The sequence below is a fragment of the Streptomyces dioscori genome (assembly GCF_003024195.1).
In the GTDB taxonomy this organism is placed as follows: domain Bacteria; phylum Actinomycetota; class Actinomycetes; order Streptomycetales; family Streptomycetaceae; genus Streptomyces; species Streptomyces dioscori.
Window position 1 is genome coordinate 173,015 of record NZ_KZ679053.1, and the last position, 57,671, is coordinate 230,685.

Genomic DNA, 57,671 nt, shown 5'->3' on the forward strand with positions numbered 1-57,671 from the left:
GGCGTCGTCGAGAGCGGCTCGGGCGAGCTCGGTGCTGATGAGCATGTTGGCGAGGGCATGTTTCACGGCCTGGAAGGAACCGATCGGACGCCCGAACTGGTACCGGGTCCGGGCGTATGCGGTGGTGACTTCGAGCATGCGCCGAGCACCTCCCAGCTGATCGGCGGCCAGGCCGACGGAGCCGACGGATCCGGCGTCCGCAAGGAGTTGTCGAGCCGACCCCGGCGCGCCGATTCGCACGGCGGGCGACGAGGTGAGACCGACGTGGGCGAACCGCCGTGTCTGGTCCATGGCGAGCACCGGCCGGACCTCGACCGCCGGACTGTTCGCGTCCACCCTGAACACCGAGATCACGCCGTCGTGCCGGGCCGGCACCAGAATGACGTCGGCGACCTGGCCGTCGAGGACGCTGTCGATCCTCCCGGTCAGTGTCCACGTGCCCGCGTCCGCGACGGCGGTCACGGTGGTGGCGTCGGCACCCCAGCCCGCGCCGTGCTGAGGCAGCGCGAGCGTGCAGACGAGAGACCCGTCGGCTATCCGGGGGAGCAGGGCCCGCATGGCCGCGTCGTCCCGTGACCTGGCTATGAGCGTCGCGCTCAGCAGCACCGTGGACAGAAACGGCCCGGGGAACAACGAGTGGCCGAGCTCCTCGCCGGCTACCGCCAGCTCACGCATCCCGCAGCCCGCGCCGCCGTACTCCTCCGCCACGGCCAGCCCCTGCACACCGATCTCCGTGGCCAGGCGCGTCCACGCCGAACGGTCGAATCCCTCGGGGGAGTCGAGATGTTCACGTACGACGGATTCGGGCGCCGTGGCGGCCAGCATCCGATGCAGGGTCGAGCGGAGGTCGCGCAACTCGTCCGGCTCGTCCACGCCGGCCGCGGTCGGCGTCGGGCTAGCCACGCCGGAGGGAGGAGTAGGGAAGGTCCTTGTCGACCCTCGGCTCGGCAGGCAGGCCGAGCACTCGCTCGGCGAGGATGTTGCGCATGATCTCTGTCGTCCCGCCTTCGATGGAGTTGGCCCGGGAGCGCAGGAAGAGCAGACGCGGGTCCCGGGCGGCCCCGGTGCCGGAGTGCGCCGTGAGCTCGCCGGGTTCATAGGTGTCGTAGAGCAACGCTTCGTCGCCGAGCAGGTCGAGACAGAGTTCGTAGCCGGCCTTGTTCAGTTCGGCGAATCCGACCTTGCTCACGGAGCTCTGCGGACCGGGCGCACCGCTCGGCCGTCCGGCGGCACGGGCGGCGTACAGACGGAGTACGTGTCCGCGCAGCCACAGCTGCACCAGTCGCGCTCGGAGCGCCGGATCATCGCCGGCCCTTTCGCGGTACAGGGTGAGCGCAAGCTCGACGGGACCGCTCTCGGTCGCCTTCGTCCCGAACATGTCACGTTCGTTCGTCAGCGTCGACATCGCGACCTTCCAGCCCGCGTTCACCGGGCCGAGACGGTCGGTGTCGGGGATGTGAACGTCGGTGAGGTACACCTCGCTGAACTCCGCTTCGCCGGTGATCTGGCGCAAGGGCCGGATCTCGACACCAGGAGTCGCCAGATCGATCACGAAGTAGGTGAGCCCGCGGTGCTTGGGCTGGGCCGGATCGGTGCGCGCCAGCAACATGCCCCGCTGAGACGAGGTGGCCATGGACGTCCAGACCTTCTGTCCGGTCACCCGCCAGCCGCCCTGCTCGCGAACCGCCCGGGTGTCGATGGCGGCGAGATCCGAGCCGGCGCCCGGCTCGGAGAACAGCTGACACCAGCGTTCACCCGTCGCGATGGCCCGCAGACAGCGCTCCTGCTGTTCGGCGTCGCCCCACTCGATCACGCTCGGCGCACCCATCGAGTACGCCAGCCTGCTCTCGACCTGGAGGTTCGGCGCACCGGCGGCTGTGAGCAGCTCGAACACCCTGCGCTGGGCGTCACGCGCCCCGCCGAGCCCCCCGCGCCCGACGGGGTGGTGCACCCAGGTCAGCCCCGCCTCGTACTGGGCGGCGAGAAACGCCGTCCGGTACGTCGTCCTCGGCGGGTGCTCCCGCAGGAGCCGACGAGTCAGGCCCTCGACCTGGTCTCCGGTGCTCATCGGCTCGCAGCAAGGGCCAGCGCCCACGCCTCAAGGCTCAGCGGGTCGCCCCCGAAGGACCGGAACTGCTCCGGCGTGGCGGGCTGACCCACGTCGCGGTTCCACTCACTCGCCTGCACGATCGGCGCGACCATTCCTCTGGCCAGCGCCTGCTCGGCCGTCATCGGGAGTTCGGGGGGCAGGATCCGCTCACCCCAGGCGCGCGAGAGCACTTCCGCGATCCCGGTGAAGGTGAGGACGTCGCCCGCCAGTTGCAGCTCGACGCCGTTGAACCGGTCGGGCTCCATGATGGTGGTGGCCGCCGCACGGCCGATGTCCTCGACCGCGATGAGCGCGTAGGTCGTCTCCGGGTCGACCGCGGCCATCAGACGGTTGCTTGTCCGTCCCTCGAAGTACACCGAGGGGCGCAGGAACATCTCCATGAACGTCGCGGGGTAGAGGATGGTCCAGGCCGGGAAGCCCGCCTTGCGGACCAGGTCATTGACCTCCTCCTTGCTGGTCCAGTAGTCACTGATCGGCGGCACCAGATCGCTGTACGACCGGTCCCAGCGTCCCTCTTCCCACCCAGGCGCTGTCAGATGGTGGCCGGCGCCGGACGCCGATGTCTGAACGAAGTGGCGCACCCCGGCCGCTGCTGCCACCGGAATGAGGTTGCGTGCATGGGTCCGTTCGGCATCGGCCTCCGGGTGGGCCATGTCCGGACTGAGTACGGAGAAGACCGCCCGTACCCCCGTGCACGGCCGGACCAGCGAGTCCGCGTCGTAGAGGTCAGCCACCGCCAGACTCGCCCCGAGCTCCACGAGCGCCTTGGCACGCGCGGAGTCGGGGTCGCGCACCAGGGCACGCACCGGGACCCCGGCGGCGAGGAGTGCTCGCGCGGCCGCTCCGCCTTGCTTCCCGGTCGCTCCGACCACCAGGACCGGGCCGTCGGCCGCCGGGTCGATTCGTTGCTCGCTCATCTGCTTCTCCATGAGTGACACTCTCTTCAGGACACCGTGTAGCCGCCGTCGACGACCAGGGTGTCGCCGGTGTGGTAGGCCGAGGCGTCGGACGCGAGGTAGACAGCCAGGCCGGCGAAGTCCTCGCTCCTGCCCCAGCGGCGGATCGGCACGCGCTTGAGGATCGTTTCCTGTACGTGCGGCTGGTCGAAGCTGCCTGTGGTCATCTCGGTGCGGATCCAGCCGGGGATGATCGTGTTGGCGCGAATACCGTGGCGCCCGAACTCGACGGCGAGCCCCCGGGTGACTGATACGAGTGCGCCCTTCGCCGCGGCGTACGACTGCAGCGTGGGTGCACCGCGGATCGCGGAGACACTTGAGATGGTGACCAACGACCCTCCGGGGTCGCCGGCGTCGGCTCGCGCGACCATGTGGCGCGCCGCCTCCCGCAGGGTCCACAGGGCGCCGTCGAGGTCGATGGCCAGGACACGGTGCAGTTCGGACGCACCGAGATCCAGGAACTTGGTGCGTCCACCGACGCCCGCGTTCGCGAACACCGCGTCGATGCGACCGAGGTGCTGCACGGTGTCCTCGACGGCGGACCCCACGGCGTCGGCGTCGCTGACGTCGACCACCGCCGCATGCACCTGGGTGCCGTGCTGCGTCAGTCTTTCGGCGGCTTTCTCCAGTTTCGTACCGTCTCGACCCCAGATGGCGACGGCGGCACCGGCGCGAGCCAGCCCCTCGGCCATGCCGAGGCCGATACCGCCGTTCCCTCCCGTCACCAGCGCCACCTTGCCGGTCAGGTCGAACGGGGCATGCACCGCTGCGCCTCCGCTCTCATTCATAGGGCCGAGGTTCGCTGTTTTCGTCGGTCCGGTCGAGCGAGGTGTTCAGCGGAGTGGACCGATGATCGCGCCGGCCGGGCTGAGTTGTGACTACCTTCCTCTCCATGCCCGTGGCCGTGCGCGATCAGGTCGAGGGTGTCCCGGCTGAGTCCCGACGAGCGGCGCGAGGCCGTCCTGAGCAGAGTGGAGGAGTTGGGTGACGACCCCACCGACGATGCCTGAACACACCGGGCCTGTGCCGCGAGCGCATCTGGTCACCGGTGTCGAGGAGTTCATCGCCGAGCACGTCCTGCCCGTGGACGACGAGCACGACGGCGATGTCGAGGCAGCCGGCGGTGAGTCGCTGCGCATCCGGCTGCAGGCCGGTGCCCGTGAACGGGGCCTGCTGTCCCCGCACGGCCCGACCGACCTCGGCGGCCTCGGCCTCGGCATGGTCGACCGTGTACCCGTCTTCGAAGCCGCGGGCCGTTCACTGTTCGGAGCGATGGCGTTGAACATCAACGCCCCCGACGAGGGCAATATCCATCTCCTCGACCACGTGGCGACGGCTGTGCAGCGTGAGCAGTACCTTCGTCCGCTCGTGCGGGGTGAGGTGCGGAGCGCGTTTGCGATGACCGAGCCGGCGCCCGGTGCGGGCTCGGATCCTTCGCTGCTCACCACGACCGCCACGCGCGTCTCGGGGGGCTGGTCGATCAATGGACGCAAGTGGTTCATCACGGGTGCGGACGGAGCAGGGTTCTTCATCGTCATGGCCCGCACCAGTGGTGAGCCGGGTGAAGCTGGCGGGGCCACGATGCTGCTCGCGCCTGCGGATCGCGACGGGATCAGAGTCGTCCGACATATCGGGACCATGGACCGTTCCATGCTCGGCGGTCATTGCGAAGTCACGTTCACCGACGTCTTCGTCCCGGACGCCGACGTCCTGGGCGCGGTCGACGAAGGTTTCCGCTACGCGCAGGTTCGGCTGGGGCCCGCGCGGATGACCCACGTCATGAGGTGGACCGGTGCCGCGCAGCGAGCCCACGATGTCGCCATCGAGCATGTCGCGGCGAGACGCGCCTTCGACGGGCGACTCGCGGACCTGGGGATGGTCCAGCAGCAGATCGCGGACAGCGAGATCGACCTCGCCGCCACGCGTGCCCTACTCCTCGAAGCGTGCAGAGAACTGGACGAAGGCGGGCGCGCTTCCGGGAGCACCTCGATCACCAAGACGTTCGCGGCCGAGGCCCTGAACCGGGTTGTCGACCGTGCCGTCCAACTGTGCGGTGCCCTGGGCGTCTCCGACGAGCTGCCGGTGGCCAGGATCGCTCGTGAGCTACGCCCCTTCCGCATCTACGACGGTCCGTCCGAGGTGCACCGATGGGCGATCGCACGCCGCGCCGTCCGACGGGGGGCAGGCTCATGAGCGTTCCTCCGGCGACACTCTCCGCACACCAGCTCGAAGGGGTGGCGGCGGCGCTGACCTCCGCCCTCCACCGGCCGGTCGGTCGACTGGACGCATCGGTCATCACCGGTGGCCGGTCCAACGTCACCTACCGGATCACCGACGGCGTGCACCATTGGGTGCTGCGTACACCGCCGAGAGCCGGCCGTACGCCCTCGGCGCACGACATCGGGCGGGAACACCGGGTGACGACAGCGCTTCGGGGCTCCCGCGTCCCGGTGGCCGAAGCGGTGCTCCTCCACGCCGACGAGCAACTGCTCGGCGGGCCCTTCGCGGTGAGTACGTTTGTCGACGGCCGGGTGGTTCGGACCAGGGAGGACCTGGCCGATCTCGGCGACTGCGAAATCGATCAGATCGTGGCGAGCATGCTCGGTGCGCTGATCGCCCTTCACCGGTTCGACTACGTCTCGGCCGGACTCGCGGACTTCGGGCGCCCTGAGGGCTATGCGGCCCGTCAGCTGAGGCGCTGGGCCAAGCAATGGAACCTGACGGGGAACCCGGCGCTCCAGCCGCTCGCCGACGAGGTCGTCCTCAGTCTCAGCCGCAGGGTGCCGGGACAGCCGGCCAGCGCCGTCGTGCACGGTGACTACCGCATCGACAACACGATCCTTGACACGGCTGAAGTGAGAGCGGTGGTCGACTGGGAGCTCTCGACCATCGGGGACCCGGTGGCCGACATGGCCATGATGTGCGCCTACCGGGATCCGGCCTTCGACCTCATCATGGGATTCCCCAGCGCCTGGACCAGCGATCGGCTTCCGTCCCCCGACCGCCTGGCCGCGATGTACGTTGAAGCCGGCGGCTGTGAACTCGCGCACTGGGACTTCCACCTGGCCCTGGCCAACTTCAAGATCGCGGCGATCGCAGCCGGCATCGACCACCGCAGACGATCCGGCGCCGACAGCGGCCCCGGCTTCGACACGGCTGCTGACGCCGTACCGCGATACCTGGAGCTCGCCCGAGAGGCCCTGCCGAGAGCCGCCCGCTGACCCCTGTGAGGAGTGCACTCCATGTCCGTCCCGGAACTGTTCCGCCTCGAAGACAAGGTCGCACTGGTCACCGGCGCGTCAAGCGGGCTGGGGGTCGCTTTCGCCCAGGGGCTCGCCGAGGCAGGAGCGCACGTCGTGCTGGCGGCCCGCCGTGCCGAGGGACTTCGAAAGACGGCTGACCTGGTCGAGGGTGCGGGGAGGCGAGCCCTGACCGTCCTGACCGACGTCTCGGACCCCGCGGCGTGCGAACAGCTCACGGCCAGAGCGCTGGCGGAGTTCGGACGGGTCGACATCTTGGTCAACAACGCCGGCGTAGGCACTGCAGTACCGGCTCTGCGGGAGACCCCGGACCAGTTCCGCTCGGTCCTCGACGTCAACCTCAACGGCTGTTACTGGATGGCCCAGGCCTGTGCACGGGTGATGGAGTCAGGCTCAAGCATCATCAACATCTCCTCGATCCTCGGGCTCACCACAGCCGGCTTGCCACAAGCCGCGTACAGCGCGTCGAAGGCCGGGCTCATCGGTCTGACGCGCGATCTCGCACAGCAGTGGACCGGCCGTAAGGGGATCAGGGTCAACGCCCTGGCTCCGGGCTTCTTCAGCTCGGAGATGACGGACCAGTACCCGCCTGGCTACCTGGAAGGGCAACTGTCACGCATCCCCGCCGGACGAATGGGCCACCCGCGCGAGCTCGCCGCCACGGTGGTCTTCCTGGCCTCCCGGGCGGCCGGCTACATCACTGGCCAGACCTTGCCCGTGGACGGCGGCATCACGATCACGTGAGTGCGGGAGCGCTCCGCAGGCTGCTGTCGAGACCGCATCCGAACCAGCAGCGGCCAGAGCGGCGCTCAACTTGATCTTCCGGGGGCTCGCCGTGCGGATGGGGGGAGAAGGATCCATCGGCTCTCTGGCGGCAGCGTTGAGACGCGCGGGTTCAGCAGAGCGGAACCGGAGCAGCTCGAATTCCTGAGTCCGCTGTTAGCGTCCTGCCATGTCTTCGACTGACGCCGCTCTCTTGGTTCTCCGAGGAGCGGTCGGCGCGGTGTTCTTGGCCCACGGGTTGAACCACCTCTTGGGCGGGGGGAGATTGCGCGGCACGGCTGGATGGTTCGAAAGTCTCGGCATGCGCCCCGGCTACGCGCACGCCGTTGTCGCCAGCACCGTCGAGGTGGCATCGGGCACGCTCCTCGTGCTCGGCCTGTGCACACCGGTTGCCGCCGCGGGTGTTGTCGGCACGATGGTTGTCGCGTGGGTGATCAACCATGCCAGGAACGGGTTCTTCATCTTCCGGCCCGGCGAGGGTTACGAGTACGTGATGGTGCTCGTGGCAACGGGACTGTGCCTCGCGGGAACCGGGCCGGGGCGGTTCTCGCTCGACCGGCTGATCGGAATCGGTCAGCCGGGGTGGGTGGGGTTCGTGATCGGCCTGGCGGGGGCGTTCGGGGCCGCCCTTCTTCTGGCGCTCTGCTGGCGACCAAGCGAGCCTGGGTAGTCGCAGCCGGCAGCCGGACCACCCGTTCTCGCGGCACGGCGACAGCGGTCGCCCTGGTCCCTGGTCCCTGCTGCGTCGGCAGCTGCGTGCCCGGACAGCGATGGGACCCGGTTCGGACAGGCGCCGCCCGTTGCCGGCACACGACAGCACCCGCAATGCGTAGGCATGTAGGTAGGACCACTGATGCGCCGAGGCCATGCCGGCCTGAAGGTGTTGAGTACTTGGAAGTGGAAGGAGGGGTTGTCGTCATGTACGCAGCGACGGAAAACCTCATGCCTCCTGCCGTGGACGCGGCCGCGGCGCACCGGTCCGGTCCGGCGGTGCCGAGAACGACGAAGACTTCGGACGCGACAGCGTTCCCACCCTCTCCTCAGTCACGGGTCGATGACCTCACCTGGCTTCTGACGCACTGCCCGCAGGCACCCTGCTCGGCCCGGAGGATCACCGCCGCGGTCCTGGCGGAATGGCACCTCGGTTTGGGAACGGCCGAGGCGGCACTCCTGGTGGTCTCCGAGCTGGTCACGAATGCGGTGGAGCATGCACAGCCGCCCGTGACGCTGCATCTACATCTTGAGCGGGCCGGAAGCTGTATCTGGGTGGGCGTGAGTGATGGCGGCCCTGCCAAGAACAAGGGGCTCTGGACCTCGTCCTGCGCCGACGACGAGCACGGCCGAGGCCTGGAGGTCGTCAACGCCCTGGCCACCGCTCACGGCACGCGCTCGCACTCGGGTGGCATCACGCACTGGGCACGGCTGCTGACCACCGGCGTGTGAGGACTGACTGGAGCCGAGGCCGAGACCCGGTGGGGGACAGGCGCCGGTCCGCGGACGTCGCCGCCCGGCCGGTGCGGTGTGCTGGACACAGGCCTATGACAAGTCGTGGATAGCATCTCAGATATGAGATTGTCCCGTACCGACGGCCCACCCGACGCGGACCTGGTGCACGCCGCACAGGCAGGGGATGTGAGCGCCCTCGGCACTCTCCTGGCACGCCACCGCCCGATGCTCCTGTCGGCCGCCATCGGCTTGCTCGGCTACGGGCCCGACGCCGAGGACGCCGTGCAGGAAGCGAGCATGATCGCCCTGCGCCGCATCGGCGGTCTGCGCGATCCCGAAGCAGTGAGTTCCTGGCTGCGCGCGGTGGTCCGCAACGTGTGCCGCATGCACTACCGGGCGCCCGTCCACCTGTCGATGGACGACGGGCTCGCTGCGTCGCTCCGTTCCGCCGAATCGGATCCTCAGGAGCTGCTGGAGGGACAGGCCACGCGGGACTGGGTCTGGCACGCCCTGGAAACGTTGTCATCACCGCTGCGCCTGGTGATGATGCTCCGCTACTTCAGCGGTGTGACGGCCTACCAGGACATCGCCGTGGCGTGCGGGGTGCCGGTCGGGACCGTACGGAGCCGGTTGAGCGAAGCACGCGACAAGCTGACACGAGCCCTCCTCGCGACGGCCGACACCGCGCACGGTGACATCCGGACCGTCACGATGGAACGCGTCCGCCAGGCCGAGGAGCTGCTGGAGGCCGCGCGGCGGGGGGAGTCCCGGTCCGCGCTGGGCGCTACATGGCTGCCCACCGTCGCGCTCTCCGGAGCCGGTGGCCTGCGCGCCGAGGGGTATGACGCGTTGGCCCGCGGGCTCGAACAGGACGTGGCCGACGGTGTGCGGCACCGCCTGACCAACGTCGTCGCCGGGCGCGATCTGGCTGTCTGGGAGTTCACGCTGAAGAGTCCGCCGGAGGACCCCCTCCACTGCCCGCCCGGCGGCGCGTGGGTACTGCATCTGCGATCGGGCTGGGTGGAACGGGCCCGGCTCTTCCACACGCGCCGCGCCGGAGACTCCCGGGACCGGCCCTTGAGGCGTGACCCATGACACAGAGGGATGTCCGAACTTTCGCTCCCTCCTGCGCATCTGAGGGGGGATTACGTATCCGGCAGCCGTGCCGTCCACAAGGATGTCGCTCCGGCTGATCCGGCCCAACCCCTGTGCGGAGATCGAAGACATGCCTACCTACTCCCGGCCGGCCGAGGCGCCCGAGGACCTGCCCGAACTGCTCCGTCCGATGATCGAGAAATACCGCGACGAGGCAGAGGAACTGCGCAGGCTTCCGGACGAACTCCTCGGCCACCTGCGCACCGCCGGGGCGTTTCGTCTCAATGCTCCACGAGAGCTCGGCGGATTCGAGCTGCCGCTGGCCAGGTCCGTGGCCCTGATCGAGAAGCTGGCCCGGATCGACGGCCCGACAGCCTGGATCGTGTGGAACCTGAACGCAGGCTTCGCCGCGGCGTTCCTCGGCGAGACCACCGTGGAGAAGATCTGGGCCGACGATCCGGACCCGATGATCGCGCATTCGAGCCAACCAGGTTTCCTCGTGCCGGACGACGGAGGCTTCCGGCTCTCCGGCGAGTGGAAACTCGTCAGCGGGGTCGACGCGGCGCAGTGGCTGGGACTGCTGGCGGTCATCCTGGAGGACGGACGGCCGCGTATGACCGAGACCGGCCCGGAATGGCGCTTCTGCCTGGTTCCCCGTGACTCGGTGACGGTGCGGGACACCTGGCACGCGACCGGGATGCGGGGCACCAACAGCAACACCGTGGTCGCCCAGAACGTACCGGTGACCGCCGACAGGATGGTCGGACCGGACGCGGTGGCCCGCATCGACCGCCCGCTCTACCGTCTGCCGGTGACCAACCAGATCACCTCGGGAGGCGCGGCGGTGGTGCTGGGCATTGCCCGGGCGGCGATCGACGAGGTGGCGGCAGTGTCGCGTACGAAGACCGGGCCGGACGGCGCCCCGATCGCACAGCAACCACGCATCCAGGCCGCCATCGGTCGAGCCGCCGCCCAGGTCGACGCCGCACGGGCGCTGCTGCTGACCACGCTCGGCGAACTGGACGCCGCCGTGGAGGACGGCCGCGTCGCGACGGAGGCACAGCGCGGTGCCGTGCGGGGCGCTCTGTCCCACGCGGGCGAGACCGCGCGCGCCGTGCTCACCTCCATGTACGAGCTGGGCAGTTCGAGCGCCGTCTACGAGTCGAGCCGGTTGGGCAAGCTGTTCCGCGACGGCCTCGTCGCGGCGCAGCACGCTGTCCTGTCGGCGCCGCAGTACGAGGTGGCCGGCCGCACCGTCATGGGCATTCCCGCCGGCGACCCCACCCTCTGAGCGGACCACCGTCCCGCCGGTCTGGCCTGATGGACCGAGCGAAGCCGGTTGCCGCTCGCGCTTGCCCGCCGCTCGACGAAGACCCTTCTCGACGCGGGGGACGCCTGGCCGGTGACTTCCCCACTCTCACCGGCCGGCAGCAGGCGCTACCGGCCGCAGAGCCGGGCACGGTGCATCCCGTGCCCGGCCGTCCCGTACTGATGCCCGCGTTGTTGCCGACGCTCGGGAGGCGGAGAGCCGGGTACAGGACGGTTGTCGAGGGGCTGGCGGATGCCCAACGGCGGGCTCAGGATTCACCAGTCGTCCGAGGCCAGGCTGCCGCCGTCGGAGAACCCGAACGCGAGGTCCACGACGCATCCACGAAGGTGCAGTGCTTCCCTGAACCAGATGGCCCCTGCCAGAATCCAGCTCAGCTCGTTGAGCAGTCCGCTCGACTCGAAACGTCGAATCAGTATGCCGACTGCTCCGGCGCAGTCACTGGCGGGAGTTCCGTTCGCGCTTCCGCTGTCGAGATCCTCGGCGTAGACCCTGTCGCAGAGTATGTACTGCGTCATCGCGCACGCTGCGGTCTCGACGTCAGCCAGCACGTCGTGCATCACACCGCTCCAGCGAGGCAGGTCACCGCACGCAGGGCAGAACCGCCCCTTCTCCCGCAGGTCGACGTCGTCCCGCCCGAGAGCCGCGTAGACCCGGGTGCACAACTCCTCCTCGACCGTGTCCCACTCTCGGCGGTTCTCCTCAAGCACGGGCCACTTGCGTGCCATCCATTCGTAGGGAACTCCCGCCGCGCGCTCGACGATGTTGTGGCGGCCATTGGTGATGTTCCAGATGACCGTGTTGGACACCGCTTCGGCCCCCGGCCTGTTGGCTCCGGACCGGGCTATGGCCAGCATGGACCTGGACAACGCCCGGTAGGCGTCCTCTGCGTCAGCACTGCCTGGCAGAGCACCTGGGCCGGCTCCCAGCATGAGTCCGTTGTTGACGACTCCCAGTGCCATGTCACTGCGTAGATCGCTGTAGCCGTTGAGTGTCTGCGAGATCGCCAGATCGTCGAACGACCGTTCATCGGCGTCGTACGCGGCGGCAAGATGTGGCAGACACGTGTCAACCGCGAGGATCAACTTCCTTTCCCCGCAGCTCAGTGCTCCGTAATGAGGTATCTCTGCCGGACCGCCGGGACGGCTGCCCGGATACTGTTGGGTGATGTCCAGAAGGGTGTTCCAGACACCGATCAGCGCGACCATCACGGCGGTCTCGCGCAGTGGTTCGACCGATGCCCAACTGCGCAGGTTCTCGCGGATCGACGTGGCGGTTGCCACACCGTCGGTTCCGGCCAGCCTGAGATTGTCGATGTGAATGTCGTCGAGGTAACCGAACACCTCGGTCAACGCGGTCTCGCGGCGGTTCTCGTTGACCAGCCATCTCGCGGCAGGCATCACGGTGACGGCGGGCACCGCGTAGACACGTGATGTCATGGCGCCCTGGAAACCCCACTCCTGGACAGCTCGGGCCCACAGCCCTTGCTCGGTTCGTGGTGGTCGTCCCTTGGCGGCGTTCTGCGCCCTCTCGGGAACCCCCAGAGTCCGGACCGCTCTGATGAGGGGGGAGTCGGCGATCAGATGTCGAAGTTCGTCCCAGTCCCGTACGGGCGCGACGTCCGGATAGTGCGTCTCGGCCCAGGCCCACAGGCAAGTTGAGTCACCGTCGCACCCGCAGGGCCGCAGAGGGCCGGCCTCGGACGCTTCGCCCTCCGTTCCCGGACGGGTCCACAGGACTGAACCCGCCCAGGCCGGACAACGTTGTCCTTCGGCGCTGTCGACCGCGGTGAAACGATCGGTGGGGAGCACGCCCGCAGAGCCCGGCTCGTGCAGGATCGCCCCGAGCAGAGCGTATGCGGCCCGCTCCACCGTGCGGCCCAAACCGTCGCCGCTCAGATCCTCGGATCGGGGCAGGCGCAACTGTCCCGCTACCGCGGCGAGGCACCGCCGCCAATCCTCGGCGGTGGCGACAGTCAGCACGGCGGGCCCTGATTCCAATGGGAGGTCGGAGCCTTCCGGACGTTGCACATCCGGAAGCAGCGCCATCCACGCTTCGGGGGAACGCACGACGCCGGGATAGCGAACGGAGACTCTGGAGGCACGCTCGACCCCGGGGTCGCCCAGAGTCACCAGTGATCGCCGTCGCCCTCTGAACTCCTGAACGGTGTGGACGGCGGCATCAAGTGCAGTGGTCCGTCCGGCGGGCCGCACAGGGCTGGCGGTGATGGCTCGATACTCGGCGATGCTGCGCGGTACGGTTTTGGGCGTGGTGGTCAAGGCTCATCTCTCCATGAGTTGCTCAAAGCGTCACCGAGGGCTGCTCCATCAGCTGTCTTCGGTGCCGGTTGCGTTCGAGGCCGGCTGATTTGCTCAGGGCTGCGAACTGCGGGCCGCCACACGCAGGTGCAGTCCGCGCGGAGTCAGGGAGGCTTTGACGGACGGTTGCAGGGCTTTGTCGGTGACGGGCAGGAGTTGCCACCGGGAGACGACGGTGGCCAGGACCAGCGTCGCCTGCGTCAGTGCGAACCGGTCGCCCATGCATTTGCGGGGGCCGGCGGAGAACGGGATGTAGGTCTCCTGCGCCGGCGGGGAGTCTCGCCAGCGGTCCGGGTCGAACTGATCGGCCTGGTCGTACAGGTCGCTCCGCCGGTGGATCTGGTAAGGGCTGAAGGCGACGATCGTGTCCTTCGGGAGAAGGTATCCGCCCAGGTCGGTGTCCGAGGTCGTGACCCGGGTCAGCATCCAGACCGCCGGATAGAGCCGCAGTGTCTCCTTGACCGCGTTGCCGGTCGTCTCCAGCGCCGGCAGATGCGTGAAGTCCAGCCGGGATCCGTGCCGGGTGCTCTCGACTTCCTGGTATATCCGGCTTTCGACCGCAGGGTTCTGGGACAGCAGGTGCATCGCCCAGGACAGGGTGCCCGCGGTGGTCTCGGTGCCGGCGAGGAGGAACGTGAGGACCTCGTCGACGAGTTCGGTGGATGTCCGTCCCGTCATGCTGTCCGGGTCCGTTGCGCTGCACAGCGCGGACAACAGGTCGCCGTGGTCGGATCCTTCTGCTCGTCGGGCGGCGATGATGTCGCCGACTGTCTCGCGAAGTCGGCGGATGGCGCGGGCGTATGCGCGATTGCCCGTGCTGGGGACCTGGTTGAGCAGCGGCGGCGAGATCATTCGCCGGAAGAACCCCGTCATCAGGGTGAGGAAGTCGTCCGTGATCTGTGATGCCGTGGCACGGGGCAACGAGTTGGTGAACAGCGTCTGCAGGGTGACCTCGACTGTGAGGGCCATCATTTCGCTGGTGATGTCCAGGATCTGACCGTCGTGCCAGGACCGCGTCACCTTGTCGGCCTGTTCGCTCATGACCGCTGCGTAGTCTGCCATCCGCCTCGGCTGGAACGCGGGCTGCGAGAGGCGACGCGCTCGCCGGTGATCGCTGTGCGGGCAGGTGATGAGGCCGTTGCCGAGGGCCTCGCGGCCCCGTTCGAACAATGGCCCGCCCTTGTCGAAGGTGCGGTCGTCGAGGAGCACGCTGCGGATCAGAGCAGGATCGTTCACCACTACGACGTGTTTGGTTCCCATCCGTATGCGTGCCACAGGGCCGTAGTTGTGCAGGTTCGACACAAACGCCAGGGGATCGCGAGCCAAAGGCGCGATGTGCCCAAGTAGCGGAAGGATTCCGGAGGCACGAGGAATCGTTTCTATCGCAGGCATGACGGCCTCTCGTTACGGCATGTTTGATAGGCGTATGGAGAACACAGCCAGGGCGGCCCGCGCCGTCCCCTCATCGCTCTGCCGCCTGGCTCGGCCGACCGGCGGTGTGATGCAAAGCTTTCGCGCACTCGTGCGCGAGGCGCTGTCGCGAGATGAGCGACGGGGCAGTGTCTGAAGCGCTTATGCGCTGACCAGCAGAAGTGTTGGCAAGCCTCCTGCGGAGAGCGCATTCGCCACGGCACCGAATCTAGGCATGCCACTCGCCGAGTGTCAAGACCAAACGTTCTGTCTCGTCTGTTGCTGGCGAAGGAGCAGTGAGAAGGGGAGGGTGGGCGCCCGCCTGCTGGCGCGATGCGGCGGCTCAGCCGACCCGGGGCGGCGCCTCGATGTCGACCCCGCCACCGGCCAGGCCGGCGGTCGCGAGGAGCACGCGCCGCCGGGCGGCCTGCTCGTCGTCGCCGAAGCGGTCGACGGCCCACGAGACGGCGGTGACCAGTTCGAAGATCTCCCCGGCTGCGATGTCTGATCGAGCCGCGCCGATGGCCTGCGCACGTTCGAGCAGCACGTGTGTCTGGGCGATAAGGGTCGCTGTGGAGGGGGCGATCGGAGAGTTCTGATCCATGTGTGCGTCGGCGAGGCAGTACGGGAGGTCATGCCAGATGCGCAGGAGCCACGTCAGATGGACCAGCCACTCGATCAGGGCCTCGCCGGGCTCCCGCGTGCGGGCGAGTCCCTCACCGTCCGTCACGGCCTCCCTGATGCTGGCCTCCATCACCGCAGAGAGCAGGTCCTCTCGCGTCGGGAAGTTCCGGTAGAGCGTCGCGTTACCCACCCCGGCACGCACTGCGATCGCATCCAGGGGCGCGAGCACGCCCTCTTCGGCGAAGACCTCTCGTGCGGCGCTCAGGATCGCGTCTCGGTTGCGCTGCGCGTCAGCTCTCAACCGACGACCAGCGCCGGCCGCCGAATCTGCACCCATGAGACACCCTTCCAAACAAATGGGGACTGTCCCCATATACTCTTGCTGGGGACGCTCCCCACTTAGGACTGGAGTATAGATGCGCACCACATCACTGACAGGACGGACCGTGTTCGTCACCGGGGCCAACGGCGGGCTCGGCCAAGAGCTCGTCGCGGGGGCCCTCTCGCGCGGAGCATCAAAGGTGTACGCCGCCGCACGAACGCCGAAGACGTGGGAGAGCCCCCTCGTTGAGCCCATCCACCTCGACCTGACCAGCGCCGGGACCGTCGCGGCCGCGGCGACACAGGCGGGCGATGTCGACCTCCTGATCAACAACGCCGCTGTCGCGCCGGAGGGCGACAAGATCACCGGATCCATCGAGGACGTCCGCCGCGTCTTCGAGACCAACTTCTTCGGGACCCTGCAGGTCGCCAACGCCTTCGCGCCGATCCTTGCCTCCCGCGGCGGCGGCACGATGCTGAACGTGATCTCGTCCGCGGCCTGGGTCAGCGTTCCCACCGCCTACGGAGCCTCGAAGGCCGCCATGTGGTCAGCTACCAACGGACTTCGCCTGGCGCTGCAGCCCCAAGGCACGCATGTGATCAGCCTGCTGGTGGGCATGATCGACACCCCGATGTCCGCGCGCTGGGACGTCCCCAAAGTCACCGCGGAATCCGTGGCCGATCAGGCCTACGACGGCATCGCCGACGGCGCTCTCGAAGTCCTCGCCGACGACGAAACACGAGGACTCAAGCCCCAGCTCGGTACGCCTGCCGAGGAGTTCTACCCCTGGATCCACGGGCTGCTCGGCTCCTTCGAAGCCTGAAGCCGGCACCTCGGTGGGTCCGTTGCTGGTGCCGGGTCGGTCGAAGTAGGTCAGCTCGTCGGCGGTGCGGCCCTTCAGGGTCCGGCTCAACGTAATGAGCTCGGTCAGCGCCTTCGGGACACCCCCTCCCAGGTCGGTGATCAGTTCTCGGATCCCGATCTCGCATGTGCCGACCGATCGGTCCGGTTGCCTTGAGCAAGTGGCCGACACGGCGACGTGGTAGAACGTTCTGTCTTTACAAGAGGCAAGCCATTCGTTAGCGTTGCCCTAGGCAGAATGATCAGTCTGGCTGAACGGATGCAGTTCGCCGTCCGCCCTCCGGACTGTCCGGCCGCGCACTCCGCGGTTCGCGTCCGGCGGGGCGACCGGGGCCGCACAGCACATGACGGGCGGACCCGGCGGGAGGCAATGGTGTGGCGGCGGCCCGGACTGCGGCGGTTCCACCTGCGCGCCGAGACGCAACGGACCGCACCTGCTGTGACGTTGGAGAAGTCCTGGCCGTCGGCCTCCTGCCGAGGGGCGCTCCGGGTGAGCTGACGACGTAGCCGGTCCGTCGGCGCGCAGTATGTGTCGATGTTCGAGCCCGGTAGCCCGACCTCAACATGAGAAAGGCATGACGTGACGAACATCGTTGACCTGGGAGAGTTCGGTGAGGGGTTCCGAAAGGACCCGCATCCGGTGTACGCGCAATTGCGAGCACGCGGCCCGGTGCACCGGGTGCGGCTGCCTGATCCGGGCCCTCGCCAGGAGGTCTGGTTGATCGTCGGGCATGACCAGGCGCGCGCCGCGCTCGCCGATCCACGACTCGCCAAAGACGAAAGCAAGATCGATTTCATGCCCATGGACGAGGAGTTGATCGGCAAGCATCTGCTGATCGCGGACCCGCCGCAGCACACCCGGCTGCGCAGCCTGATCGCGCGCGCTTTCACGGCGCGCCGTGTCGAGGAACTGAGGCCTCGGATCCAGCAGATCACCGACGACCTCCTGGACGTGATGCTCGCGCAGGGCCGCGCCGACCTCATCGAGTCCTTCGCCTACCCGCTGCCGATCACCGTGATATGCGAGCTGCTCGGCGTCCCTGAGCTGGATCGCACCGAGTTCCGTAAAATTTCCAATGAGGTGGTGGTGCCGTCCGACCCCGAGATCATGCAGGACGCCTTTGCGCGCCTCGCCGGCTACCTGGATGGCCTCATCGAGGACAAGCGGAGCGCCGGGCCTGGCGGCGATCTGCTGAGCGAGTTGATCCGTACCACGGCGGAAGACGGTGATCGGCTCTCGCCGGACGAACTGCGCGGCATGGCATTCGTCCTACTGGTCGCCGGACACGAGACGACAGTCAATCTCATCACCAACGCCGTCCACGCCCTGCTCACCCACCCCGAACAACTGGCCGCCCTGCGCGCCGACATGACACTTCTCCACGGCACCGTCGAGGAGGCCCTCAGGTACGAAGGGCCGGTGGAGACCGCTACGTACCGGTTCGCCGCCGAGCCCCTGGAGATCGCCGGAGTTCCGATCGCGAAGGGCGAGTGGGTGCTGGTCGGACTGGCGGCCGCCGACCGCGACGCAGGCCGCTTCGACGCTCCCGACCGATTCGACATCCGGCGGGACACCCGCGGTCATGTCGCCTTCGGCCACGGCATCCATCATTGCCTCGGCGCGCCCTTGGCCCGCTTGGAAGCTCGCATCGCGCTCCGGTCACTTGTGGAGCGCGCCCCGAACCTCACCCTCGACGGACCGCCGCAGGAGTGGCTCGCGGGTGTGCTGATGCGCGGAGTTCAAAGCCTGCCCGTGCGTTGGTGAATGCCCGCGGGGCCGGACATCCGTGACCGCGAGCCGCGCGTTGACGGTTCCTGTGTGGCGCCGGCCAGGAGGGAACGCAGGTGTTCGGAAGGGCGGCCGCGCTCTTTCGCAGGTGCTGAAGACGCGCGGCTTCCGATTGCGCTGCCCATATGAAGATCCACTACCCAGGAGGACGACCGTGACCCATGGACTTCCCAAGCGCGGGGGACACCGCATCACCGTTGAGCCGAGTGACCGACACGTGCGTGCGGTGAGGGGTGGGCAGGTGCTCGCGGTGAGCGACAAGGCGTTGGTGCTGCGCGAGACAGGCTGTCCCGTCGCGTACTACATACCGTTTCAGGACGTACGCCTCGACCTTCTGACTCCGTCGGAGACCCGCACGAACTGTCCCTTCAAAGGCGACGCCTCGTACTGGTCGCTGCCGGACGCGGCGGACCTGGCCTGGGCGTACCTCGACCCGAAGCCGGACGTGGCCGAGATCAAGGATCATCTCTGCTTCTACGAGGTTGAGGTGTCCTGACGGGCTGGTGTGTGACGGCGGGTGGGTCGTCCGTGGTCCGCTTCGACGGCTCGCAAGTGGATCGTTGCTGACGGACCCGCCGCCCGGTCATGCTCCGCCAACTACTCCAGGATGGCCCCAGCTCTTCCTGTCAGTCAGTGGGTCGGCGGACGGTGGAACCCGGGTGGGTTGCTGCGGGGCAGCACGGCCTCCGACGACGTGAGCGAGGGTTCACTGCGACCGTGGGACCAGATAGAACGGTCTGTCTTGACAGTTGAAGGTGGAGCCGTGATGCTATATCGAGATAGAACGTTCAGTCTCAGCGGGGAGTTCTTCGACTCTCCGCACGTGTGCACCCGCCAGGGACGCCAACGTGGGCATCACCTCCTGAATCCACTCTCCCTGTCGTCACAGCACGGAAGGAACTTCGTGACCACCGTTGACTTGCCTGCCGCTGCCCCACCCGCGGCCGTCGACAGACCTGCGCCTTCTCTGCGCCGGCTGTACACGCTGCGGTTCGCATTCGCCGTCGCTTGGGCGGCCCTGCTGTTCGCCAACAAGTCCCAGCTCGGGGCTCTCGACATCGTCCTGCTCGTCATATACCCCCTGTTCGACGCCGCCGCGGCCGTCATGGACGCCCGCTCGTCCGGTACCGCCGGGCCGATCCGTGGTCTCCGCACGAACATCGCGATCAGCGCTGCCGCAGCTGTCGGCCTGGCCGTCGCCGGCGCTTCCGGAGTTCCGGCGGTCCTGAGCGTGTGGGGTGTCTGGGCGATCGCTTCCGGGGCTGTCCAGTTGCGGGTGGCTCTCGGCCGCCGCAAGCAGCAGATGGGTGGCCAGTTGCCGATGATGCTCAGCGGTGGCATCTCCGCGCTGGCCGGGGCGCAGTTCATCGTGGGGGCTTCCGTCCCGGATCCGAAGCTGACCACCGTGGGCGGCTACGCCATTCTCGGCGGAATCTTCTTCCTCGTGTCGGGGCTGCGCCTTGGCCGTGCCAACCGGGCGGACTGACATGAGCACCACGTCGTACGACGTCGCCCTCCCCACATCAGCCGGCCCGGTACTCCGGGGCCGGGTCACGACCTTGATGGAGAACGTATGAGCGAGCAGCAGTCCGGCGGTACGGAGGGCACGGCGGCCGACAGGTCCGCGCCGGATCTGGAAGAAGGGGATACGCGGCAGGAGGAGGGTGCCACTTCAGCCAAGAAGCGTTGGGCCTCTCGCGGCGGTTCGATCGCGCGGGGGGTGCTGGTCGGGCTGGTGGCCGGCGGCGCGGGCCTCGCAGTGGGCGAACTGATCGCGGTGGCCACCGGGGAAGCGTCTGCGCCGGTAACGGCAGCTGGAAACTGGGCGATCAGCATCACGCCCACCTGGCTTGAGCAGTACGCGATTCGCAACTTCGGCAGCAACGACAAGACCGTGCTGCTGATCGGCGTCTATGTGACGCTGGCGTTGGCGGCGGCCATCGACGGCGTACTTGCCCGCACTCGGCTGACGCTGGCGAGCATTCTGACCGCGGTGGTAGGTGTGGTGGGCGCGATCGCGGCGGTCACGCGACCGGCTGCGGACACGAGTTGGCTGTTTCCCTCGCTGCTCGCCGGACTCGCCGCGGCGTTGGCGCTGCGATGGCTGACGATCTTGTCGCTGAAGGAGTCTCAGTCCTCCGCCGAACTGACCGGGAGGCGCCGCTTCTTGTTCGGCACGCTGGGTACAGGCGCGGGCGCGCTGGTGGCGGGATACGGCGGCAATGCGTGGATCAAGAAGCGCTACAACGTTTCCGATGCGCGCGCGAAGGTGGTACTGCCGACTCCGGCGAAGGTACTGCCCGAACCGCCCGCCGCGGTGCACCCGAACGTGCCCGGGCTCGGGTCTTTCATCACCCCGACCTCCCAGTTCTACCGGGTCGACACAGCGCTCACGCTCCCGCATGTAGACCCGAGGGACTGGAAGCTGAAGATCCACGGCATGGTGGACCGCCCGTTCGAGATCACCTTCGACGAGCTGCTCTCCTACAGGTTCGAAGAACATGACATGACCTTGACCTGCGTCTCGAACGAGGTAGGCGGTCCGTACGTCGGCAACGCGCGCTGGCTCGGCACGCCGTTGGCGCCGCTGTTGCGGCGTGCCGGCATCCATCGCGGGACGGACATGATCTTGTCCACCTCGTCCGACGGAATGACGATCGGCTCGCCGGTCGAAGCGGTGCTCGACGGCAGGCAGGCCATGCTGGCGATCGCGATGAACGGTGAGGCACTGCCGGTCAAGCATGGGTTTCCGTGCAGGATGCTGATCCCCGGTCTGTACGGATACGTGTCCGCCACCAAGTGGTTGACGGATCTGAACCTCACCACGTTCGCCGCCTCCGACGCCTACTGGACGCCGCGCGGCTATTCGCCACAGGCCCCGGTCAAGACCGCGTCCCGGATCGACGTGCCGAAGAGCGGGGCGACGGTACCGGCCGGGCCGGTGGTCCTCGCCGGTACGGCCTGGGCGACCCACCGGGGCATCGCCGCGGTGGAAGTGCAGATCGACAACGGGGCCTGGCGAGAGGCGAAGCTGGCGGCGTCGGACACGCCGGACACCTGGCGGCAATGGTCGTACGAGTGGGCGGACGCGGCCAAGGGCTCGCACAAGGTCAAGGTACGGGCGACCGACGGCACCGGCGCCGTGCAGACCTCGACCGTCCAGGACGTGGTGCCGAACGGCTCCACCGGCTATCACGGCATCACCGTGAGGGTTTCCTGATCGGACACGTGGGCGGTGCGTGACGTCACCGTCGAGGGCTGCCGCCTTCACGGCCGGTTCCCGCCCTTTGTCGTGCCTCAACGTACCTCAACGTGCCTCCGGCGTTTGAAAGTTGAGGGTGGCTTCAGCCTGGTCGGCGGCTCGGCGTACCGAGCTGTTCATTCGAACCAGCGAGATAGAATGTTCGGTCTTGACTCTGGACGAGGGATCACACTAAGTTCAGGTCTGTATCGAGCGATACATATACAAGTCGGCGAGTCGGTTTCGTCATACATGCATCAGTAAGGACGGTCATGCTCCACAGGACTTCACTGCGCACGCTTGGTCTCGGTCTCTCCCTCGCCGCCCTGGCGACGTTCTCGGCAGCGTGCAGCAGCTCCTCCGATGACTCGTCGGCCGATGGCTCGACGACGTCAGCTGCGCCGAAGCCGGCCGGATCAGGTTCGACGGCGGCTTCGGCGGCGCCGGACTCCGCTGACTCAGGATCGAAGTTGGTCCTGAAGACCGCGAAAGGCAGCGCGGGCATCTGGCTTACCGATCCGGCGGGTCGCACGCTGTACCTGAACACCAAGGACAAGAAGACGGCGTCCAATTGCTATGACAAGTGTGCCAAGGAGTGGCCGCCGCTCACGACGACGAAGCCGGTGACAGTGACCGGCAAGTACACCGTGCCGAGCAGCGTGGGCACCATCACCCGGACGGACGGCGCGAAGCAGGTTACCTACGGTGGCCACCCGCTGTACTACTACAAGGGCGACAGCGCCCCTAACGAGATCAAGGGTCAAGGCGTCGACGGCAAGTGGTTCCTCATCGGGCCGATCGCCAACATCATGAACGGCTCCAAGCCGTAACAGCAGTCAGGTGCGGCTGCTGCTGCGCCGCGAGCCCGCCTGTACAGGAACGGCCTTCGTCTGACCCTGAGATTGCGTCGCAGGCGCACTCGGCCGGTACGAAGGCCGTAGTGCTTGCTGTGTTCGGAGGCCGCGGTTCCGGGAGCTTTTCCACCAGGGATTGAGTGGCGCTTCCGACACTCACCCCGGTAACCCCGGCCGAGCCGAGAGGCGGCGCCGAGAGCGGTGATCGCACCGGCGCGGCTCGAACGGCACTACGGCGGTCAGTTCTCCCAGCTGCCCCGAGACGAACCGGCCCGCGGCCACGGTCACGGTACGAGCGATGGCCGTAACTGCGGCCGGCAGGACAGAACGAACCCGCAACGGAGCTCGTCACGTACGAGCTGTCTTGGTCGACTGCTTGTACCGACGAGCTCCGTTGTACTTTCGCCTCGAACCCGCAACGTGCTCGCAGGAACTGCGGAAACGCTGACTTCCCGGCTTAGGTGAAGGCCCGCTGTCTGGTCGCGGAAAATTGCTACCGCCGCCTGCGGGTTCACTTGGCCCGCCGGCAGACTTGCTTGAGTGCCTGTGCCTCACGCACGGGGGCTTGGACAGGTGAGTTTGTGCAAGGCGCTCGATGACCAGGCCGTGAGCGGGTCGAGCTCACAAGTGCCTCGGAGGCCGTGCTGTGTACGTGGTCGGCGCTGCGGCGGTACTGGCTGCCACGACCTGAGGCGCGGCCAGCACGGGGGTAGCCGGCCGCGTACTTCTCTACGCTGAGTCCGGCAGTGGGATCGCGTTGAAGACGTCCTTCGGATCGAAGCGACGTTTCACTGCAAGGAGCCGCGAAGTGTTCGGACCGTACGCGTGGGCGATCTGTGCGGTCTCATCAGGTCCAAGTAGGTTGGGGTATCCACCAGGTAGCGCGTGGGGTCCGAAGGCACTGCTCGCCCTGTCGGCCCAGGCGCGGTGCTCCGCCGCACGGCTGTCGGTGGGATCCCAGAGAGCGATGACCTCGATCATGAGATGCGGGGTGCGGACGCCGAACGCCGTGTCCTCAACGGGGACGCGCGCTGCGGCTCCGTGCAGGCTGTGCACGGATACGGCTGAGTAGGGCGACGTCAGCGTGGAGCCTGCGAGGGTCAGCGCGTCACGGACGCCTGAGGTGAGGGCGGGCACCGAACGTGAACGGATCTCGACGTGCCGTCCGAAGGGGAACAGCGCGTCGATGCCGGCGAGCATCTCGGCGGTGGTGGTGGCAGCGATCTGGGAGACGAGGGGCGTTCCGATCGAGGCGAGCTGCGCCAGCGCGCGTTCCCCAGCGGTGACGTCATCGCCGCTCCATGTCGGCGACAGGAACACCATGGGCTTTCCGCCGGGACCCGGCAGGACGCCGGACTGCACAGTCAGGTCGTCCGGGCTGTCGAGCAGAACGTCCGACAACCCGGTCAGCACGGTCGTGACCTGCTCCCACGGGAACAGCACCATGCCGGACAGCAGAGTGGACACTCGGTGCAGGCGTACACGCATGGAGGTGACGACACCGAAGTTGCCGCCACCGCCGCGCAGGGCCCAGAACAGGTCAGGTTCCCGAGCGGAGTCGACGGTGATGATGGAGCCGTCGGCGAGCACCACGTCCGCGGACAGCAGATTGTCCAGGGCGAGTCCGAAGCGACCACTCAGCGGTCCGTAACCGCCCCCGAGGGTCAGGCCCACCATTCCCACCGCGCCCGCTGAGCCTGTTGCGGCGGTCAGGCCGAAGGGTTGCGCAGCGGCGACGAGATCGGCAGCCGTGGCGCCTCCCGACACGTGCGCCACTTCGGCCACGGAGTCAACCGTGACCGTGCGCATGCCGGAAAGGTCGATGGTCAGGCCGCCGTCGCTCAGCGCCCTGCCGGCCCAGTCGTGTCCGCCACCACGGACCGTCAGAGGAGCGTCGTTCTCCCGCGCGGCCAGTATGGCGGCCCGGACCTCAGCCGGGTCGGCGCACCGGACGATCACTCCAGGGCGGGTGGGAACGGCACCGTTCCAGATGCTTCGTCCGACGTCGTAGGCCGGCCCGGTGGTGAGCACCTCTCCCGCTTGGACGGTCTTTCGTAGCGTGGTGGTGAGGCGGGCGATCTGTGTCGGGGTGGGCGGTGACATAACAAGTTCCCTACGTATCAGTCGAATGGGGCAATTGGCTGTGCTTCATGCAGTGGGTCTCATACAGCGGGCGTGCTGGCGTGTTGGGTGCCATCGGTCTGTTCAACGCCCGTGGGCTGTTCAGCCCACGCACTGTCGAAGTCGGTGCGAAATCGGGACAGGAGGGAGGCCAGTTGGCTGATGTCCTCGTCGCTCCAGTCGGCCAGCCGCGCAGCGAGTTCCGTGGTGCGACGCTCGTTGAGCTCGGCGAACCGGGCGCGGCCGTCGGCGGTAAGACGCAGGATCCGTGAGCGCCGGTCGGCCGGGTCGGGCCTGCGGTCGACCCAGTGCAGCATGGTGAGTTGAGCGACGTAGCGACTGGTGACCGACATGTCGACGCCGAGCAGTTCGGTGAGCCGGCCGATGGTGAGGGCGCCATGGCGGCTGAGCATGATCAGGGCCGTGGCACACCCTGCGGAGCAGCCAGGTGGAATGATCCGGCCGAGTTCGCGTCGTACGCTGCCGATGGCCGCGAGCTGGTGCACCAGCTCTTCATGCAGGGCAGTCGTGGCCACCTGCGTCTCCTTAGCCTCGCTTCGGGTAATTGTTTGGTCGTCAGGCGCATTGGGTGCATGTAAGTGGGCCGGGCAGTTGTCCGTCGCTCGAAACGCGATCGCCGACGCGTCTGTGTCACGCTACCAGAACGTGAGATAGAACGTTCGGTCTTGACTTGTGTCCTGCGGCACCTAAGCTGAGTCCGAGTGTTCGCCCACGACTGGGCTCGAGCCTGGCCCTGTACATGTTGCGTTTCGTCCGTAACGACGCTCTGGCCGTGCTCGGTCCGACCGTCGGACGCCAGTTGGCGACGGCGACCCAGAAAATCCATTCCCGCCTGCGGCGAAAAGCGGGTCAGGCTCCGGCTGTTGCAGCCGGAGGTCTCACATGCGAAGGAGTCTCAACCAATGGAACCTGCTGTTCATCTGAGCGTCGACACCAGCAAGCCCCATCCCGCACGGGTATACGACTGGCTGCTGGGCGGCGAGAACAACTATCCCGTCGACCGGGAGATCGGTGAGGCGCTGCCGATAGAAACGCGAGGCAACGCGGTCCGGAACAGGGCGTTCATGCGCAGGGCAGTTGGCTGGCTGGCGAAGAAGGGTGTCGATCAATTCCTCGACATCGGTTCCGGCATACCTACCGAACCCAACCTGCATCAGATCGTGCAGACGATCGCCCCCGCCGCACGGATCGTCTACGCCGACAGCGACCCGAGCGTCCTGCCACACGCGGAGGCGCTTCTGACCAGCACCCCGCAGGGGCGCACCGACTTCCTGCATGCGGATGTGCGGCAGCCCGCGGTCCTGCTGGAACGCGCCGGCGCACACCTCGACTTCGAACGGCCCGTTGCTCTTTCGCTGCTCGCGCTCCTTCACTTCCTACCCGACGATGAGGACCCGTACAGCATCGTGAACACCCTGGTGAAGGCACTCCCGCCGGGCAGCTTCCTGCTTCTGTCGCACGGGACAACCGATCAGCATCCGGAGTGGAATGGAAAGATCGAAGCCGCGTACGAGCAGGGCTCCATCCCGCTCCGGTTGCGTACTCGCCGTGAGGTCGAGCCGTTCTTCGAGGGTCTCGAACTCGTCGCGCCCGGACTGGTGTACGCCACCGAGTGGTACCAGGAAGGCCCGGCGCCCACCCCGGAGCGAAGTGGCCTCCACGTCGGAGTTGCCAGGATCCCCTGACTGGGCGGCCTGACGCGGCTCACACCCGGTCGACCGCGCACGAGCCGGCAGCAAGCGGTACGTCTCGACCGGTGGGCACGGCAACAGTTCTTGGCGACGACTTCCTCCCAGGCGCGGGTGTCTTGACGGTTGCCCGGCAGAGGCAGGCCCACCACGATCTCCCAGGTGGATGTCGGCGTCGTTGACCTGGCGGGCGGGGGAGTAGCAACGGCAGCAGAGCACCTTCACTCGCGCCAGGTCGGTTCCGATGGCTCCTGGGCGATGTCGCGGAGCCAGATGACCATGGCGGTGACCTCAGTGTGCCGTGGAAGATGTAGTCACGTCCGTCGTAGCAACTGGTGACCGCACGACACTGCTTCCCCTTGCGGACGCACCGTTCGGCGGCGTGACGGCGCCGGTACCGGTACGGATGGGGGTCGAAGGCCGGGTGCCGCCCGCCGCTGCGGCCCCGCCGGCGACGGATGTCGCGCTGGTCAGCAGGCCGGGCAATGGTCGCGTTGAGGTGCCGCCGACGCAGGTAGGCGCGGTTGTCGCGCCTGGAGCAGGCATTGTCGCCGCGGAGTCAGTCCGGGCGGGCGCGCGGGTGCCCGGGCCCGTGCCGGGAGATCCGCAGCCGCCCGGGCGTCGTTTCCCAGACCAGCGGGCGGACCCGGTCGTCGGCCATGAAGTGGATGTTGCTGGTCAGTCCGCCCCGGGAACGTCCCGGGGCCTCGCGTCCTTGAGCCTCCACCGGAGAGTGCACGGGCTAGGGAGTGTGCCCAGGCTTGGGCGTGTGTGTGGGGGGAGTGGGCCTGAGGCGGGTGCCGGAGAGCGGCGCGGTGAGAGGGAGTTGGGGTGTCGCTGTCACACGCGTAGCTCATGCACAGGTCGTCCCGGACGACATCGGCGGCGATCTGTGCGGCGGTGGCGCGGGTGAACAGGTACGCGGTGTCGGCGGCCCGCAGGGTCGTGACGGGCAGAGCGACGTAGCGGTCGGGTTCCTTCCGGGCAGCGATGCAAGTCTCTGTTTTCTGCGTCCGTGAGTGGCAGCCTCGGCTCTCGTGGCGAAGATGCGACAGGCGCAGCCCGACGGAACCTTCGGCATCGTCGGCTCGTACTGGCCGGTCTGGACCCGGGATACGGAGCCGGAACAGCGGACCGCCGCCGACAGGATCGACCTGTTGTACAACAAGTCCCGCGTGGACGTTCTCGTGCACGGCACCTCCCCGTCGACCTTCTTGACTGGCACAAGCAGGTCGGCGGCGCCGACTTCATCCACGACGGCGACCCCGTGGACGCCGCCGGATCCATCGACTTCTCCGTCCTGAACTACTACGACCCGATCTACATGTTCACGTGTCTCGGATGCCACCGCGGACGGGGCGCCGTCCCCGGGGACATCGCTTGGTCGCTCACTGACAACTTCGAATGGGCTGCGGGCTACTCCCCGTGTTTCGGCCCCGTGTATGTCGACTACGTCCACGGCACAGAAGCGGACTCTGAAGGCGAGCTTCGACTGGTGCCGGGCGTCCATCGACAGGCATGTCTCAGCACCTGCTGACTCGATCAGTACGGCGTGCCCCTGGGAACGGCGCCCTCGACGACGATCCGGCTCAGGCTCTCTCCCGGCTGAACGCGCGCAGCAGGTCAGCCGCCACGCTCACGGCGATGGTCGCTGGCTCCTTGCCCGCGATGTCGGCTATGCCGATCGGGGTCTTGATGCGGTCGATGACCGCGTCCTGATGACCGCCCTCCGTGGACAAGCGCTTGCGGAAACGCGCCCACTTGGCCGCCGACCCGATCAGTCCGACGGAACCGAGATGCGGGGTGCGCAGCGCGGCGTCGCACAGCGCCACATCCTCTGCATGATCATGGGTCATGATCAGCACGTGGGCACCGTAAGGCAGTTCCATGAGCACTTCCTCGGGCAGCAACGGCGTGTGCCGCACATGGACCTGCGCCACGGCGTCCGCCAGCGCGCCGAGCCGCTCGACGGCGAGCATGTCGGAGCGGGTGTCGATCAAATAGAGGTCGAGATCGTGGCGTGCCAAGATGCGCGCCAACTCCAGCCCGACATGGCCGAGCCCGAAGATGGCCACTGCCTGCACGACCGGCAATGGTTCCAGCAGAATCGAGACCGTGCCGCCGCAGCACTGGACGCCATGCCGGTTCGCCACCTTGTCGTTCAGGGCGAAGTCGATCAGATCAGGTTCCGGTTTGGACGCGGCGATCAGTTCTCGGGCCCGGTCGACGGCGACGGCTTCGACGTTGCCCCCGCCGATGGAGCCCCAGGTCTGGTTCTGCCCGACGACGAGCTTTGCGCCGGGGTCGCGGGGAGCATGGCCGCGCACGGTCGCCACGGTCACGAGCACGCCGGGTTCCCGGCGTGCTCGCAGCCTGGCGACCGCGGCGACCCACGCCATGTCAGGCACTGCTCGGCTCTTCCGTGTCCGCTCGTGGTCCTCGACCGGCTGCCTGCCGGCCGGAGGCCGCCCCGGGGTGAGGCGTGTCGGCCCGGCGTGCCGTCTCGATCGCCCAGTACACAGCTTCCGGCGTCGCCGGCGAGGACAGTTCGACGCTGACGCCGCTCGGCCCGAACGCGGCGGCGGCCTGCCGCAAAGCCTCGCGCACCGAGAAGGCCAGCATCAGCGGAGGCTCTCCCACCGCCTTGGACCCGTAGACAGCCCCCTCCTCGGTGGCGTTCTCCAAGAGGGTCACGTTGAATTCCTCGGGCATCTCCGAGAAGCTCGGCAGCTTGTAGGTGCTCGCGGCCTGCGTGAGCAGACGCCCCCGGTGCGGACCGTCGCTGACGTCCCAGCGCAGGTCCTCCAGAGTCAGCCAGCCAGCCCCCTGCACGAAGCCTCCCTCGATCTGACCGATGTCGATCATGGGTGACAGGCTGTCGCCGACGTCGTGCACGATATCCACCCGGCGGATCCGGTAGGCGCCCGTGAAGCCGTCCACCTCGACTTCCGCCGCTGCAGCACCATGGGCGAAGTACTTGAAGGGCGCCCCCCGGAAGGACTGCGCGTCCCAGTGCAGCCCCTCGGTTCGATAGAAACCCGCTGCCGACAACTGCACTCGCTGGACATAGGCAGTGCGTACCAGTGTGTCCCAGTCCAGCTCCCCGTCGACGCCCAGCGCTCGCGCGATACCGTCGGTGATGCGCACGTCGGAGGCGGGCGCTCCCAGCTGTGTGGCAGCCACCTGCAACAGCCGCTCGCGCAGCTGATCACAGGCATGCTTGATGGCCCCACCGTTGAGGTCCGCCCCGGAACTCGCCGCTGTCGCCGAGGTGTTGGGGACCTTGTCGGTGCGAGTCGGGGCCAGCCGGACCCGCTCAAGGGGGATGCCCAGCGTCGTCGCGGCGACCTGCAGCATCTTGGTGTGCAGCCCCTGTCCCATCTCGGTGCCGCCGTGATTGATCAAGACGGAACCGTCCTTGTAGATCAGCACCAGCGCGCCGCCCTGGTTGAAGGCAGTGAGGTTGAACGAGATACCGAACTTGATGCCGGTCAGCGCAAGCGCCCGCCTGGTGTTCGGGTGCGTGGCGTTGAAGACAGCGATCTCGCGCCGGCGGACGGCGACATCGGCCCCGGCCTGCACCTGCTGCCACACGGCGGAGATCCGTTCGGGCTGCGTGACGGGCTGTCCGTACGGAGTCGTCTGCCCTTGGCCTGGCTGGTAGAAGTTGCGCTCCCTCAACTCCATGGGATCAAGGCCGAGCTGCGGTGCCGCACGGCCCATGATGTCCTCGATGACCAGCATTCCCTGCGGGCCACCGAAACCGCGGAAGGCGGTGTTGGAGACCGTGTTCGTCTTAACGATGCGGCCGGCCACCCGGGCGTTGGGGATCCAGTACGTGTTGTCGATGTGGCACAGGGCGCGAGCAAGGACCGGCTCGGACAGGTCCAGGCTCCAGCCGCCGTCCGCGGTCAAGGTGGCTTCCAGAGCCTGGATGCGGCCGTCCGCGTCGAAGCCCACTTTCCACGTCGAGTGGAACCCGTGGCGCTTGCCGGACATGGTGAGGTCCTGGGTCCGGTTGAGCCGGAACCGGACCGGGCGGCCGGTCAGCTTGGCGCCGAGCGCGGCGATGGCAGCGAAGCCGTGCGGCTGCATCTCCTTGCCGCCGAAGCCACCACCCATCCGCAGGCACTGCACGGTCACCTCGTGGCTGGCCACGCCGAGCACGTGCGCGACGATCTCCTGGGTCTCCGACGGGTGCTGAGTGCTGCTCTGAATGAACACCTGGCCGTTCTCGTCGATCTGGGCCAGCGCCGCGTGCGTCTCAAGGTAGAAGTGCTCCTGCCCCGAGAACTGGAACTCGCCGGTGAGAACATGCACGGCGTCGGCGAAGCCTGCCTCGATGTCACCTTGCACCATCAAAGGCGTGGCGCCGTGGTAGCTGCCCGCGGCGATCGCATCCTGCAGCGTGATCAGGGACGGCAGCTCATCGAGTTCCACCTCGACGGCTGCCGCGCCCAATCGGGCCGCCTCCAACGATTCGCCGAGCACCCAGGCAACGGCATGACCGTGGAACATGACCTCGTCAGGGAAGAGGGGTTCGTCATGCTTCATGCCGGCGTCATTGACACCAGGCACGTCGGCTGCCGTGAGCACGCGCACCACGCCAGGCACCTTCAGCGCCGGCCCCGTGCGCAGCGCAGTGATCCGGCCGTGTGCCTGCGCTACCTGGACCGGATAGGCGTGCAGCACGTCCTTGGTGCGCTGCACCAGGTCGTCGGTGTAGAGCGCGCCGCCGGTGACATGCAGGCTGGCGCTCTCATGCGGCAGAGGGAGGCCTACAACAGGCTTCTCGGGACGCTGGGACAGTTGGCTCACGACCTCACCGCCTCGGTGGTCTGCGCGTACAGCTTGAGCAGGCTCTGGCCGAGCATGGCCGAGCGGTAGCCGGCGCTGGCGCGATGGTCGTCCATCGGTGTTCCCTCCGCACTCAGCACGGCAGCCACGCTTCGTACGGTTTCCTCCGCCCAGTCCTGGCCCTCCAGCGCCGCCTCGGTGCGCACGGCTCGGACCGGGGTGGCGGCCACTCCGCCCAGCCCTATCCGAGCCTTGCGAACGATCCCGCCCTCAATGTCGAGCGCGAAAGCGACCGCCACGCTGGAGATGTCGTCGAATCGCCGCTTGGCGATCTTGTGGAAGGCCACGACGGGCGAGAGCGGCCGCGGGATGCGTACTGCACGGATCAGCTCGCCTTGACGGCGTACTGTCTGTCGATAGCCGGTGAAGTAGTCCGCGAGCGGGACCACTCGCTCGCCGGTCGGGTCGGCAAGGACCAGTGACGCCTCAAGCGCCAGGAGCGTCGGCGGGCTGTCGCCGATGGGCGACCCGGTACCGAGATTCCCGCCGAGCGTGGCGCCGTTGCGGATCAGCCGAGAGGCGAACTGCGGGAACAGTTGGGCAAGCAGCGGGACTTTGCCGTCCAGGTGTCGCTCGATCTCCGTGAGGGTGAGCGCCGCTCCGATCTCGAAGTGGTCCGCGTCGACGTGCAGCTCGCGCAGTTCAGGCAAGCGGTCGACGGCGATCACACGATTCGCTCTGCGGGACTTGATGTTGACCTCGACGCCCCAGTCGGTGCAGCCGGCGATCACGAGGGTGTCGGGCCGGTCTCGCAACACATGCAAGGTCTCCGCGAGGGTTCGTCTGCGAAGGAAGACGCGGTCGTCCTGGGCGTATTCAGTGGCGACGGGAACGGGCGCGGGCTGCTCGCGGCGCTGTGCGAGCGGATCTGTGCCGGCCGGCATACCGACGGCGAACGCGGCATCGCGGATCGGCCGGTATCCGGTGCAGCGGCAGAGATTCCCGCTGAGTGAGTGGAGATCGAAGCCGTTGGGCCCGTGCTCAGCATCGGCGTTTTCGGCTGAGTCGTCCTGTGGGCGCGCGCACCGGTCGGGCCGGTAGTACTCGGCCGCCATGCTGCAGATGAATCCCGGTGTGCAGTAGCCGCACTGGGAGCCGCCTCGGACGGCCATTTCTTCCTGCACCGGGTGCAGGACGGTTGCCGCGCCGCTCTCGTCGGCTGCAGCGAGACCCTCAGCTGTGACGACTTCCTGGCCGTTCAGCGCCGCGACCGGGACCAGGCATGCGTTGACAGCCACCCAGTCGGTTGGCTTCGCCACTCCGGGGCGGGCCACCAGGACCGAACAGGCGCCGCATTCCCCCTCGGCGCAGCCCTCCTTCGTTCCGGTCAGGCCTTGCTCCCGCAGGAAGTCCAGCACCGTCGTGTGGGCTGCGGCAGGTGTGATCGGGGCTACTTGCCCATTGACTGTGATCTGGGCCCTCACCATGCCAAGTCCTCGGGCCGGTGCGCAGTCATTCGATTCGGCAGGTACACCAATGGAGTGCAGCTTTCTGTCTCAGGCCGCCGCATCGACAGGAGCGGTGGCCAGGCGCATGCACCGACAGCGTCGACATGCGGAAGGGAAGGGAGTTCAGCAGACGCGGGAGGGAAGCCAGAACGTGCAGTCAGTGGGCACGTGAATACGGCGTGCTCAGCAGCCGTGTGCGATGCGTCCCGGAGCCCAGGCTGTGCCGTGGGCGAGGCGACCCAGGTCAGAGATGAGATTCATCTGCAGGTCGCCCCCTCACGGTGATCATGAAGAATTTCCACGCAAAAGTAGTCGCGGCAGGGGTGTGCGTCAAGCTTCGGGCACCTGGCCAATCCTGGGCGTGACGCTGCCCCGCGAGGCGAACTCGATCCGCCTGCGTCCTCCGACACAGTGAGTCCATGCAGGGCCCGATCATGTCGGCCACCGGTATGGAGCGGGGGCCAGGTGCTTCCCGGCCCGGCTCGAACGGGCTGCGAACGCACGCGCGATGCGCGCTCTGTGGCGGAGGGCGGCGGGCGGCGGGTCTGGAACGGGGGAGCGCGGGGCCGGTGCAGGGCTCGGCGACTACAGGTGCCAGGCGGCCATGGTCAGGCTCTGGCGGTGGTGAGGGCCGTGTACGAGGTCGGCGCGGGCGACGGTGTAGTCGCATTCGTCGGCCGGGCAGGCGTAGACGGGGCGGCCCTTGATGTGCTCGTCGGGGCCGGGGGTGAAGCCGCCGACGTGGCAGGAGTGTGTCCTGGAGCTCTCGGTGATCACGGCGTGAATCCCGGTCAGCCCGTCGGTGGGGACATCACGGCTGAGCGAGCGTTTGGCGTGGTGCGCGGTGATGTAGGCGGCCGCACCGTGGTGACCGGTCGTGGCCAGTCACCCGCGCTCAACCGGGCCGGTTCCGACGCGGTGCGGTATGCCGTACCGCTGCAGCGCGGCCCTGATCAGCGCGCCGGTGTACTGCTCGGCGGCGGAACGGGTCTAGATCGGGCTGTGCGCCATCGGCGTGACCCAACTCGCCTGTGTGCGACGACTTTTGCTGTGCTGATGGACCGGGGGCGGCTGTCCGCAGAGGCGGTGCCTGCTGGGCACTCCCCCCGCTCCGCAAGGGGTTCGGATTTCCGTAGCGGCCTCGTTCACGCCCGGGGGTGGCGTTGTGGCGGGCGGCGCAGTGTCTCCTGGGCCGCTGCGCGCGTCCCGGCCGTGGCCGGCCGGGACGCGCGCAGCGCGACGGCAAGCCGGGGAACAGCCCTCCCCCCTTGGGGAGTTGGCAGAGGACCGTTCCCCGGCACCACCCGACACTATGAGCCCCGAATCCGCCCGCAACCGGCTCTGACCTGCACAGATGTCGGTGGATGTGTGTGGACTGTTCCGGAAAAAGAGGTACGGGCACGGTGTGCCAGGTCAGCGATGCGGGAACCTCTCCAAGGGTTTCGGGCCCGCCATCCGCCGGTGAATAAGCGTCGGGCACCCTCAAGGGGTTGCCGGCGTGGCGGCGGCGTTGGGGCCAGTCGGTCACACGGGTGACAGTGTTGTTGCCCACGTCCACACGCAGCACCAGCGCAGACCACGCCGCTGCGCGCTTGATGCATCGGATCCTGCGGTGGCGGAGTTAGGCGCGGTTTTCGTGGGAAGCGTGCGCTTGGACAATCAGCCCGCGATGGGGCTGGACACGTGGCCGGCCAGACCCGGTACGGGGCACGCGGACCTTCTCCAGCACCGGTTCGGGCCGCGAGGGCTCATTCGGATGGACGCTGGCAAGCGACGTCGGCCCGGGTGACGACTTCGCGGAGGCGTTCGTCGGCGGCGTGTTTGTTCCGCCAGGTGATGTAGCGGCGGATCATGCTGCCCTGCTCCTGGTGGCCGGTGGCCGGCGGTCGGTGCCGTCGCGTGCGAAGTAGCGCAGGGCGGTGAACTGGGCCTCGATGCGGTTGGCCAGGAGCGGTTGGCCGGGGTGCAGGCGATCTGCACGTTGTTCGCCGCCGCCCGCGTTGCGACCCGCTGCCACCGCTTGCACGTCAGGTGCGGGGAGCAGTTGTCGCAGACGATCGCGATGCGCACGCCGTCCGCAGGCTCACCAGCAGGAGCTCGGTCACCGGGTCCACAATCCTTGATCGGATTTGCACGATGGTTGCGGTCACCCTCATCGACTCCTTGTGAATCGATACAACCTGCGCTAGCTTTTCGCGCTAAGCCGCCCCGAGCTGCCACCACCCAGCATGCGGGGCGGATGGTGAGATTCGTCCGCGAGGAAGTAATCAATGAACCACACTGGATCACTTGATCGACGTCCGAGTCCAAGCCCATGGTGGGTGGCGACGATCTGTGGAATGGCGTCGTACGTCGATGCTTCGACCATCGTCAGCACCGGAATTGCCCTCGTTCTTTACCAGCAGTCGATCGGTGTCACTCCGAATCAGATCGGCATCCTGTCCGGCGTACTTACTCTGGGCATCGGGTTGGGCGCACTGCTCGGCGGGCGCCTGGGCGATCGATTCGGTCGGCGAAACGTCTTCATGGTGACCATGGCGCTGATCGCCGCCGGGATTGCTTTCCTGGTGTTCGGCACGAGCTTCTATCTGCTGCTGGCGGGTATCGTGCTTGCCGGGTTCGGCACCGGAGCCGATCTGCCGGTGTCGCTGGCGACAATTTCGGAAGCGGCCACCGACAAGAACCGCGGTGCGATGATCGGGCTCTCTGCCGTGCTCTGGAGCGTCGGCGTGCTGGTGTCGGTGACGCTCGCCATCTTTGCAGGCGGCTGGGGTCACCTCGGCGGGCAGGTGCTCTTCGGCCAGATCGGGGTCGTCACACTCATCGTGCTGATCTGCCGCGTGGGCATTCCGGAATCGCAGATGTGGTCGGAGGCGCGGGAACGACGACTCGGCGGGGCCCGCACCATCCGTGCGGACAAGGTACGCGCGCGGGACCTGCTCAAGGCTCCCTACTTCGTCCCCTTCGCGGTGCTGCTCGTCTTCTACGCCCTGACCAATGCGGCGTCCAACACCAATGGACAGTTCGGGACCTATCTAGCGGTCAATGTCGCGCACATTTCTGTGCAGATGAACTCGCTCATCGGCTTCCTGACCTTGCCCATCTATATCGTGCTCGGCCTCGTCTTCATGCGCATCGTCGACAGCAAGAACCGCATGCTCTATTTCACGGTCGGCAGCGTGTCACTCATTCTCGCGTATGCGGTACCGGCGGCCTTCGGCTTCACCGTCACGACGATCATCATCATGAACGTGCTGTCGGCGATCGGTGGCGCTTTCGCCTTCGAGGGAATCCTGAAGGTCTGGGCCCAGGAGTCGTTCCCGACCCTGCTGCGGTCGAGCGCGCAGGGGGCGATCTTCGCCGTCGGACGAATGGCCGCTGCTGGTCTGGCGTTCTTTACGCCGGCGATCGCCGCGGCCAGCTTTCAGGGACTCTATTGGGGGCTGACGGTCATTGTCGCGATCGGTCTCACCGCGGCATGGGTCACGTTTCGGCGGGTTGAGCGTACCCAGTTCACCATGGAGCAGGAACTGGACCCGGAGATCGAGTCACCGCGCGATGTACCTGGGACTGCTGTGCTCTGAAACGAGCCGAACCAGGAGCGCCGCAAGGCCGCGAACACTGAGTGCAGCTTGAGTGCGTCCCTCCACGGCACTCGACGCTTACAATCGCCGGACCTGCGGCTATGTAGCCTCGCGGGACACCTGACTTCGGCCGGGTGTCGTAGCGCTGGGCAGGACGACGGCGCGGATGGCCAGTCCGATGCGGCGCCGGACTTCGTGGGGCACAGTCAGAGCGCACGGCGTCGACACGTCAGCACGGGCTGTATCGATTTACACACGCTCGACAAGGCCGTAGGGTATTCCGCAGGTTGCCTGGGTCAGCTCGGCGGCACGAGGAGTGCTGCGTGGGACCGAGAAGGCTCAGTCCCGATGTGCCCCTCGACCGTGGTGAACAGGGCGCTCGTCAAGCCTTGTTGTCGGGTCGTCACCAGGCATTTTCCCTTTCCGGGGCCGGCTACCGCCCAGTCCGCCACGAAGGGTCTGGGTTAACATGGAAGCCGAGCGCGGGCTCAGGGAACCGATCGAGTGGGGGCGGCTGTGAGTCCTGCGAAAGGCGTGGGGAAGTCGCCACGCGTCAAGGACGTTGCCGAGCGTGCCGGGGTCTCTGTGGCCACCGTTTCCAATGTCCTGAACACACCGGGACGAGTCGCGTCGGCGACGCGAGATCGCGTCGAAGCCGCCATGACAGAGCTGGGCTTCGTACGGAACGAATCCGCACGGCACCTGCGTGCCGGCAGGAGCCGCACCGTGGCGTTCGTCGCGTCCGACGCGGCGAACCCCTTCTTCGCGCAGATCGCCTCCGGCGTGGAAGACGTCGTGGAACAGGAGGACCTCTCGCTGTTCATCTGCAACAGCCGACAGCAACCGGATCGTCAAGCCGCGTACCTGAGCCGGCTGGAACAGCAACGCGTACTCGGAGTTCTCATCACGCCGGTTGCCGGGGACAAGTTGATAGACGCCCTGCCCGCGCGTGGTACACCCGTCGTGGTGCTCGACGACAGCTCTTCGGGGAACTTGCACTGCTCCGTTTCCGTCGACGACAACCTCGGGGGCAAGCTCGCCGCGGAGCACCTGGCGGAACTCGGTCACACTCGCGTTGCGTTCGTCGGCCCGCCGGGCTTCCGGCAGGTGAGCGAGCGTCGAGAAGGATTCGAAACAGCGCTGTCGAGGCTCGGCCATGTCACCTCGTCGATCACTCAGGTGGTGACCGACGGCCTCACCGTGGCCAACGGTCGAGCAGCGGCAAGGCACATCGCCGACCTCCCGAAATCGGAGCGTCCCACCGCAGCATTCTGCGCCAACGACCTCCTGGCCATCGGGCTCATCCGAGGCTGCGTCGACGTCAATTTGTCGGTGCCCGGCGACCTGGCCGTCGTTGGATACGACGACATCGAGTTCGCGGAGACGGCCGGGGTTCCGCTCACCTCGATCGCGGGGCCCAGCCGTGAGCTCGGCCGCGCCGCCGCGCGTCTGCTTCTGGACGAGTCGGCGAACCCGGAACATCAGCATCAGCGTGTCAAGTTCACGCCTCACCTGGTCATTCGCTCGTCGTCCTGCTAGCTGCCCGACGCCCGTCCGACGCCGGACACCTCGCTGGGGGTTGGTGCCGCACTGCTGCTCTGGTACGTTGTGTATCGATTCAATCGCAGCAACCCGCCGTTGTATCGGCAAAAGTTGTATCGATTCAATTACTCTCGAAGGAGACTCATGAGCACTTCAACCGCTACGAAACCACGCAAGGGACTCAGCGAGGAGTATCTTCGCGCTCTCCCCAAGGCTGAGGTGCACTGTCATCTCGGAGGCTGCGTTCCTACTGAGATGGCCGCGCGGTTGGCGGCGAGCCACGGCGTGGCGATTCCGGAATCTGCTGTGCGACACGGCGGCCGCTACCGGTTCGCCAATTTCGACGAGGGTCTCATCGTCCTCAACGCGGTCACGAGCTCCATGCAGACGACGAGGGACTTCGAGGAGGTCACCTACGTCAGCCTGATGACCGCGGTCAGTGGCGGCGTACGCTACCGCGAGTACTACTTCGACCCGCAGAACCACCCGGCGCTCAGCTACCCCGAGATGCTGGAGGGCATCCTGGCGGGAGCCCAGGCGGCAGAAAAGGAGACCGGCGTCGTCACCCGGATCGTCCCGGCTATCAATCGGGAACTCGGCGGCGAGGCTGCCGTCGAGCTGGTTCAGGAGATCATTCGGCACCCGCACGAGTACGTCGTGGGCATTGGCCTCGACTCGGATGAGAAGGCGGGCCGACCGTCCGAGTTCATCGCAGCATATGCGCTGGCGCGAGATGCCGGGTTGAAGCTGTCCGCTCATGCCGGTGAACACGGAGACCCGAGCGAGATCCGGGAAGCGCTCGACCTGCTGAAGGTCGACCGTCTGGACCATGGCTACTCGGCCCTCGATGAACCGGAGCTGCTGTCCCGCCTCGTTGTGTCGCAACTGCCGGTGGCCGCGTGCTGGTTCGTGGACTATCCGCCGCCGGAGGTGCCCGGCCGGATTCGGGACCATCGGGCCATGGCGGCGGCGGGGGTGAATCTGTCGATCAATTCGGACGATCCGGCATTGATCGGTCCCGAGCTGCATGACTGCTATTTCGATTCCGCACTTCACATGGAGTGGACGGTCGAGGATGCGGAGAAGTACTCGCTGGCCGGGCTGGAGGCGAGTTTCGCGGACAGGGAGACGATCGACCGCCTGACGGCTGAGTTCAAGGCCGAGCACCAGCGTATACGTCATCTCGCCTGAGACGCCCCGGGGACAAGGCGGGCCGTCGAGGCGGGAGAGCCGTGGCGGATCGTCAGCGAGGGAACGCACGGCGCCGAACGAGGTGCGACCTCACGCGGCCCGCTCGAACCCCGGGCAGGTCACGAGCGCTGGCACGAACGAGTACATACCGAGGCACGGCCGCTGAGTCGTGTCGGAGGAAGAAGGAAGCGCATGGTCCATTTCATCGGTCCGGACAACGACGCGTATGTCGCGAGCGTGGTCAGGCACGTAGCGGAGTACGAGGAGTTCTCCGGCGAGAAGGTCGAAGTCGAGATCATCCCCGAGACCGACTATGTCACCAACTCCCTGGACGTTCTGCGGGGCCGGCTGCGGGGTGAGTCTGCGCCGGACGTGTATGTGTCTGGGCCGGTCTCGATGTGGAAGCTGGCCGGTGAGGGCTTGGTCGAGCCACTCGACGGGTATCTCGACCGATGCTCCGCCGACTTCGACCCGAGCGACTTCCTGACACCCTTGCTCGACTGCAACCGGTGGACCGGCAAGCGCGGCGACGCCCTCGGCACGGGTTCGCTGCTGGAGATCCCGGTCAACTGGGAGACCTACAACCTGGCCTATCTGCCTGAGGTCCTAGAGCAGGCCGGTCTCGGCGAGGCACCGACGACCTGGGAGGGATACTTCGATGCCGCGGCGGCCATCGCCGAGAGGGTGCCCGGAGTGCGTGGTTTCGCGCAGCGCGGCACCGATACCTGGCACACCATGTACACGGGGTTCGCGACCCAGCTGTGGTCCTGCGGCGGGGTGGACTTCGACAGCGCGGGCCGGAGCGCTGTCGCCTCCCCGGAAGCGCTCGCGGCCACGCGGGACTTCATCTCGGCGCTCCACACATCAGGCCCGACCGCGTGGCCTGGTGGCCACTGGCTGGACGTGGCCCGGGACTTCGCCGCCGGCCGGTACGGCATGATCGTCGACTCCGACCACTATGTGGCCTTCTTCGAGGGACCGCACTCGGCGGTGCGCGGGCGGGTCGCCTACACCCGGCCGCCCACCGGTCCGGGCGGGCAACGGGAGTCCAACATGTGGACCTGGTCGCTGGTCATGAACAGCGCCTCGCGGGACAAGGACGCGGCGTGGCGCTTCATCGAGTGGGCCGGCTCGCGCTCGTTCCTCACCCGAGCCGTGCACGAGGGGAACATGAACCCGACGCGGCAGAGCACCTGGGACGACGAGGGCTACCGGGCTGTGGCGGCCACGTGGAATGGATTCGCCGAGAACAGCCTTGAGATCCTGCAGACCACCGCCCGCGTGCTGCCGACCCCGATGCCGGAGTACCTGGATGTGGCCGGCATCTGGTCCCGGGGCCTGGTCGACGCCTTCACCGAACCGGCGCGGTTCGAGGAGATCCTGACCGCGACCGCCGCGCGGATCGACGGCCTTGAGTTCGGCGGCTGCCCGCTGGGCGGCCGGTGAGGATCGGCCTGGTCGGAGCTGGCAGCCACGCGAACAGCGCGATCTGCCCGGCGATCCTGGAGGCCGGCTTCGAGCTGGTCTCCGTCTGCGCCCGCACGGAGCAGCGCGCCCGGTCCACGGCCGCGCGGTGGGGGGCGAAGGGGCACTATGTCGGCCTCGACGCCATGCTTGAGGCGGGGGGCATCGACGGCGTCGTCGTGGTGGTCCCTGCCGGGCAGTACCGGTCCGTCGTCACCCGATGCATCGAGGCGGGTCTGCCGGTCTTCTGCGAGAAGCCGGCCGGAGGGTCCTCGGTCGAGGTGCGCGAGCTCGCCGAGCTGGCCTCGGCGGCGCAGGCCCAGGTCGTCGTGGGCTATATGAAGCGGTTCGCCCCGGCCTATCGTCGGGCCCATGAGCTGATCCACTCGGCCGAGTTCGGGGCGCCGTCGTTGGCGCATTTCACCTTCGTGATGGGGCAGTTCGACGCCTATCTCAAGTGGAGCCGCAATGACCTGCACTTCTACCTCACCGACAATCCCGTGCACCTGATCGACCTGGCGCGGTACCTGGTCGGTGACCTGAGCGAGATGTCAGCCGTGCTCAACGTGGTCCCGGGCTTCGGGGTGGACGTGAGCCTCGTGGCGAGGGCCGGCGGCGGGGCGGCGTGCTCGTTCAGCTTCTGCACCACTGCCTCTTTCGCTCACCGCGGTGAGGCGATCGACGTCTACGGGCGGGGTAACGCGGTGCAGGTCGACAACGTCGACACCTGCGTCTACCGCCCGCTCGACGGGCCGGCGCAGACCTGGCGGCCCAATTACACGCTGCCCTGGAGCGACAGCTCAAGCCTGGTGACCATGGGCTTCGTCCCCGCGCTCCGGCACTTCGCGGACGTCGCCGCTGGGCGCGCGGTGAACGAGTCCGACCTGGACAACGCGGCCCGCACCCTGGAGGTCGCCGAGCAGCTCTACGCACAGCTGGTGGCCGCCTGATCGAGGACGATGGACCGGTAGCCCGCTCCCCGCACGGGCGGGCCCCGGTATGGGTACTCACAGTGCCCGACGGTGCTACCGGTCTCGTCGCAGCGCGTTGATACGTCGCCGGCCTGGACGATCCAGTGGGATGTTGGGGCCGCTGTACCAGCGGTTGCCCGGTGGCCTGCACCAGCTGCGTGATCCGGACGTCACCGACGAGGAATTACCGGATCCTGGCCCGCACCGCCCGACGGGAGGACCAAGGAGGTGCGTCCGGCGGCGCGGACTGGCGCGGGCGTTCCGGATGCGATGCCCGGGCGGCGTGTCCTCGTCAGGGTGTCTTCGGGCGCGGAGCGTCCGCCGGTCTGTCCTGTGCTGTGCCGGCGGACTCGATGTGTGAGAGTGCGTCGAGGAGCCGCAGTTTTTCGTCGCTGTCGCTGTCCTTGTCGGGGTAGTAGACGACGAGGATGACGTCGTCGATCGCGAGTTTGTCGCGGTGGAGGCGTAGCTCACCGACAACAGGGTGGTGGACGGTGGCCGTGCCTCCGTCCAGACTGCGGACGTCGTGGCGGGCCCACAAGGTACGGAACCGCTGACTGGACAGTGCGAGTTCTCCGACGAGTTCGATGAACCGGGGGTTGTCGGTGTCGTCCCCGATGGTGGTGCGGAGGGCGGCGACGAAATCGGCGGTGGCTTTCGTCCAGTCCTGGTGGAAGGCCCGTTCCTCGGGATCAAGCAGGAGAGAACGCAGCCGGTTCTGGCCGGGCCGCAGGCGAGGGGAGAGCGCCACCGCCATGGGGTTGGAGGCCAGGACATCGAACGCGCGCCCTTCGACGAACGCGGGGATCTGAAGGTGGGCGAGCAGCTCATGCACCCGCGCTGGTAGATGCTCGGGCCGCTTGCGCCGCGGCGCCCTGGGGCGTGCCGCCGCGAGACCGAGCAGATACATCTGCTCAACGTCGTCGAGCTGGAGGACCCGCGCAAGTGATTCAAGGACCTGCGATGAGGGGTTCTTGTCACGGCCCCGTTCCAGCCGAAGGTAGTAGTCAGGACTGATTCCGGCGAGTAGGGCGACTTCCTCGCGGCGCAGGCCGGGCACGCGGCGATTGCCCCCCGGCGGGAGTCCTGCCTGCGCCGGGGAGACCAGTTCACGCCGGGCACGAAGGTAGCTGCCGAGTTGGTTGCCGGATTCCTCATCCTTCATACCGACACCGTAATACGGTCCGCGTCTTCCAAAGGGGGCCCTGTCAGGACCAGGGAAGACAGGGGCCCTTCCACACCCGGCAGATGCCGTCAAGACTGCGACAGCACTGTTTCGAAAGAGACAGAGAACATCACTGTCTCCGCTGCCGGCCTGAACGCCGACGGCACCTTGGACTGAAGGGAAAACCTCGTGGACCTCTCCAACCGCACCGTTCTCATCGTCGGCGGAACCTCGGGCATCGGGCGAGAGCTGGCCCGGCGGTTCGCTGCGGCAGGCAGCACCGTGGCCGTCGGCGGCCGCAGTCCGGAGGCACTCTCGGAACTCGCCGGGGAAGGACTCGGCACGATCAGCATCGACATCACCGACAGTGCCTCCGTCGCATCTGCCCGTGACGAAACGCTCGCCCGGTACCCCGAGCTGGACACCGTGGTGACGATGTCGGGGGTCATGCTCCTGGAGGATCTCCGCGACCCCGCGCACTTCGAGGACGCAGCAACGACGATCGACACCAACCTGCTCGGCACCATCCGGGTCATCGACGCCTTCACTCCCCACCTGATCCAGCGGGGCGCCGGCACCTTCATCACCGTCACCTCCGGCATCGCCTTCCTGCCGTTCCCGCCCATGCCCAGCTACGCCGCCTCGAAGGCCGCGGTGCACGCCTACTCCGAGGCACTGCGCGCGCAGCTCGACGGCACCGGCGTCGGCGTAGTGGAGCTCGTTCCCCCGGCCGTCGCCACGGCAGGCCAGGAAAAGGTGAACCCGCACGCGCTGCCGTTGGACGACTTCGCCACCGAGGTCATGCACCTGCTCGCACAGGACCCCACCCCCCGCGAGATTCTGGTGAAGGGCGTACTCGTGCACCGCTGGGCCGAGCGCGACGGCACCTACGACGGCCTCGTCGCACAGCGGTCCCAGGCCCTGGCCATGCTCCCCAGCCGCCAAGGCTGACACCCTTCCCCGCCCGATCGGCGGCCTCACCGTTCATCGCCCGAACCTGCCACCCGAACGGTTCCGCCTGCGCGGCCCCCCTCCCGGGCGGCAACAGTCTCAGCGGCGGGGGTCTCCGGGGGCATCAGGCTGGTGCGTTCGGCGATCGCCTCCGCGGACGGCTTGAAGTGGCGGCGGACGTTCTCCGGCCTCTTGCGCCGGGACATCACCGTCAGCAGTGAGGTGCCCTGCTCGATGGGGAGGTGCAAGTCCCGTTCAGACGACGCCTCCCGACCTTCGCGGGAGCCTCATGAGGTCCGGCAGCGACGTCAAGCCGCCATCTCTGTCCTCACGAGTCCCGGACGGTTCGCACAGCGAGAGCAAGGACAGCAGCTGCAGCCGACCGCGTGTCCCCGTACGGACGGTCGGGGTAGGTGGTTTCCGCCCGGTTCCACTGGTCCGCCCTGATATACCAGTTGACAGGTTTGGTTGTCCCGCCGACGAGGGTTGCGCGGACCTCGTTGAGCCACAGCGACCAGCGGGCGCGGTAGTAGCCACCCACGAGACCGGCCCAGGAGCGGGTTGCGTATTCGGCCAGAACGGCTGAGTCCTCATAACCCCAGGAGGTCAGCAGGCGCTTCGCCTCCATGGAGAGGTAGCGACTCTCCTCCTCGTCGGCGCCCCATGCTTGGGCGTCGGCCAGCCACCTGCCGAGCAGGAAATGTTCATTCGTGGCAAGCACGACGTCCTGCGCGTCGATCAGGTCGAGCAGGTGCCGTGTGGCGTCGTCGAAGGCCTTGAGATCGCGTGAGCGTGCGGCGGATGCGACGGTGTGCAGGGCTGTCCGTGCCACGTCGTCTGCGACCTGGCGTGCGAGGTCCACGAGATCGTAGGACATGCCGGGGGAGTCCAACCGCTCGGCGGCATCCAGCAGCGCCCGCAGCGCCGGGATCAGGGCTCCGTCCGGATAGGCGGCGGCTCGCGGGCCCATCAGACTGGCCTGGTTCGCGTCCAGACTCGGCACGGCTGCGATCACTGAATCGGTGCTGGCGTAGGGCGGGACTGCTTCGGTCATGGCGTCTTCCACCTGGAGGAGAGTGGCGGCGAACTCGGGTGCGCCGTGCACCTCTGCGGCATCGACCGGGATGCCCGCCAAAGCCTGCACGGTCTCTGCGGGAAGGCCGCCCTGTGTGCCGTGCCGCCATGGTCCGTAGGCGGTACGCAGCAGGATCCGCCATGCCTCGTTGGCTTGTGGGTCCGCTGCGCCATAGCGCGATGCCGTCCACTCCTGTACCCAGGAGCGGAGGTCGATGGGCTGGCCAGCCCAGGTGAGGTCGTTGAAAAGGTCCCACAGGACAGGGTTGTTCCCGACGCCCTCGGCCATATTGGCGAGCCCGACCAACCCGGGTGCCCTGTGGCCATGACGCCACTGGAGGGGCAGAGCCGCCACGTCCGCCAGGTCACCGTAAAGGGCTGTTCGACCCCCGTAGTTGGGCAAGATGCCCAGCACCCAGTCCGTTCCGCCGAACCCGTCCTCGTGATGGTGCTCACCGGTGAGGTCGAGAACGAGGACGCGATCGGTGTCGATGGCGTCGAGCAGTTCACGACGAGGATTCCCCGCCCAGGCCTGCATGACCCAAGTGGCATCCGGATTTGCAGCCGTCATCGCCTTCTGTACCCCGCAGGCCGCCGAGCCGAGATCAGTGCCTCCGGTGCTACCGCCCTCGTGGATCAAGTCCACCGCCCACATTCCGGTAGTACCGAACGCGGCTCGTTGCTCGCGGTAGAACGTCGTTGCCACGGATGCGTAGGCATGTGTGGTCGTGTCGAGCCAATCAGGCCGTATCGGGCCGGCAACGTCCTTGAACCAGCGGCCTTGCGGTACGGTACGGGCACCGGCATGGTGTTTGCTGAAATCAGGCGGGACCGTGCCGCTGAAACCTGGCAGGATCGGACAGATATCTAGTTCCTGCATTTGCTCGATCACTCTACGGGCCAGTGTCGCCCGGTTGTTGACGAGCGCCCTGCTGATACCGCGGCCGAAGTTCTGGATATTGTTCAGCCAGAGCCACGGCTGGTGCGATGGCGGTCCCAGCCACTGCAGGATTTCCTGCTCGTCGTATCCGTAGCGCAGGAATGTATTCAGATAGGCCAACTCCTGGCCAAGAGTGAGATGAGCTGCGTTCACTCCACCGGCCGCCAGTAGATCGATCTCATGTTCCCATTGCGCCCAGTCGTAGAACGGGGTCGTGTACCCGCCGACGGTCAGGTTGTACGCGACTCGGCGGTCGAACAACGCATCGCCGGAAACCTCCGCTGCCTCGGGCAAGTCGCGGTCGACCGGCCGAGTGCCGAGACGCGAGACGTGCGCGACACCGGTGCGGCGTGCGAACGAGGCGTAGCCGGCGACGGCTGAACCGGCGCCGGAGGCGGTGATGACCAGAATGTCTCCGCTTGATCGGACATGGAATCCGTCGTTGATCTGCGTGGTGATGGTGACCCTGACAGCGTGTTCCGGCAATCCGCTGAGTCGGCGAACCGCCGCCTGAGCGGCCGCTGCCGGCGACGCGGAATGCTGATACTCGGTCATGGAGTCTCCCAATGAGGGTGCTGCGTGGACACGGTCTGCGTACGGACACGCAGGACCGCAAGGGATCCGATCAATGCGATGGAGCCGCCGAGAAGGAAAAGCGTCGGATAACCGCCGAGGATCGTCACCGCGAGTGATGCGATGAAAGGGGCGATGACCTGAGGAGCGGTCAAGGCGATATGGAATACGCCGAGGTCACGGCCGGCGTCGCCGGTTTTCGGCAGTACGAGTGTCGCCAGCGCCAGGTCCACCCCGAGGAAGACCCCTAGAGCGAATCCGCTCAACGCGGTGCAGAAAAGAAATGCAGACCACGTCTGCCACCTGAGAGGGATGAACAAGGCACTGGAAAGCAGCAGCGATGACATCAGTACAAAACCGCGGTGCCGTCCGAAACGGTCCACGAGGGGCCCTGCGCAGGCAGTACCCACCGTGACAAATACCAGGCTGATCGTCAGTGCGGTGGCAACGCCTTCGGCAGCCGTCACGCCCAGTGGGGGCGCTATGAAATCTTGCAGGATGTAAAGGGTGAACCCGTTGACCATGTTGTAGCCGAGGTAAAGGACGGTTCGGGAGACGAACACCCAGCGGTAGTCGCTGGAGGTGAGGCCCGCGAACATCTGCCGCAATTCTGTACCGGCGCTCCTCGGCCTGTGCCGTTCGGGCGGACTGTGCCGCACCTCCCGGGCCAGCCAGGCCGAGACTGCCGAGGCGAGCGCAAAGGCCGCGGCCAGTAGCCCGTAGCCAAGCGCAGCGGAATCCACGAACAACGCCCCGAGCTGTACTCCAATGACACTTCCGACGGGCAGACCTAGGCCTTGCACGGTACTGGCGAGACCGTGGCGGTGCGATGGGATCCGATCCGGGATCGTCGTGAGGACGACGTTGAGTCCGATGTTCACGGTGCCCTGGACCAGGAACCAGCCGATGAGCAGCCCGGCAACTGATCCGACGGCGCCCAGCAGGAGGAGGGAAACGGCCGTCGCGAGGCCGCCGAACAGGATCCAGGGGGTCCGTCGTCCCCACCGGCTTCTGGTGCGATCGGAGAGCAGACCGATTACGGGTGGCACAGCAAGGGAAGCGATCGCGCTGACTCCGGTGATGAGTGCCAATGTCGAGGGGGCTGCGTCTCCGGCGATGCGTCTGACCTGTGCCGGCAACAGAACGGAAAGCACTCCGCCGATCGCTGCGTAGCCGAACACATTGATCAGGAAAAGTGACGCCAGTACCGGCCAGAGTCGTAGACCGGCGCCCTCGTGCGGGGAGCGCTTCAGCTCACCCGGCCGCAGAAACGGCAGATGCATGTGGATTGCCTTGGGTAGTCGGGCGGAGCGGGCGCTGGCTGCATTCAGTCCCGACGGAGGCGAGAATCGAGGCCGAACGTTCTTCCCTGTGAGCGGCCTGGCTACCATCGGCCGGTCTGCGCCTGGTTGACCACATGCCTGACCGTGTCATGCCATTGAGGCTCGGGGTGGATGCTGGGGTTCCTCGGTCGACCATCTCGTCGGCGACCACGTCCGCAACGGACGCAGTCCTCATCCGTTGCGTTCGGAATGCTGGGTCAGACGCTCACAGTCGGGGGAAGGTGCATGACGCGGTTGAGTCCGCCGTCGACCGTAATGGCTGCACCGTTGACGTAGCTGGCTTCCGAGCTGGCCAGAAAGGCGACGACGGCGGCGATTTCCTCGGGTGTTCCCATGCGGCGCATGGGAATGTGCGCCGAATACGTCTCGACGGCACCCGAGACGTCGCCCATGAACCCGGTCATGCCTGTCGGATAGATCACGCCCGGGTGTACCGTATTCGAGCGAATTCCCTTCGCGCCGTATTCAATCGCGATGCTGGCGCTCAGACTTTCCGCGGCGCTCTTGGCGGCACCGTAGGCGGGCTGGCCGTAGTTGCTGTGCAGAGCGTTGGACGAGCCGACATTCACGATGTTGCCACGAGTCCGCTCCAGATGTGGGATCGCAGCCTTGGCCGCGTAGAGGACCGCGCCCGCGTTGACGGCGATGATGTCCTGCCAGGTCTGCTTATCCAGCCCGGCGAGCAAACCGATGTCGCTCGCACCTGCGCAGTTCACGAGGACGTCCAGGCGGCCGAACGATTGAGCCGCTCCGTCGACCAGCTCGACCACAGCCGCCTCGTCTCGGACGTCAACCACTCGCTGGACGATCGTGCTGCCCCCAGGGGCATGGTCGACGGTTCGGCTCAACTTCTCCGTATCGCGGCTGGCGATGACTACCGTCGCACCTTCTTCGGCGAGCCGTAGAGCGATCGCGGCCCCCATGCCGGACCCGCCCCCAGTCACCAGTGCGACGCGGTCGGAAAACCGATTGCATTTCATGTTCCATTCCTTTCGATCCCGGCAAGCCGGAGAATGTCGGCATTGTCGGCCGCCGAGTTCGCCGCAATTGCGTTACTCAGGCGCCCATGCAGCTCTCCCGTTTCGGGCTGTGAACATGTCTTTAACTTATTCCACGGTAAGCAGGCTGGGGATGCACGATTCATGACTGCAGCTAACGCGCCGGTGGAAAGGGGGAGTATCGAAGCGCCTCGCTGTGAGGTGTAGAACGTTCGTTCTTATGCTGAAGCATGCATGAGGAGGGTCGCTCGCGTCAACACCGAACGTTCTGCCGCGGGCCTGCTTCTGCAGGCTCATGGCGGAGGCGGTCGACGGCAAGGCGTCGAGGGCTCACGGTTGCCGAGTTGCGGAAGCTAACCATGGCGAGGTGATCACGCACTCAGACGGACAGTGGGGAATCGCAGGCCGGAGCTGGACGCGTAGACGCCGGACGGATGGATGAGCATGTGAAGCCTCTGGTGGAGGCGGTTCTCTTGGCAGAGAAGCCATCTACCAGGGAATTCGTGTGTCTGTCAGCCCAACTGTCCGGCTGTCGTGGGAGGTTGTAAAGGGCTCAGTGACGTCGAGGTGACGTCCGTCCTGTCGTTACTGGCGGCCCGGCGACTACGACGCCGTACGCCATCCGCGCCGTGCGCGGGGTGGACGACCTGCGCTTGCCCGTCGAGGCTCCGGTGAACTGGTTTGAGCCGGAACTGCGGTCCTGCTCGCTGTGTGAACCTGACCAAGCTCACGCAGCGATCATCGGAGAGTGTGCCGACTTCCGCCTGGGGGCCGCTGGCCGGCCGAACGCTGCCACGCGATTGCGTTCGCAGACGTTTTAGAGGCCGAAGAACTCGGTGATGATGTCTGCTGTGTCGAGCTGGTGGCTGGTCTTGCCGATGAGTGCCGGAGCGGAGGAAGCGCCGGGAACGGTGTGGCCGCCGCGGTGGATGGTGTAGAGGACCACCGAGGGGACGCCTTCTGCCTCATAGGTTGTGCGTTCGACCTCGGTGGGGTCGGCCGTAATCCTCTTCGGCAGACGTGTGGCTGTGGGTTCGGTGGTAATCCCATTGCGCTCGGCGAAGTAGCGAGCCGTGCGGGTGGCTGACCAGCTGGAGCCGCCTACTTTGAAGAGGGTGCGCAGGGCCCATTTCATGGTGCCGCCCTGGTAGGACACGATGGGGTCCTTCGTGCCGTGGATCAACATGACCGGTACGGATGCCCGTGGTGCCTGACTGGCGAGGAAGTTCTCCGGTGCGGGCATGGTTGCGGCGATCACTGTGACACCCGCCAGCAGGCTGGGAATCTCATGGGCGAGACGGATGGCCATCTGGCCGCCGTTGGAGTAACCGACCGCATAGACACGACTGGGGTCGATGCGCCGGTCCGAGGCGTACGTGGCGATGACTGAGCGGGCGAAGCCGACATCGTCGATGTCGGCTCGGCGGGCCGGGAAGTGGCTTTCGCGGCGGGCGTCGTTCCAGTTGCCGCGATAGCCGTCGAGGTAGGCGACCAGTGCGCCCCGGGCGGCGAGCGCGTCGTAGACGCCACCGGTGAAGGCGCGATGCTTGTCACCGGTCTGGCCGGAACCGTGGAACACGAGAATCAGCGGCCTGGCCTCGCCCGGCGCTGCGGTGCCGACAAGAGTGAAGGTGCGGGTGGCCTCGCCGACAGCGACGCTGCTGCGGGTGGCTGTGAGGGTGCTGGACATGGCGTTTCCTTGGGTCAGGCGAAAAAGTCGATCAGGGTGTCGGCCATCCATTCGGGTGCTTCCTCCGGTACGAAATGCGCCGCACCCGGTGCGACGGCGCCTGTGGTGTTCGGGGCAACCTGCCGCACCGCTTGCTCGACGCTGTCCCGCATGCCGTGTTCACCTCCGATGGCCAGAACCGGAATATGCAGTGGTCCCTCGGCGGCCAGCGCGACCACCTGGTTCCCGGACTCTCCCGCGCGGTAGAACTCGAAGCTCGCGTGCAATGCGGCGGGGTCGCGCAGGGCATCGACGTAGACGTCGACCGCAGCCTGGGGGATGGCCTCGGGGCTGGCGGCTTTAGTGGCGAACTGGTAACCGAAGTAGATCTCCTCGCGGCCGGACACCATGCGCTCGTTGATCTCGGCCAGACGATTGAAGACGAAGTGCCAGGCCAGCTCGTTGACCTCGGGCGGCATGAGCAGTGGGGGCATCGGAGTGAAGCCGGCGAGGACGGCCTCGGCCAGCACGAGCTTGCTCACCCGGTCGCGATGGCGAGCAGCGAGCACGTAACCGACCATCATTCCCATGTCGTAGCCCGCGACCTGGAAACTGTCGTGGCCCAAGGAGGTCATCAGGCCGGCCATGTCATCGGCCAGCGTGATCGCGTCGTACCCGCTGGCAGGTTTGCCGCTGGCACCCATGCCGCGCATGTCGGCGGCCACGACCGTGAATTGCTCTGCGAGAGCAGGCATCACCAGCCGCCAGCAGTACCAGAACTGCGGCCACCCTGGCAACAGCAGCAGTGCCGGGCCGGACCCTCCGATCGCCGCATGCAGTTCCACGCCGTTCACATTCACAGTGCGGCTGGTGAACGTGTCGACAAAGCCGGCCGGAAGGTGCGGGACGGTGTCCACGGTGAAAGGCATCGGTGTCTCCTCGTGCCGGACCCAACCACAAACGGATGAGCCATCCGCTTCAAAGTAACACAACCGGATACACCATCTGGTTAGGGTGGGGTATGAACACTCCGCCGTTGCGCAAGGACGCCGTCCAGAACAGGCACCGCATCATCGAGATCGCCCGGCGGTACGTCGATGACGGCAGGCCCCTGCAGCTCAACGACGTGGCGCGGACCGCATCTATCGGCGTGGCCACCGTCTACCGGCACTTTCCAACACCGGAAGCTCTGCTGGAGACCATCGCGCTGCCTGCCATCGAGAAGCTGCTGCGGCGAGCCGAGCACGCATTGGCCGAGGACGACCCCTGGACGGCGTTGCGTGATTTCCTCGCCGCGGCGATCGAAGTCCTGCTGACCGACCCGGCAGTCTCTCCGGTGTTCGCCGCAGCAACTGACGCCCTGGAGGACACCAGCGACTGCAAACGAAGGCTCGCCACAGCCTTTGCTGAGCTGCTGGCACGCGCGCATGCGGCGGGAGTCATCGATTCCGGCGTCACCGAGTCGGACATGGTCCCTCTGATGTGCGGCATTGCCTACGCCGCGAACATCCAAAGCACCCTCGACCCAACCGAACGAGCCACGCTCGGCTTGCGCTACCTCGACCTGCTCCTCACCGGCCTGCACCGCCCCTGATCTGCACCGCCCCTGATCACGACAGCCGTTCGAGGTCGCGGCTTGAGGGTGCAGACGCCGCCGGTACCCAGCGCCGCGGCACAGGCCGAAGAACACGCAGGGTGCTGCGAGTTACTGGGCCAGGGGGAGAGCTGAAGGCTGAACGCTGGTGAACCTTTGACGAGATGGGTCACCGCGGTCCCGGATACGGGAGGCATCCGGCCGGCTCGTATCCTCATCTGCCTCGCCCGTCGGCGCGTCGACGTCCTGCACGCCCTCCTGAAATACCGCATGCTCTGCCAGCTAACCCGGATACGAACAACCAGCCTGACCAAGCCCGCATCCCTCCACCAAGCAGAGAGAAGTACCACTCAGGGGGAGGAGGGTGGCGGCTGGGGCAGCGGGTGGGCTCCCGCGGGGCGCAGGCCGTCGAAGATGATCGCGAGGTAGCGCTGCCAGAGGTCGGGCGGGGCGTCCGGCAGGGAACTCGCCGCGTGCTTCGGCGCGCACATCAGCGCCACGACATCCGCTCCGGTGATGTCCGTGCGCACCGCGCCGGACGAACGCGCGCGCTCGACCAGCGCATGGACGTGGCGGAACAGCCGCTCCTGGGCCTGGGACAGCTCAGGGTCGAACTCGGCGGCGCGCTGGAGGTGCATCAGGTCGAAGTGCTGCATCTCGCGCGCCACGGCGGACAGGAACTCCAGCAGTGCGGCTCCCGCATCAGCGGCGGTGAGTAGTTCTCCACCCGTCTCGGTGAGCGCGGTGATCCGGTCGAGGACGATCGCGGCGACGAGGTCGTCTTTGGTCGCGAAATGCCGGAAGACCGTGCCCTTGCCGACGCCGGCCCGGCGGGCGATGTCGGCCACCGACACATCCAGCCCTCGCACGTCGAACTCGTCCGCCGCGGCGGCGAGCAGAAGCTTCCGGTTTCTGGCGGCGTCCGCGCGCAGCGGTCGGGGGGAGGTCACAAGGAGAGACTAGCAAGTTGACCGCTCGGTCCGTTTATGGTTACGGTCTCGCCATAATCGGACCGTGCGGTCCGGTTACCGCATTGAGGCCCACGCAGGGGAGCGCAGTCCATGAAAGCCGTCGTCGTACACGCATACGGACCGCCTGAGCAGTTCACGGTGCAGGAGGTGCCGGTACCCCGACCGGGGCCCGGTCAGATCCAGGTCCGGATCGCCGCCGCCTCGCTCAACCCGACCGACATCCGGCTGCCCGGCGGTGAGTATCGCGCGGCCGTGGACCTGCCGTTCCCGCACATACCGGGCAACGACTTCGCCGGAACGGTGAGCGAGGTCGGTCCCGGCGTCACCGCCTTCCGCGTGGGTGACGAAGTCTTCGGCGAGGCCGTCCCCCGCGCCATGCGCGCAGTGGCGACCCGTCACGTCCCTCGCTGAGCACAGGCTCGCTCGCCGAGTACGCGGTCTTCGAGGCAGACACCTCGCTGATCGCGCACCGCCCGGCGGGCCTGTCCGCGCCGGACGCCGCCGCCGTGGCGACCGCGGGCCTGACCGCGCTGTCGGTGATCGGATCGGCCGAGGTGAAGGACGGCGAGAGCGTCCTCGTCGTCGGCGCGACCGGTGGCGTCGGTACCGCCGTGATCCCGCTGCTCGCCGCCGCAGGGGCGCGCGTGATCGCCACGGGCCCCCCTGCGGACGCCGACGTCCTGCGCGAGCTGGGTGCGAGCGAGGTCATCGGCTACGCGGCGAGCGACTACCCCGCGGACATCGACGTCGCGCTGAACCTGACGCTGCCCGATGACCGGCTGATCGGACTCGCCCGGACGCTTCGGCCCGGCGGTCGCCTGATCACGATCATCTTTCCGCCGCCCGCGCCGGAGATCCTCGGCCGCGACGACGTGGACCTGCGTTTCCTGCTCGACCTGGGCGGGGAGTTCGGCGGCATGCGCGAGGTCGGCGCACTCGCGGTGGACGGCCGCCTGCCCGCGACCATCAGCCGCCGCTACACCCTCGACCAGGGTCCGCAGGCATGTGTCGACCTGGTCCGCACCCACACCCTGGGCAAGCTCGTCGTCACCATCTGAGCGACGGCCGCCCGGCGTCCCGCTCCCGATCCGTCCTCATTCGCATCGGCACACCCGTAGGCGAGTGACGGTCTCCCAGGCTGCTGTCCTGATCCGCTCGAAAGAACCTGATCCGCTCGAAAGAAAGCGAGGTGGTCCGATCATGGCTGCCGACCCGTCCGCCCCACCCGAGTTGTCTGAATACGTCCGGTCCGTCAACGGGATCGAACTGCACGTCACGGAGGCCGGCTCGGGCGCCCCGCTGCTGATGCTCCACGGCGTCGGCGTGGACGCTTCGGCACAGCGCCGCGAGATCGAAGCATTGGCCCGCTCCCACCCGGTCATTGCGCCCGACCTGCGCGGCCACGGGCGCAGCACACGTCCTGCGGCCTTTTCGCTGAGCGACCACGTCGAAGACATGATCGGGCTGCTGGACGAGCTGGGCCTCGCCCGGACCGCCGTGCTGGGCGGCTCGATGGGCAGCTACGTGGCACAGGCTCTGGCGCTCGCCGTACCGCAGCGCGTACGGGAGTTGATCCTGGTGGTGGCCACGTCCCACGGCCGGACGTCCTCCACGGACCGCGTGCTCGCCGAACACGCCGACGAGCTGCGGGGACTCTCCCGTGAACAACAGCAGCAGTGGCTCAGCGACCGCCTGTTCGCGCCGGAGACACCGCCGTCCGTCCGCGACCAGGTGCGTGACTGGTACGTTTCCCGGCACAGCCTCGGGTTGACGATGAGCCCGGAGCAGATCGAGGTCGCCAACAAAGCCGTCCTGGGGTTCGACTTCCGAGCCGACCTGGCCACCCTTGAGATCCCGACCCTATTGATCAGCGGACGCCACGACATCCTCAACCCGCCGGCGGAGGCCGAGCGGATGGCCCGGCTGCTGCCCTCGGCCCGCCTGGTGGTGTTCGAGCACTCGGGTCACCTGCCGTCCCTGGAGGAACCAGAGCTTTTCGTCCCCACCGTCCTCGCCTTCCTCGCTGAGCACACGTCGGTGTCCTGACCGGATCCGCCAGCGGCCGGCGACGCGGAGCGGGGGTGCGGTCCTTGATCTCGGCCACAATGCTGTTGAGACGCACCACGTTGTCGGTCGCGGCCGCCGCGAACCCCTGTACTTCGGGCGCTGGCTCGATGCCGACGAGGTCCGATGAGTTGACGGTTTTCTCCAGCTTCCTGCCGGAAACACCCAGCCCTCAGCAGCCGAGCCTTCGGGACAGTCGGCGCCCAGGATGCGGGGACCGCCCTCGTAGAACGGGGCAAGCGGCAGCGCAAGACCGCCCCAGCGGTCCTGGAAGGCCGCGGCCCGGTCGATCTCCACGGCCGGGACCCCGTGCTCGATGTGGCCACTGGCTGCTGTCAATCTGGCTGGGGGTGGACCGCGTTGCCGTGAGGTCAGGTCTTCGCCGACGTCGGCGAAGGTACCGGTTGATGCTCACGCGGGCGGGCTCAGGGAGCGCAGCCGGTCTGCGATGTCGTACACGGTCAGGCGTAGTGCGCGGATGTCGGCGATCAGGTCGCGCCAGGGTTCGTATGCGGCGGTGTCGACGTTTTCTCCGGAGGCTTTGAGGTAGGCGACGGCGACGCCGTAGGCGAAGAATTCGTTGCGGGCCGGCAGCGGCCGCAGCAGTACGAGCTGCTCCATGAGCGCGGCCGCCCGCCAGTACGCGTCCGGGGAACCCTCCGTCAGCTGAGGGGTGTTCACCCGGTGGCGTGCCACCGCGGCTACGAGCGCGGAGTAGTCCAGCACGCCCAGTTCTTTGCCGAGCAGTTCCTCCTGCCGGTCCAGGAGCCAGCGGATGTCGATGTGCAGGTCCAAGATCATGCCGCCCGGTGCGTGGTGCGCGCGGACTGCGGAAGCCCGCCGAAGTCACGGTCGAAGGCCTCGGCCATGCCCGGCTGGGAAACGGCCTCACGGAACGCATCTGTCGCCACGCCCAGCTTGAGCTGGTTCTCCTGCTCAACAGCAAGGTCGGCGAGCAGGGCGCGCACGCTCGTCTTGCGGGCGGCGGCGATCGCGTTGAACCGGTCCCGGGTCTCAGTGTCGATCTTCACGGTGGTATCAGCCATACCCTCAGTATGCACGCGTGACTACCTTTGTGAATACCTCAAGGGTGGCACACGTGGACGGCCCGGGGGTGCAGCGCGTCGAACTGAGGCAGATGGCGAGTCAGGTGCCCGGGGCGGCCGCAGCGGCAGAATGCGGGACCAGCGGGGCTCCTGGCTGAGCTGGAGAGCCGAGACCTGGACACCCCTCTCAACGGCATTGCAGCCATGTCCGTTGCCTACGGCCCCGCCGTCACCCGTCCGGGGGCCTCCCGGAAACCCTCATTCAGTGCGACTGCCGGGAGCCGTCCGGGCCCACCGCCGCGCTCCAATGCCTGATGGTCGACCGGCCCCGGAAGCTCCCGGCCGCCGACGGAGCGTTCGGGGCCGCTGGCCGGGCAGTAACGGAGTCGATCTTCTGTTAGTTCTGGCTGAACAGCCCTCAACGCACTGGCTCTTCACGCGAGTGGCGCGGCGAGGAGCCGCGCTTACGGGTAAAACGTTTCGGTCCACAGAAGGAAGCATGGACCTGACGATGGCAAGAGGTAGAACGTTTGGTCTTCCTGTCTGACCGTGTCTGGCCCCGCGCTACGTCTTCTTCGACGCCTCTCGTGTGCCCAACCAGGACAGGGCGCCGGCTGCCTCGCTCAGTTGTGCCAAGCTGATGGTGTGTGCCGGAAGTGCTCTGGGCTGGCTGGTGTGAGTGCGCGGGGGAGAAGTTGCTGATACGTCGGACCGGCCGGTCTGAAGGCTGCCGTCCGGACTGGCAGTAACGGATCAGCTCGGCACTGGAATTCGGCGACTGGATCGCCGGGCGATCGGCGGCAGGGCCGACCCGCGTCGAGCGGTGGGGGTGGTGGAGGGCGAGGAGTCGGCGGTGCGCGGCCGGGGCCGCGGTGGCGCACAGAAAGCCGGCTCCCTTACCGGGTACGTCGAGGCCGGCCGGCAACTTTTTTTAGGGGCGGGTGTCCTCTTGGGCGGCGATGTGGCTGGGCAGGAGGCCGGCGACGGCCGTGCGGGTCGTGCCGCGGCCGACGCCGTGGTCACGGCCAGGGCGGCGACGGAGCGCCCCTTCAGGTGCGCGACCTCGGAAGGTACCTCCTCGAACGCGCTGAACGCGGCCGCAGCATGCAGGCAACTCGGTTCGGCGTAGGAGCTGCTACAGCGGTGCAGCAGTTGCGGAACTTCAGTTCTGGACTTCAAGGTCAAGAACGGTGCTAGTGTTCTGATGGTGGGAAGACCCAAGCAGTTCGATCCGGATGTCGCCGTTGAGCATGCCATGGACGTGTTCTGGCGGAAGGGGTATGCCGGGACCACGCCGCAGGACCTCGTCGACGCGATTGGCATCGGCAAGGGCAGCCTGTACAACACCTTCGGTAGTAAACACGACTTGTTCGAGCGGGCGCTTCGCCGCTATCGAGACGGCCAGGCCGTTGCCCTCATCGAGATGTTGCAGGAGCCTGGGCCTGTCAAGGTGCGTCTGCGTAAGACGCTGGGGTTCCTTGCCGAGATGGACCTCGCCGACCCGGACCGTCGGGGTTGCATGGCCGTGAACACGGCGGCAGAGCTCGCCGCCACGGACCAGGTGGCAACCGAACTTGTCCAGCGCATGTTCGCCCGAACCGAGGACGCCTTCCGTGCGCTGATCGAAGAGGGGCAACGCTCGGGAGAGGTCGCACCGGAACGTGATTCCGCAGCCCTGGGGAGCCTGCTGCTGAACACAGTCGTGGGCCTGCGCCTCATGGCGCGCGTTGCCGAAAGCCCTGATCGGCTGGTCCGAGTGATCGACGCGACGGTCGACTCTCTCTAACCCGCACCGCAGCATTCGCTCCACCTGGAGTTACCGCTGCCCATATTTTGTACTTCGAGTTCAAGAACTGGAGTGTCATGCACCTCAATCTCACCGCCAAGACGGCCGTCGTCACCGGTGCCAGTCGGGGCATCGGGCTCGCCACCGTCCGGACTCTCACGGCTGAAGGCGTGCGCGTCGTCGGAGCCGCCCGCACCATCACGCCCGAGTTGAA

The 57,671-nt window shown here is 67.3% G+C and carries 48 protein-coding genes and 3 pseudogenes (2 of these 51 running past the window's edge); 27 read left to right on the forward strand and 24 right to left on the reverse strand.

The annotated features are described in order from the left end of the window. The 4 genes in view from C6Y14_RS34035 to C6Y14_RS34050 are tightly spaced (at most 26 nt apart) and all read right to left on the reverse strand, a layout consistent with a single transcriptional unit that may run on beyond the window. Positions 1-903 carry the 5' portion of an acyl-CoA dehydrogenase family protein gene (locus tag C6Y14_RS34035; protein ID WP_107020734.1) on the reverse strand. 237 nt of this gene lie to the left of the window's left edge, so 903 of the gene's 1,140 nt are visible here — the first part of the coding sequence; its start codon is at positions 901-903; its stop codon lies beyond the left edge, outside the window. Continuing rightward, complete coding sequence (locus C6Y14_RS34040; RefSeq protein ID WP_199854960.1) at positions 896-2,068, reverse strand: acyl-CoA dehydrogenase family protein; 1,173 nt, start codon at positions 2,066-2,068, stop codon at positions 896-898. The genes C6Y14_RS34035 and C6Y14_RS34040 overlap by 8 nt, the downstream gene beginning before the upstream one ends. Further along, a complete protein-coding gene (locus tag C6Y14_RS34045) occupies positions 2,065-3,027 on the reverse strand; it encodes an NmrA family NAD(P)-binding protein (RefSeq protein ID WP_159074369.1) in 963 nt (320 codons plus the stop codon). Before C6Y14_RS34045 ends, C6Y14_RS34040 begins: the two co-directional genes overlap by 4 nt. Positions 3,028-3,053: 26 nt before the next feature. Next, complete coding sequence (locus C6Y14_RS34050) at positions 3,054-3,854, reverse strand: SDR family NAD(P)-dependent oxidoreductase (protein ID WP_107020736.1); 801 nt, start codon at positions 3,852-3,854, stop codon at positions 3,054-3,056. 214 nt (positions 3,855-4,068) lie between these two features. Here C6Y14_RS34050 and C6Y14_RS34055 point away from each other — a divergent pair, with 214 nt between their 5' ends. The 7 genes from C6Y14_RS34055 to C6Y14_RS34085 all read left to right on the forward strand — a co-directional run bounded on the left by C6Y14_RS34055 (position 4,069) and on the right by C6Y14_RS34085 (position 10,941). Beyond that, complete coding sequence (locus C6Y14_RS34055; protein ID WP_107020737.1) at positions 4,069-5,259, forward strand: acyl-CoA dehydrogenase family protein; 1,191 nt, start codon at positions 4,069-4,071, stop codon at positions 5,257-5,259. Next, positions 5,256-6,287, forward strand: a complete 1,032-nt coding sequence (locus C6Y14_RS34060) for a phosphotransferase family protein (RefSeq protein WP_107020805.1) — start codon at positions 5,256-5,258, stop codon at positions 6,285-6,287. Before C6Y14_RS34055 ends, C6Y14_RS34060 begins: the two co-directional genes overlap by 4 nt. A gap of 21 nt (positions 6,288-6,308) precedes the next feature. After that, entirely contained in the window at positions 6,309-7,070 is a 762-nt protein-coding gene (locus C6Y14_RS34065; protein WP_107020738.1) for an SDR family NAD(P)-dependent oxidoreductase, read from the forward strand. Between the two features lie 208 nt (positions 7,071-7,278). Continuing rightward, a complete protein-coding gene (locus C6Y14_RS34070; protein ID WP_107020739.1) occupies positions 7,279-7,779 on the forward strand; it encodes a DoxX family protein in 501 nt (166 codons plus the stop codon). Positions 7,780-8,027: 248 nt separating this feature from the next. Continuing rightward, complete coding sequence (locus tag C6Y14_RS45295; RefSeq protein WP_225891411.1) at positions 8,028-8,552, forward strand: ATP-binding protein; 525 nt, start codon at positions 8,028-8,030, stop codon at positions 8,550-8,552. Between the two features lie 123 nt (positions 8,553-8,675). Further along, on the forward strand, positions 8,676-9,650 hold the full coding sequence (locus C6Y14_RS34080; protein WP_107020740.1) for an RNA polymerase sigma factor: 975 nt from the start codon (positions 8,676-8,678) through the stop codon (positions 9,648-9,650). A 130-nt stretch (positions 9,651-9,780) separates the two neighbouring features. Continuing rightward, positions 9,781-10,941, forward strand: coding sequence for an acyl-CoA dehydrogenase family protein (locus tag C6Y14_RS34085; RefSeq protein ID WP_159074370.1), 1,161 nt, complete (start codon positions 9,781-9,783; stop codon positions 10,939-10,941). A gap of 293 nt (positions 10,942-11,234) precedes the next feature. Here the strand turns inward: C6Y14_RS34085 and C6Y14_RS44295 are convergent, their stop codons facing one another. From C6Y14_RS44295 to C6Y14_RS34100, 3 genes are all read right to left on the reverse strand, one after another. After that, on the reverse strand, positions 11,235-13,256 hold the full coding sequence (locus tag C6Y14_RS44295) for a hypothetical protein (RefSeq protein ID WP_159074371.1): 2,022 nt from the start codon (positions 13,254-13,256) through the stop codon (positions 11,235-11,237). Positions 13,257-13,349: 93 nt separating this feature from the next. Beyond that, positions 13,350-14,687, reverse strand: a complete 1,338-nt coding sequence (locus tag C6Y14_RS34095; RefSeq protein WP_107020743.1) for a cytochrome P450 — start codon at positions 14,685-14,687, stop codon at positions 13,350-13,352. A gap of 361 nt (positions 14,688-15,048) precedes the next feature. Continuing rightward, complete coding sequence (locus C6Y14_RS34100; RefSeq protein ID WP_107020744.1) at positions 15,049-15,666, reverse strand: TetR/AcrR family transcriptional regulator; 618 nt, start codon at positions 15,664-15,666, stop codon at positions 15,049-15,051. A gap of 79 nt (positions 15,667-15,745) precedes the next feature. Here C6Y14_RS34100 and C6Y14_RS34105 point away from each other — a divergent pair, with 79 nt between their 5' ends. Next, positions 15,746-16,474 (forward strand): SDR family oxidoreductase, encoded by a 729-nt coding sequence (locus C6Y14_RS34105; RefSeq protein WP_107020745.1) that lies wholly within the window; start codon positions 15,746-15,748, stop codon positions 16,472-16,474. A gap of 9 nt (positions 16,475-16,483) precedes the next feature. On the opposite strand, the pseudogene C6Y14_RS45940 reads toward C6Y14_RS34105, so the two are convergent. Next, positions 16,484-16,693, reverse strand: a pseudogene (locus C6Y14_RS45940) (ISL3 family transposase); the annotation flags it as partial. A gap of 399 nt (positions 16,694-17,092) precedes the next feature. Between C6Y14_RS45940 and C6Y14_RS34110 the strand changes: the two are divergent. From C6Y14_RS34110 to C6Y14_RS34130, 5 genes are all read left to right on the forward strand, one after another. Next, entirely contained in the window at positions 17,093-18,277 is a 1,185-nt protein-coding gene (locus C6Y14_RS34110; RefSeq protein ID WP_199854961.1) for a cytochrome P450 family protein, read from the forward strand. Positions 18,278-18,455: 178 nt separating this feature from the next. Further along, a complete protein-coding gene (locus tag C6Y14_RS34115) occupies positions 18,456-18,797 on the forward strand; it encodes a DUF427 domain-containing protein (protein ID WP_107020746.1) in 342 nt (113 codons plus the stop codon). Positions 18,798-19,205: 408 nt separating this feature from the next. Next, the gene (locus C6Y14_RS34120; protein ID WP_107020747.1) at positions 19,206-19,787 is read left to right on the forward strand and encodes a hypothetical protein; all 582 of its coding nucleotides are present in this window, start codon (positions 19,206-19,208) and stop codon (positions 19,785-19,787) included. A gap of 87 nt (positions 19,788-19,874) precedes the next feature. Continuing rightward, positions 19,875-21,521: a molybdopterin-dependent oxidoreductase gene (locus C6Y14_RS34125; protein WP_107020748.1), complete on the forward strand. Its 1,647-nt coding sequence runs from the start codon at positions 19,875-19,877 to the stop codon at positions 21,519-21,521. Positions 21,522-21,814: 293 nt separating this feature from the next. After that, entirely contained in the window at positions 21,815-22,372 is a 558-nt protein-coding gene (locus C6Y14_RS34130) for a COG4315 family predicted lipoprotein (RefSeq protein ID WP_107020749.1), read from the forward strand. 753 nt (positions 22,373-23,125) lie between these two features. On the opposite strand, the gene C6Y14_RS34140 is transcribed toward C6Y14_RS34130, so the two are convergent. Continuing rightward, a complete protein-coding gene (locus C6Y14_RS34140; RefSeq protein WP_107020751.1) occupies positions 23,126-24,499 on the reverse strand; it encodes an FAD-binding oxidoreductase in 1,374 nt (457 codons plus the stop codon). 59 nt (positions 24,500-24,558) lie between these two features. Further along, positions 24,559-25,053 carry a MarR family winged helix-turn-helix transcriptional regulator gene (locus C6Y14_RS34145; protein WP_107020752.1) on the reverse strand — a complete coding sequence of 165 codons (495 nt, stop codon included), beginning with the start codon at positions 25,051-25,053 and terminating at the stop codon, positions 24,559-24,561. 387 nt (positions 25,054-25,440) lie between these two features. On the opposite strand from C6Y14_RS34145, the gene C6Y14_RS34150 reads away from it, so the two are divergent. Beyond that, positions 25,441-26,223 (forward strand): SAM-dependent methyltransferase, encoded by a 783-nt coding sequence (locus C6Y14_RS34150; protein WP_107020753.1) that lies wholly within the window; start codon positions 25,441-25,443, stop codon positions 26,221-26,223. 1,327 nt (positions 26,224-27,550) lie between these two features. After that, complete coding sequence (locus C6Y14_RS34155; protein ID WP_107020808.1) at positions 27,551-27,763, forward strand: family 1 glycosylhydrolase; 213 nt, start codon at positions 27,551-27,553, stop codon at positions 27,761-27,763. Between the two features lie 52 nt (positions 27,764-27,815). Here the strand turns inward: C6Y14_RS34155 and xdhC are convergent, their stop codons facing one another. The 5 genes and pseudogenes from xdhC to C6Y14_RS45750 all read right to left on the reverse strand — a co-directional run. Continuing rightward, positions 27,816-28,625: a xanthine dehydrogenase accessory protein XdhC gene (gene xdhC, locus C6Y14_RS34160; protein ID WP_107020754.1), complete on the reverse strand. Its 810-nt coding sequence runs from the start codon at positions 28,623-28,625 to the stop codon at positions 27,816-27,818. A gap of 1 nt (position 28,626) precedes the next feature. After that, positions 28,627-31,044 carry a xanthine dehydrogenase molybdopterin binding subunit gene (gene xdhB, locus C6Y14_RS34165; RefSeq protein ID WP_107020755.1) on the reverse strand — a complete coding sequence of 806 codons (2,418 nt, stop codon included), beginning with the start codon at positions 31,042-31,044 and terminating at the stop codon, positions 28,627-28,629. Beyond that, entirely contained in the window at positions 31,041-32,510 is a 1,470-nt protein-coding gene (locus C6Y14_RS34170) for a xanthine dehydrogenase small subunit (protein WP_107020756.1), read from the reverse strand. Before C6Y14_RS34170 ends, xdhB begins: the two co-directional genes overlap by 4 nt. A 606-nt stretch (positions 32,511-33,116) precedes the next feature. Continuing rightward, positions 33,117-33,308, reverse strand: coding sequence for a hypothetical protein (locus tag C6Y14_RS34175; protein ID WP_107020757.1), 192 nt, complete (start codon positions 33,306-33,308; stop codon positions 33,117-33,119). Between the two features lie 971 nt (positions 33,309-34,279). Further along, positions 34,280-34,601: pseudogene (locus tag C6Y14_RS45750) on the reverse strand (transposase); the annotation flags it as partial. A gap of 269 nt (positions 34,602-34,870) precedes the next feature. Between C6Y14_RS45750 and C6Y14_RS34185 the strand changes: the two are divergent. The 5 genes from C6Y14_RS34185 (at position 34,871) to C6Y14_RS34205 (ending at position 41,262) form a co-directional block, all read left to right on the forward strand. Then, positions 34,871-36,115 carry an MFS transporter gene (locus C6Y14_RS34185; protein WP_107020758.1) on the forward strand — a complete coding sequence of 415 codons (1,245 nt, stop codon included), beginning with the start codon at positions 34,871-34,873 and terminating at the stop codon, positions 36,113-36,115. A 534-nt stretch (positions 36,116-36,649) separates the two neighbouring features. Next, positions 36,650-37,654, forward strand: a complete 1,005-nt coding sequence (locus C6Y14_RS34190) for a LacI family DNA-binding transcriptional regulator (protein ID WP_225891424.1) — start codon at positions 36,650-36,652, stop codon at positions 37,652-37,654. Positions 37,655-37,801: 147 nt separating this feature from the next. Further along, entirely contained in the window at positions 37,802-38,848 is a 1,047-nt protein-coding gene (locus C6Y14_RS34195) for an adenosine deaminase family protein (protein ID WP_107020760.1), read from the forward strand. A 192-nt stretch (positions 38,849-39,040) separates the two neighbouring features. After that, positions 39,041-40,294: an ABC transporter substrate-binding protein gene (locus C6Y14_RS34200; protein ID WP_107020761.1), complete on the forward strand. Its 1,254-nt coding sequence runs from the start codon at positions 39,041-39,043 to the stop codon at positions 40,292-40,294. Next, complete coding sequence (locus tag C6Y14_RS34205) at positions 40,291-41,262, forward strand: Gfo/Idh/MocA family protein (protein WP_159074372.1); 972 nt, start codon at positions 40,291-40,293, stop codon at positions 41,260-41,262. The genes C6Y14_RS34200 and C6Y14_RS34205 overlap by 4 nt, the downstream gene beginning before the upstream one ends. A gap of 313 nt (positions 41,263-41,575) precedes the next feature. Here C6Y14_RS34205 and C6Y14_RS34210 read toward each other — a convergent pair whose 3' ends face one another. Then, the gene (locus C6Y14_RS34210) at positions 41,576-42,448 is read right to left on the reverse strand and encodes a helix-turn-helix domain-containing protein (RefSeq protein ID WP_107020763.1); all 873 of its coding nucleotides are present in this window, start codon (positions 42,446-42,448) and stop codon (positions 41,576-41,578) included. 189 nt (positions 42,449-42,637) lie between these two features. On the opposite strand from C6Y14_RS34210, the gene C6Y14_RS34215 reads away from it, so the two are divergent. Next, positions 42,638-43,399 (forward strand): SDR family oxidoreductase, encoded by a 762-nt coding sequence (locus C6Y14_RS34215; RefSeq protein WP_107020764.1) that lies wholly within the window; start codon positions 42,638-42,640, stop codon positions 43,397-43,399. A 328-nt stretch (positions 43,400-43,727) separates the two neighbouring features. On the opposite strand, the gene C6Y14_RS34225 is transcribed toward C6Y14_RS34215, so the two are convergent. The 5 genes from C6Y14_RS34225 to C6Y14_RS34245 form a co-directional block, all read right to left on the reverse strand. Then, complete coding sequence (locus tag C6Y14_RS34225) at positions 43,728-45,968, reverse strand: alpha-N-acetylglucosaminidase (protein WP_107020765.1); 2,241 nt, start codon at positions 45,966-45,968, stop codon at positions 43,728-43,730. Next, the gene (locus tag C6Y14_RS34230; RefSeq protein WP_159074373.1) at positions 45,965-47,269 is read right to left on the reverse strand and encodes an MFS transporter; all 1,305 of its coding nucleotides are present in this window, start codon (positions 47,267-47,269) and stop codon (positions 45,965-45,967) included. Before C6Y14_RS34230 ends, C6Y14_RS34225 begins: the two co-directional genes overlap by 4 nt. A gap of 257 nt (positions 47,270-47,526) precedes the next feature. Then, positions 47,527-48,309, reverse strand: a complete 783-nt coding sequence (locus C6Y14_RS34235; protein WP_107020767.1) for an SDR family NAD(P)-dependent oxidoreductase — start codon at positions 48,307-48,309, stop codon at positions 47,527-47,529. Positions 48,310-49,144: 835 nt separating this feature from the next. Further along, complete coding sequence (locus C6Y14_RS34240; RefSeq protein ID WP_107020768.1) at positions 49,145-50,017, reverse strand: alpha/beta hydrolase family esterase; 873 nt, start codon at positions 50,015-50,017, stop codon at positions 49,145-49,147. A gap of 14 nt (positions 50,018-50,031) precedes the next feature. Beyond that, on the reverse strand, positions 50,032-50,925 hold the full coding sequence (locus C6Y14_RS34245) for an alpha/beta fold hydrolase (RefSeq protein ID WP_107020769.1): 894 nt from the start codon (positions 50,923-50,925) through the stop codon (positions 50,032-50,034). A 107-nt stretch (positions 50,926-51,032) separates the two neighbouring features. Here C6Y14_RS34245 and C6Y14_RS34250 point away from each other — a divergent pair, with 107 nt between their 5' ends. After that, the gene (locus C6Y14_RS34250) at positions 51,033-51,590 is read left to right on the forward strand and encodes a TetR/AcrR family transcriptional regulator (protein WP_225891413.1); all 558 of its coding nucleotides are present in this window, start codon (positions 51,033-51,035) and stop codon (positions 51,588-51,590) included. A gap of 350 nt (positions 51,591-51,940) precedes the next feature. Here the strand turns inward: C6Y14_RS34250 and C6Y14_RS34255 are convergent, their stop codons facing one another. Continuing rightward, the gene (locus C6Y14_RS34255; RefSeq protein WP_107020771.1) at positions 51,941-52,540 is read right to left on the reverse strand and encodes a TetR/AcrR family transcriptional regulator; all 600 of its coding nucleotides are present in this window, start codon (positions 52,538-52,540) and stop codon (positions 51,941-51,943) included. 111 nt (positions 52,541-52,651) lie between these two features. Here C6Y14_RS34255 and C6Y14_RS45315 point away from each other — a divergent pair, with 111 nt between their 5' ends. The 3 genes from C6Y14_RS45315 (at position 52,652) to C6Y14_RS34265 (ending at position 54,607) form a co-directional block, all read left to right on the forward strand. Continuing rightward, on the forward strand, positions 52,652-52,972 hold the full coding sequence (locus C6Y14_RS45315; protein WP_225891414.1) for an alcohol dehydrogenase catalytic domain-containing protein: 321 nt from the start codon (positions 52,652-52,654) through the stop codon (positions 52,970-52,972). Between the two features lie 95 nt (positions 52,973-53,067). Next, positions 53,068-53,619, forward strand: a complete 552-nt coding sequence (locus C6Y14_RS45320; RefSeq protein WP_225891415.1) for a zinc-binding dehydrogenase — start codon at positions 53,068-53,070, stop codon at positions 53,617-53,619. A 142-nt stretch (positions 53,620-53,761) separates the two neighbouring features. Beyond that, positions 53,762-54,607 carry an alpha/beta fold hydrolase gene (locus tag C6Y14_RS34265; protein WP_107020772.1) on the forward strand — a complete coding sequence of 282 codons (846 nt, stop codon included), beginning with the start codon at positions 53,762-53,764 and terminating at the stop codon, positions 54,605-54,607. Positions 54,608-55,036: 429 nt separating this feature from the next. Here C6Y14_RS34265 and C6Y14_RS34270 read toward each other — a convergent pair whose 3' ends face one another. Together C6Y14_RS34270 and C6Y14_RS34275 are read right to left on the reverse strand one after the other, a co-directional pair. Then, positions 55,037-55,420, reverse strand: coding sequence for a toxin Doc (locus tag C6Y14_RS34270; protein ID WP_107020773.1), 384 nt, complete (start codon positions 55,418-55,420; stop codon positions 55,037-55,039). A gap of 2 nt (positions 55,421-55,422) precedes the next feature. Next, complete coding sequence (locus C6Y14_RS34275) at positions 55,423-55,671, reverse strand: antitoxin MazE7 (RefSeq protein ID WP_107020774.1); 249 nt, start codon at positions 55,669-55,671, stop codon at positions 55,423-55,425. Between the two features lie 1,207 nt (positions 55,672-56,878). Here C6Y14_RS34275 and C6Y14_RS34285 point away from each other — a divergent pair. Both C6Y14_RS34285 and C6Y14_RS34290 read left to right on the forward strand, forming a co-directional pair. Beyond that, entirely contained in the window at positions 56,879-57,457 is a 579-nt protein-coding gene (locus tag C6Y14_RS34285) for a TetR/AcrR family transcriptional regulator (RefSeq protein ID WP_107020809.1), read from the forward strand. Between the two features lie 77 nt (positions 57,458-57,534). After that, a pseudogene (locus tag C6Y14_RS34290) lies at positions 57,535-57,671 on the forward strand (oxidoreductase); it runs 647 nt beyond the window's last position.

Coding starts and splice junctions, on each gene's coding strand:
- C6Y14_RS34040 (WP_199854960.1), bottom strand. CDS start 2,068: ATGAGCACCGGAGACCAGGTCGAGGGCCTGACTCGTCGGCTCCTGCGG.
- C6Y14_RS34045 (WP_159074369.1), bottom strand. CDS start 3,027: ATGAGCGAGCAACGAATCGACCCGGCGGCCGACGGCCCGGTCCTGGTG.
- C6Y14_RS34050 (WP_107020736.1), bottom strand. CDS start 3,854: ATGAATGAGAGCGGAGGCGCAGCGGTGCATGCCCCGTTCGACCTGACC.
- C6Y14_RS34055 (WP_107020737.1), top strand. CDS start 4,069: ATGCCTGAACACACCGGGCCTGTGCCGCGAGCGCATCTGGTCACCGGT.
- C6Y14_RS34060 (WP_107020805.1), top strand. CDS start 5,256: ATGAGCGTTCCTCCGGCGACACTCTCCGCACACCAGCTCGAAGGGGTG.
- C6Y14_RS34065 (WP_107020738.1), top strand. CDS start 6,309: ATGTCCGTCCCGGAACTGTTCCGCCTCGAAGACAAGGTCGCACTGGTC.
- C6Y14_RS34070 (WP_107020739.1), top strand. CDS start 7,279: ATGTCTTCGACTGACGCCGCTCTCTTGGTTCTCCGAGGAGCGGTCGGC.
- C6Y14_RS45295 (WP_225891411.1), top strand. CDS start 8,028: ATGTACGCAGCGACGGAAAACCTCATGCCTCCTGCCGTGGACGCGGCC.
- C6Y14_RS34080 (WP_107020740.1), top strand. CDS start 8,676: ATGAGATTGTCCCGTACCGACGGCCCACCCGACGCGGACCTGGTGCAC.
- C6Y14_RS34085 (WP_159074370.1), top strand. CDS start 9,781: ATGCCTACCTACTCCCGGCCGGCCGAGGCGCCCGAGGACCTGCCCGAA.
- C6Y14_RS34095 (WP_107020743.1), bottom strand. CDS start 14,687: ATGCCTGCGATAGAAACGATTCCTCGTGCCTCCGGAATCCTTCCGCTA.
- C6Y14_RS34100 (WP_107020744.1), bottom strand. CDS start 15,666: ATGGGTGCAGATTCGGCGGCCGGCGCTGGTCGTCGGTTGAGAGCTGAC.
- C6Y14_RS34105 (WP_107020745.1), top strand. CDS start 15,746: ATGCGCACCACATCACTGACAGGACGGACCGTGTTCGTCACCGGGGCC.
- C6Y14_RS34125 (WP_107020748.1), top strand. CDS start 19,875: ATGAGCGAGCAGCAGTCCGGCGGTACGGAGGGCACGGCGGCCGACAGG.
- C6Y14_RS34130 (WP_107020749.1), top strand. CDS start 21,815: ATGCTCCACAGGACTTCACTGCGCACGCTTGGTCTCGGTCTCTCCCTC.
- C6Y14_RS34140 (WP_107020751.1), bottom strand. CDS start 24,499: ATGTCACCGCCCACCCCGACACAGATCGCCCGCCTCACCACCACGCTA.
- C6Y14_RS34150 (WP_107020753.1), top strand. CDS start 25,441: ATGGAACCTGCTGTTCATCTGAGCGTCGACACCAGCAAGCCCCATCCC.
- C6Y14_RS34155 (WP_107020808.1), top strand. CDS start 27,551: ATGTTCACGTGTCTCGGATGCCACCGCGGACGGGGCGCCGTCCCCGGG.
- xdhC (WP_107020754.1), bottom strand. CDS start 28,625: ATGGCGTGGGTCGCCGCGGTCGCCAGGCTGCGAGCACGCCGGGAACCC.
- C6Y14_RS34170 (WP_107020756.1), bottom strand. CDS start 32,510: ATGGTGAGGGCCCAGATCACAGTCAATGGGCAAGTAGCCCCGATCACA.
- C6Y14_RS34185 (WP_107020758.1), top strand. CDS start 34,871: ATGGCGTCGTACGTCGATGCTTCGACCATCGTCAGCACCGGAATTGCC.
- C6Y14_RS34195 (WP_107020760.1), top strand. CDS start 37,802: ATGAGCACTTCAACCGCTACGAAACCACGCAAGGGACTCAGCGAGGAG.
- C6Y14_RS34200 (WP_107020761.1), top strand. CDS start 39,041: ATGGTCCATTTCATCGGTCCGGACAACGACGCGTATGTCGCGAGCGTG.
- C6Y14_RS34210 (WP_107020763.1), bottom strand. CDS start 42,448: ATGAAGGATGAGGAATCCGGCAACCAACTCGGCAGCTACCTTCGTGCC.
- C6Y14_RS34225 (WP_107020765.1), bottom strand. CDS start 45,968: ATGACCGAGTATCAGCATTCCGCGTCGCCGGCAGCGGCCGCTCAGGCG.
- C6Y14_RS34230 (WP_159074373.1), bottom strand. CDS start 47,269: ATGCATCTGCCGTTTCTGCGGCCGGGTGAGCTGAAGCGCTCCCCGCAC.
- C6Y14_RS34235 (WP_107020767.1), bottom strand. CDS start 48,309: ATGAAATGCAATCGGTTTTCCGACCGCGTCGCACTGGTGACTGGGGGC.
- C6Y14_RS34240 (WP_107020768.1), bottom strand. CDS start 50,017: ATGTCCAGCACCCTCACAGCCACCCGCAGCAGCGTCGCTGTCGGCGAG.
- C6Y14_RS34245 (WP_107020769.1), bottom strand. CDS start 50,925: ATGCCTTTCACCGTGGACACCGTCCCGCACCTTCCGGCCGGCTTTGTC.
- C6Y14_RS45315 (WP_225891414.1), top strand. CDS start 52,652: ATGAAAGCCGTCGTCGTACACGCATACGGACCGCCTGAGCAGTTCACG.
- C6Y14_RS34265 (WP_107020772.1), top strand. CDS start 53,762: ATGGCTGCCGACCCGTCCGCCCCACCCGAGTTGTCTGAATACGTCCGG.
- C6Y14_RS34275 (WP_107020774.1), bottom strand. CDS start 55,671: ATGGCTGATACCACCGTGAAGATCGACACTGAGACCCGGGACCGGTTC.